At 38.0% G+C, this 42,982-nt stretch carries 35 protein-coding genes (1 of these 35 only partly in view); 29 read left to right on the top strand and 6 right to left on the bottom strand.

Going from position 1 to position 42,982, the window contains the following annotated elements; genetic code table 11:
• Positions 1 to 430: 430 nt before the first annotated feature.
• From C9J35_RS08785 to C9J35_RS08735, 11 genes are all read left to right on the top strand, one after another.
• The gene (locus C9J35_RS08785; RefSeq protein ID WP_107924210.1) at positions 431 to 988 is read left to right on the top strand and encodes a DJ-1/PfpI family protein; all 558 of its coding nucleotides are present in this window, start codon (positions 431 to 433) and stop codon (positions 986 to 988) included.
• 362 nt (positions 989 to 1,350) lie between these two features.
• A complete protein-coding gene (locus C9J35_RS08780; protein ID WP_107924216.1) occupies positions 1,351 to 2,550 on the top strand; it encodes a DUF418 domain-containing protein in 1,200 nt (399 codons plus the stop codon).
• Between the two features lie 319 nt (positions 2,551 to 2,869).
• Positions 2,870 to 3,568, top strand: coding sequence for a response regulator transcription factor (locus tag C9J35_RS08775; protein ID WP_107924209.1), 699 nt, complete (start codon positions 2,870 to 2,872; stop codon positions 3,566 to 3,568).
• Between the two features lie 2 nt (positions 3,569 to 3,570).
• Positions 3,571 to 5,028, top strand: coding sequence for a HAMP domain-containing sensor histidine kinase (locus C9J35_RS08770; RefSeq protein WP_107924208.1), 1,458 nt, complete (start codon positions 3,571 to 3,573; stop codon positions 5,026 to 5,028).
• Positions 5,022 to 6,152 carry a hypothetical protein gene (locus tag C9J35_RS08765; RefSeq protein WP_054767585.1) on the top strand — a complete coding sequence of 377 codons (1,131 nt, stop codon included), beginning with the start codon at positions 5,022 to 5,024 and terminating at the stop codon, positions 6,150 to 6,152. Before C9J35_RS08770 ends, C9J35_RS08765 begins: the two co-directional genes overlap by 7 nt.
• A 1,075-nt stretch (positions 6,153 to 7,227) precedes the next feature.
• Positions 7,228 to 9,006 carry an acyltransferase family protein gene (locus C9J35_RS08760; protein ID WP_438941204.1) on the top strand — a complete coding sequence of 593 codons (1,779 nt, stop codon included), beginning with the start codon at positions 7,228 to 7,230 and terminating at the stop codon, positions 9,004 to 9,006.
• Between the two features lie 188 nt (positions 9,007 to 9,194).
• Positions 9,195 to 9,866, top strand: coding sequence for an SGNH/GDSL hydrolase family protein (locus C9J35_RS08755; RefSeq protein ID WP_054767586.1), 672 nt, complete (start codon positions 9,195 to 9,197; stop codon positions 9,864 to 9,866).
• Between the two features lie 79 nt (positions 9,867 to 9,945).
• A complete protein-coding gene (locus tag C9J35_RS08750) occupies positions 9,946 to 10,896 on the top strand; it encodes an LCP family glycopolymer transferase (protein WP_107924206.1) in 951 nt (316 codons plus the stop codon).
• A gap of 755 nt (positions 10,897 to 11,651) precedes the next feature.
• Positions 11,652 to 12,428 (top strand): transposase, encoded by a 777-nt coding sequence (locus C9J35_RS08745; RefSeq protein ID WP_107924205.1) that lies wholly within the window; start codon positions 11,652 to 11,654, stop codon positions 12,426 to 12,428.
• Between the two features lie 337 nt (positions 12,429 to 12,765).
• Positions 12,766 to 13,125 carry a TniQ family protein gene (locus C9J35_RS08740; protein WP_235616236.1) on the top strand — a complete coding sequence of 120 codons (360 nt, stop codon included), beginning with the start codon at positions 12,766 to 12,768 and terminating at the stop codon, positions 13,123 to 13,125.
• Between the two features lie 295 nt (positions 13,126 to 13,420).
• The gene (locus C9J35_RS08735; protein WP_107924204.1) at positions 13,421 to 14,266 is read left to right on the top strand and encodes an aldo/keto reductase; all 846 of its coding nucleotides are present in this window, start codon (positions 13,421 to 13,423) and stop codon (positions 14,264 to 14,266) included.
• A 53-nt stretch (positions 14,267 to 14,319) separates the two neighbouring features.
• Here the strand turns inward: C9J35_RS08735 and C9J35_RS08730 are convergent, their stop codons facing one another.
• Entirely contained in the window at positions 14,320 to 14,703 is a 384-nt protein-coding gene (locus C9J35_RS08730) for a winged helix-turn-helix transcriptional regulator (RefSeq protein ID WP_107924203.1), read from the bottom strand.
• Positions 14,704 to 14,812: 109 nt separating this feature from the next.
• On the opposite strand from C9J35_RS08730, the gene C9J35_RS08725 reads away from it, so the two are divergent.
• Both C9J35_RS08725 and C9J35_RS08720 read left to right on the top strand, forming a co-directional pair.
• Positions 14,813 to 15,997, top strand: coding sequence for an MFS transporter (locus C9J35_RS08725; RefSeq protein ID WP_107924202.1), 1,185 nt, complete (start codon positions 14,813 to 14,815; stop codon positions 15,995 to 15,997).
• A gap of 656 nt (positions 15,998 to 16,653) precedes the next feature.
• A complete protein-coding gene (locus C9J35_RS08720) occupies positions 16,654 to 17,343 on the top strand; it encodes a Dph6-related ATP pyrophosphatase (RefSeq protein WP_107924201.1) in 690 nt (229 codons plus the stop codon).
• A 270-nt stretch (positions 17,344 to 17,613) separates the two neighbouring features.
• On the opposite strand, the gene C9J35_RS08715 is transcribed toward C9J35_RS08720, so the two are convergent.
• Positions 17,614 to 19,167 (bottom strand): bifunctional metallophosphatase/5'-nucleotidase, encoded by a 1,554-nt coding sequence (locus tag C9J35_RS08715; protein ID WP_235616235.1) that lies wholly within the window; start codon positions 19,165 to 19,167, stop codon positions 17,614 to 17,616.
• Between the two features lie 190 nt (positions 19,168 to 19,357).
• Here C9J35_RS08715 and C9J35_RS08710 point away from each other — a divergent pair, with 190 nt between their 5' ends.
• The 5 genes from C9J35_RS08710 (at position 19,358) to C9J35_RS08690 (ending at position 24,558) form a co-directional block, all read left to right on the top strand.
• Positions 19,358 to 20,446: a phosphate/phosphite/phosphonate ABC transporter substrate-binding protein gene (locus C9J35_RS08710; protein ID WP_438941203.1), complete on the top strand. Its 1,089-nt coding sequence runs from the start codon at positions 19,358 to 19,360 to the stop codon at positions 20,444 to 20,446.
• 83 nt (positions 20,447 to 20,529) lie between these two features.
• Positions 20,530 to 21,315, top strand: coding sequence for a phosphonate ABC transporter ATP-binding protein (phnC, locus tag C9J35_RS08705; protein WP_054767591.1), 786 nt, complete (start codon positions 20,530 to 20,532; stop codon positions 21,313 to 21,315).
• Positions 21,290 to 22,105, top strand: coding sequence for a phosphonate ABC transporter, permease protein PhnE (gene phnE / locus C9J35_RS08700; RefSeq protein ID WP_107924199.1), 816 nt, complete (start codon positions 21,290 to 21,292; stop codon positions 22,103 to 22,105). The genes phnC and phnE (C9J35_RS08700) overlap by 26 nt, the downstream gene beginning before the upstream one ends.
• Positions 22,106 to 22,115: 10 nt before the next feature.
• On the top strand, positions 22,116 to 22,922 hold the full coding sequence (gene phnE / locus C9J35_RS08695) for a phosphonate ABC transporter, permease protein PhnE (RefSeq protein ID WP_107924198.1): 807 nt from the start codon (positions 22,116 to 22,118) through the stop codon (positions 22,920 to 22,922).
• A 73-nt stretch (positions 22,923 to 22,995) separates the two neighbouring features.
• On the top strand, positions 22,996 to 24,558 hold the full coding sequence (locus C9J35_RS08690) for a hypothetical protein (RefSeq protein WP_054767592.1): 1,563 nt from the start codon (positions 22,996 to 22,998) through the stop codon (positions 24,556 to 24,558).
• Positions 24,559 to 24,785: 227 nt separating this feature from the next.
• Here the strand turns inward: C9J35_RS08690 and C9J35_RS08685 are convergent, their stop codons facing one another.
• A complete protein-coding gene (locus C9J35_RS08685) occupies positions 24,786 to 25,685 on the bottom strand; it encodes a 3-hydroxyacyl-CoA dehydrogenase (RefSeq protein WP_107924197.1) in 900 nt (299 codons plus the stop codon).
• A gap of 539 nt (positions 25,686 to 26,224) precedes the next feature.
• Here C9J35_RS08685 and C9J35_RS08680 point away from each other — a divergent pair.
• The 3 genes from C9J35_RS08680 (at position 26,225) to C9J35_RS08670 (ending at position 29,202) form a co-directional block, all read left to right on the top strand.
• Positions 26,225 to 27,292 carry an S-layer homology domain-containing protein gene (locus C9J35_RS08680; RefSeq protein WP_107924196.1) on the top strand — a complete coding sequence of 356 codons (1,068 nt, stop codon included), beginning with the start codon at positions 26,225 to 26,227 and terminating at the stop codon, positions 27,290 to 27,292.
• 390 nt (positions 27,293 to 27,682) lie between these two features.
• The gene (locus tag C9J35_RS08675) at positions 27,683 to 28,255 is read left to right on the top strand and encodes a hypothetical protein (protein WP_054767594.1); all 573 of its coding nucleotides are present in this window, start codon (positions 27,683 to 27,685) and stop codon (positions 28,253 to 28,255) included.
• On the top strand, positions 28,252 to 29,202 hold the full coding sequence (locus tag C9J35_RS08670; RefSeq protein WP_107924195.1) for a TRM11 family SAM-dependent methyltransferase: 951 nt from the start codon (positions 28,252 to 28,254) through the stop codon (positions 29,200 to 29,202). Before C9J35_RS08675 ends, C9J35_RS08670 begins: the two co-directional genes overlap by 4 nt.
• 93 nt (positions 29,203 to 29,295) lie before the next feature.
• On the opposite strand, the gene C9J35_RS08665 is transcribed toward C9J35_RS08670, so the two are convergent.
• On the bottom strand, positions 29,296 to 29,979 hold the full coding sequence (locus C9J35_RS08665; protein ID WP_235616238.1) for a ZIP family metal transporter: 684 nt from the start codon (positions 29,977 to 29,979) through the stop codon (positions 29,296 to 29,298).
• A gap of 331 nt (positions 29,980 to 30,310) precedes the next feature.
• Here C9J35_RS08665 and C9J35_RS08660 point away from each other — a divergent pair, with 331 nt between their 5' ends.
• The 3 genes from C9J35_RS08660 to C9J35_RS08650 all read left to right on the top strand — a co-directional run bounded on the left by C9J35_RS08660 (position 30,311) and on the right by C9J35_RS08650 (position 35,354).
• Positions 30,311 to 31,450 (top strand): zinc-dependent alcohol dehydrogenase, encoded by a 1,140-nt coding sequence (locus tag C9J35_RS08660; RefSeq protein WP_107924193.1) that lies wholly within the window; start codon positions 30,311 to 30,313, stop codon positions 31,448 to 31,450.
• 267 nt (positions 31,451 to 31,717) lie between these two features.
• Positions 31,718 to 33,409: an FAD-binding protein gene (locus C9J35_RS08655; protein ID WP_107924192.1), complete on the top strand. Its 1,692-nt coding sequence runs from the start codon at positions 31,718 to 31,720 to the stop codon at positions 33,407 to 33,409.
• 244 nt (positions 33,410 to 33,653) lie between these two features.
• A complete protein-coding gene (locus tag C9J35_RS08650; protein WP_107924191.1) occupies positions 33,654 to 35,354 on the top strand; it encodes a GNAT family N-acetyltransferase in 1,701 nt (566 codons plus the stop codon).
• A gap of 480 nt (positions 35,355 to 35,834) precedes the next feature.
• Here the strand turns inward: C9J35_RS08650 and C9J35_RS08645 are convergent, their stop codons facing one another.
• Entirely contained in the window at positions 35,835 to 36,422 is a 588-nt protein-coding gene (locus tag C9J35_RS08645; protein ID WP_235616234.1) for an NUMOD4 domain-containing protein, read from the bottom strand.
• A gap of 189 nt (positions 36,423 to 36,611) precedes the next feature.
• Here C9J35_RS08645 and C9J35_RS08640 point away from each other — a divergent pair, with 189 nt between their 5' ends.
• Entirely contained in the window at positions 36,612 to 38,222 is a 1,611-nt protein-coding gene (locus tag C9J35_RS08640) for a Na/Pi cotransporter family protein (RefSeq protein ID WP_107924189.1), read from the top strand.
• Positions 38,223 to 38,380: 158 nt separating this feature from the next.
• On the opposite strand, the gene C9J35_RS08635 is transcribed toward C9J35_RS08640, so the two are convergent.
• Positions 38,381 to 39,370, bottom strand: coding sequence for an alpha/beta hydrolase (locus C9J35_RS08635; protein WP_107924188.1), 990 nt, complete (start codon positions 39,368 to 39,370; stop codon positions 38,381 to 38,383).
• Between the two features lie 73 nt (positions 39,371 to 39,443).
• Here C9J35_RS08635 and C9J35_RS08630 point away from each other — a divergent pair, with 73 nt between their 5' ends.
• The 4 genes from C9J35_RS08630 to C9J35_RS08615 form a co-directional block, all read left to right on the top strand.
• Positions 39,444 to 39,887, top strand: a complete 444-nt coding sequence (locus tag C9J35_RS08630) for an SACOL1771 family peroxiredoxin (protein WP_107924187.1) — start codon at positions 39,444 to 39,446, stop codon at positions 39,885 to 39,887.
• 199 nt (positions 39,888 to 40,086) lie between these two features.
• Positions 40,087 to 40,716: a sugar transferase gene (locus C9J35_RS08625; RefSeq protein WP_235616233.1), complete on the top strand. Its 630-nt coding sequence runs from the start codon at positions 40,087 to 40,089 to the stop codon at positions 40,714 to 40,716.
• Positions 40,717 to 40,748: 32 nt separating this feature from the next.
• Positions 40,749 to 41,861 carry a glycosyltransferase family 4 protein gene (locus C9J35_RS08620; RefSeq protein WP_235616232.1) on the top strand — a complete coding sequence of 371 codons (1,113 nt, stop codon included), beginning with the start codon at positions 40,749 to 40,751 and terminating at the stop codon, positions 41,859 to 41,861.
• Positions 41,862 to 41,863: 2 nt separating this feature from the next.
• Positions 41,864 to 42,982: the 5' portion of a GNAT family N-acetyltransferase gene (locus tag C9J35_RS08615; protein ID WP_107924185.1), read on the top strand. The gene runs 555 nt beyond the window's last position; 1,119 of the gene's 1,674 nt are visible here — the first part of the coding sequence; it begins with the start codon at positions 41,864 to 41,866; its stop codon lies beyond the right edge, outside the window.

The raw sequence follows: 42,982 nt of genomic DNA, 5'->3' as shown, positions 1-42,982 counted from the left end.
ATGCCTTGGTCGAAAAATATTCAAGCGACATGTGCAAAATAGCCATCTATTTGAAATAATTTCAGATAGATGGCCATTCGTCGTGCGTACCGAAAAGGTGCGCTTATTTTTTTATTTCGGGCTTACATTTTAAGTATATCTTTGCCGTGTTGGCAAGGATATACTTTTTTTTATTTTAGGCAAGATTATACTTAAAAAGTAAGTCTGGTGAGGTTTTTTTATTTGAAATTTATGATAATATCACTTTGGAGATTGTGAAGAAATGTACTTAAACTAACGGTGCAGAATAGTTAAAGAAGGATTTATTTATTCTTTGGGGAATTTATATATTTATTGGGGAGATTAGTAAGGAGGAAAGGTGGTTTTCTTTTGTGATCGGTACTTTTTTATCAAAGTTTTGTTTTAACTATTTATTTGAGAGGGTTAAAGAATGAAAGTCGCATTTGTTATTTTTGAGGATTTAACTGCATTAGATTTTATAGGAGTTTACGACGCTGTTACTAGATTAAAAACAATGAATTTTATTCCAGAGTTGGAATGGGAAATTTGTTCGTTTACTGAACGAGTTATGGATGGTACTGGACTAATACTTACTCCAACAAAAGTAAATGAACCTCTTGATACATATGACATGGTTATAGTTCCTGGGGGATTTGGTACAAGAAGATTAGTTGATGATAGTGCATTTATTGAATGGTTAAAAACTTCAAAATCTTGTAGATTAAAGGCTTCTGTATGTACTGGTTCTTTATTATATGGTTCGGCAGGTTTATTACATGGGAAATCAGCTACAACTTACCCTAGTGCTTTTGAAAATCTTAAAAATTATTGTACAGTGGATGATGATAGAATTGTAGATGAAGGTGATATCATCACTGCAAGAGGGGTAAGTTCATCAATTGATTTAGGACTTTATCTTTGTGAAAAATTAGCAGGAAATGATGCAAAAGAAAAAATTCGTATGCAAATGGATTATCAAACGAATTAGATTTTACTTTAAGACAAACGGGGCGTTAGTTGAACAAGAAATAAATAACTTTAAAAAGGGTGCTGCACCCCAAAAGTTAGAGTGAAAATCTAACTTTTGGGGTGTTTTTGTATGAACTGTTATTACGGTTTTTTATCTGCTTTTGTTGTACAAATTTAATTACTTCTTCGAATGTTGATTTAATTTCCTCTAGTGTATAACAAGCTTCAAGTATCGTTGTGACATTTTGTTTACATATTGATCAAACTTTTGTGACATCTACCATCTATAGTGAAATTGGTAAAGTAACTACTATTTATAAGTAATTGAGAGCTTCTTCAGAACATTTTGAGGAGGAATGTTAATTGTCAAATAGTATCAAGATGCCGGGCGAGTCCGGTAGTACAATTATAATTCAGGACGATGAGCAAATTGACATCGCCAACCAGAAGTCTGATAAAGTAAGGAACACACAAGCTAATTCACGGGGATCAGGGCGGCGTCTCGTGGCACTTGATGCAGCACGGGGATTAGCGGTCATAGGGATGTATTTGCAGCACTTTGGATCGAATGAAACAATTTCTGCAATCGTTTCCGGGAACACAACGCTACTATTCTTACTCTGCGGCGGTATTTCTTACTCTATCATGGCGCAACGCATGAAGGATCGAGAAACGGAGACGACCATGTTCCCAGCACGAATGCTCGCGCGCGCGGTATTCATTGATGTAATTGGATATTTGCTCATCCTGCTGAATACTCCGTACGGGGTGATTTTGCCCGCTTATGCGGCAATGTTCGTACTGGCGTTAGTACTGGTTCGCTGTTCGACTCGCACGCTCGTTATTACAGCAACCATTTTGACAGTGGCTGCCCCACCGATGATGATTCTTGGTATGAGCGTCCTATCGGGATCGTACATCCTTTATGATATTGCGGGAGGTCCAATGTCAACTCTCGCACTCGCTCCAGCATTTGTCGTAGGTATGGCTGTCGGGCGCCTTAACCTTACCAAGGTACGTACCGCACTCTCTCTCGCGGGGATTGGCGGTATCATTCTCGCATTCGGTAAAATGCTAAGTACTTTTGTTATCCCTGGGCTGAACCGTTCCTTCGAGGCGTGGCTCATTGGTAAACAAGGAACAGGTAGTGCTCTGCCGACCCCACCAGACCCGAATGCAATCTGGCCGCTCAACACGGAACCGCCACTATGGAACCTGCTTTTCTCGACAGCTCCGCACAGTGCGTCAATGTTCCAAACGCTGATTGGACTAGGTGGCGCATTAATCGTGCTTGGACTGGTATGTCTGGTAGCGAAGAAGACCTCTATAGTGTTAAGACCTTTCGCTGCAGTCGGACGCGTGGCATTGACGATGTATGCAGTTCAATTCGTCGTAATATGGTCCCTTGAACTTGCGGGAATAGAATATAGTGTTAGTGGGATTCCATTCGGTGAACTTCTTGTCGTGGCTGCAACGCTAGTGATAGGGTGGTTGGTCGCACGGCTCCCTAACGGTCCTCTCGAGTCATTGATGAGACACTTTGATCGCGCTTTCAGTGACTACCGAAAAGCAGAGTACTAGGGTATGCGTTCCAAAATGTAAATTTAAATAGGAAATCAAGACGGTAAAAGATAGACATAATGTACACCAGCACGAAGAGCTTTTGGATTCTTCCTCCAAATTCCTTCGTGTTTTTTCTTAATTAAACGGGGGAAAACGCCGAAAAAAGAGTGACAAACTAACGTCTATGGGAACACCTTCATGACGGTAAAGCTGTTGGTGAGTATGTCCCCAGAACTTGTGAGTTACTCATGGGTAATGCTAAAATCGTTTCTATATATGAGACATTAACTAAAATTTAGCTTTACCTCAAGCAAAAAATAAGGAATGGAGATTATTTATGAATAAAATGAAGATACTCATTATTGAAGATGAGGAACCAATTGCTGATTTGCTTTCATACGGGCTTAAAAATGAAGGATTTCAAACGCGTACTGCGGAAAGCGGGAGTGTGGGAATGAGCGAGTTGGAACAATTCGAACCAGATCTTCTCCTGCTCGACTGGATGTTACCTGACCAGAGTGGACTAGATATTTGCAAAAAAGTGACAGCAAATTACAATATTCCTATAATAATGATCACGGCAAAATCAGATGTCACAGATAAAGTACTCGGTCTTGAATTTGGTGCGGATGATTATATTACGAAGCCGTTTGATCTACGCGAAGTTATTGCCCGGATTCGCACAACTCTACGGAGGCTGGATCAAGCTAAACTGGGCGACCGTAAAGCTGCAGAAGAGCATGTAATCCGGGTTAAAAATATTGAAATTGTGCAGGAAGAAAGGCTAGTAAAGAAAGAAGGCATACCTATTGATCTAACTCCAAAGGAATATGATCTACTCCTAATGTTGTTTGGCCACCAGGGCAAAATTTTTACTCGTGCAGAGCTGCTTGATTACGTATGGGGTTACGATTTTATTGGTGACACCCGAACAGTTGATACTCATATTCAAAGGCTCCGCAAAAAGTTAGATGCTGGCGACTTTATAACAACCGTGTTTGGGATTGGGTACAAATTCGAGAAACAGGTGGAATAGACATGATTAGGACTCTAAGAGCTAAATTTATCATCGGTTTTTTTATCATCTTCCTCTTCTCTTTCCTCATGCTTAATCAAACGGTAAAAGAGATTATCTGGACAAACAATCAGAACATCGTAACTTCGGATTTAGTAGGACTTAAAAACAACAGCAATGTGTATGTGCGCCAGGCATTTTTAATTAATCATTTTACAAATAATAAACTTTATTTTGGTCAAATGGCAATGGAAATGGTTAATGATTTAAATCATGCCAACGGAAGCGAAGTCAGTGCTTATACAGTGGATGGCGTTTTGTTGTCTTCATCTGATAAATCGGTATTCTCTAAGGGGGGCGATGACGATCTTAAACAGGCGATTGGAGGAAAGACTGCATATAATATTACCTACCACCGTAACAAAGTAACTGTCTTCTTCTCTTACCCAGTAGTCATTGAAGGTACGAAAGTTGGCATTTTACGTTTTTCAAAAGATTTTACCCTGCTCTATGAACAAAGTGAACAGATTTTGGATACCATTTTATACATCGCACTTGCGATCTTTGCTGCAGCATTCCTATTTTCCTATATTCTCTCCAGACATATCACAATTCCAATCGTGAATCTGACTCGGGCTTCTACAGAGGTGAAGAACGGTAATTTAAATGTCCAAATTCATTTTAAGCGTAATGATGAAATAGGTAGGTTGGCTGTCAATTTCAATGATATGATAAACCGGATTAGCAGCCAGATTTTAACGATCGAAAGGGAACGTGACCGGCTTAGAGAGCTCAACGAACAGGAAAAACGATTCTTTGACAATGTCACACATGAACTTAAGACACCTCTTACCTCTATTTTAGGTTATGCTGAAATGATAAGGGAAAATGGGGAAGCAGATCGCAAGTTTTTTGATAAAGGAATGAATCACATTGTTGAAGAAAGCAGACGACTGCACAAGATGGTGTTGAAACTGCTAGAGGTTTCTGGCAGAACTGACAGGGGAAATGAATACGAAAGGATTGACGCAGAGAAAATTTTGCAAGACGTTTGTGATTCAATGTCGTTTCGGGCAAAGCGCTATAGGAAAAGTATTGACTGCAAGATACAAGAAAATTTACTCGTGTACGGTCAAGCTGACAGACTGAGACAGCTCTTTATTAATCTACTTGACAATGCGATCAAATATAGCACGCCTCATTCAGAAATATTAGTAAAGTCAGAGCTTGTTGATGACGAGATAAGCTTTATTTTTGACAATCCAAGTGAACCAATTCCGTCCGAGCAGCTCTCTAATCTTTTTAAGCCCTTTTATTCGGCGAATCTGATAGAAAAGGAAAAAGGGAGTGTCGGTTTGGGACTTAGTATTGCCAAATCAATAGTTGAAGATCACGGAGGGACTATCAATATTGATAATGAAAATTATCATACGATTGTTCTTGTGAAAATTCCTTACTTGAAGGAGGAGAAATCATCGTGAAGAATAAACGGTTTATGTCATGGTTCGGGACACTACTGTTCCTCATTATCGTTATATCTGGATGCACTTTAGGATCCAGATCAGAAACGATTATTATACCTAGCAAGAAAGAGGAATATTCCGATGATCAAGGTAGCCAGCAATTTCAGGTTAAAACGATATATCCTCTCCCGGAGTCGTTTCAATTGCTTGGATGGTCTGCCCCGGAATCCGTGATTGGTTTGTTTGGAAAGAATAACAAAACTGATAGTACAATGCTGAACCTTCAGCGCCTTAATAAACCCTATGAAAAGCCCGAAATGATTCAAAGGATTGATGTTAACATGACCTTCCAGGAGCTATCACCGGACGGCGAAAATATCTTTGGAATTACCAACTCGGCACAGGGGACTTCACTAAAACTCATCTCGTTACCAGACGGAAAAGAAATAGAAGTGGCGAGCTTTAGCTCCAGTCAGCAGCTGTATCTGCAAGATAGTTCATGGTCAAACAATAGTAGGTATATTTGCTATCTCATTATAGATGCAACTAAAGGAGGACAAGCCAATGTCGGGATATACGATACAGACTCCGGAACTCTTAAAACATATTGGCTTAAGAATTTTGGTACGGAAAATTCACTTATGGGGGTTAACATATCTGATGATGGTAGAAGCTTATTACTTACTATGTTTCGGTTTAATAAGTCTGGTCGGTACAACAGTATTGTCATGGGGACGATCAATGATAGTGATATTAACATTCAGTATGAACATCAGATTGGCAGCGAACAGAATGCTTGGCTTAACAATGATCAGTTTGTGTTCCTTGGAACGGATGGAACGCTGTACGAATACGACAGTCGAAACGGTGAGCTTACCGTTTTACTAGAGAAAGTAGATAGCTTCGAATTCTCCCAGGATAGGAAGAATATTGCTTACTCGGTGTACGAAAAAGACACTATCTTTGCAGGGAAGTTTCAAGGCAAAAATGTCCTGAACGAAGAATCTATATACCATGGCATCATACCAGAGCAAATTCACTGGAGTCCAGATAATAATAGTCTTCTCATTTATGGTCGGAAAAGTGCACCGGTGGGAACAGGTCATCCAGATGTTCAGTCTTATATAATCACATTTCAATAGGGCATCTGGAGATAACTGGGTGATATAGAGTCTTATACGAACATAACTAGACTATCTAGTAAAACTTATTTCGATATTCAATCAGCGGAAGGTTGTATAGCTTTGTTTTAGATCTTAGTAAAATCCTAGTCATGAAACGATAAATTATTACATTTTTACCCTTTGGCCAACTGACTCTTTCCTATTTGGATTTGATAGATGCTTTATATAAAGTATTTTTCTACGGGTCAGTTTGGACTTTCCATTCTACTTAGTTTGAGTGATTTCATTAACGATTTGGCTCAACTCTTCGCAATTTAAGTTGTCGAGCAGGTTTATCTAAACGCAGATATAATCTGCACCCTCCTGGTTTCCATTTTTAAACAAACTTGAGTCGCTGAGGGATAAAGAAGATATTTATCTAAAGTATTTAAATGATTTTAATGTCAACCCCTTATTACACTGTCGGCATCTTGTTCTACGTGGCAATCTCAGCATTATACCCCAAATACCTCCTGGTTTTATTGGATACTGTGTAGATTTACAAAGCTTCTTAATGAGGCGATTGTTATCACTTCGATATACCATTACATGAGCTAACTATTTATAAGACATCTAAATGTAAATTCATTTTGCTTTTTATTCTCTATAGATAATTTATCTCTTTTCTTGATTTACTTCCATGTATATTAACCTCTACTCCTCGTTCCACGTATTTTTAATTCCTATTAAAAAGAAAAGTATATAATGCGGCTTACTTCATTTGTCTTAACTGAAAAGTCAAAATATTATATTGTTTCTGTCCTCCTCTTTTTTTTGTGACATTTTGTTTACAAGTATGTCAAACTTCTGCGACATCCTCACTGTATATTTGAAGAGTACAGACGGTGGTAAGAGTTTAGGATTAATTGAGTAAAAAAGATGGATTTTTCAAACCTATTTAACTTAGTTCTAGATCAATCTTATGATTAAAAATCCTCCCACACTGGTGGATATTTTATGTTGAGATATAAAATATCCCTAAAAATGGGTGATATCCACGGTGCTTTCTTCGTCTGGTCTATATACAACTAATCACAGTAAGGAATGAATCACTATGACGGGCAACATGAACAAAAATCATATGGGTAAACGTTATATGCCAGGATTAGATGGTTTAAGGGCATTATCTGTTCTTGCGGTTATCGCTTATCATTTGGATATAAAGTGGGCTCAAGGCGGGCTCCTTGGGGTGGGAATCTTTTTCGTCATCTCCGGCTATCTCATAACAGATCATATAGTTTCGGAATGGAATAAGTATCAAAGACTGCAACTTATAAATTTCTGGATCAGAAGAGTGCGAAGACTTGTACCAGCAATGGCATGTATGCTTTTATTTGTGGCATTGTGGCTTGTATTTGTTGATCCAGCCAGATTACAAGCACTGAAGGGTGCTTATATATCTTCATTATTTTATGTAAACAACTGGTGGCTCATATACCATAAAGTATCTTACTTTGAGAGCTTTGGCCCTGCTTCTCCAATCGGCCATCTTTGGTCACTTGCTATTGAGGAGCAATTTTATCTCATATGGCCATTAGTTCTTATGATCGGTTTAAAAACGGTCCCTCGTCGCAGTAAGCTTACACTTTGGATTCTTGCTTGTGCCGCTGTATCAGCCTTTGCAATGGCTCTAATATATGAGCCAGGAACTGATCCCAGCAGAGTTTATTATGGTACTGATACCCGCGCATTCGCCCTCTTGATTGGCGCAGCTTTAGCTATAGTATGGCCTAGTCAAAAGTTAAGCGAAAGGGTCCCTAAAATAGCCCGCCGTACACTGGATATTACAGGTTGGCTAGGATTGTTTATATTAATCATATTGATTGTTTATACCAATAAGTTTGATGATTCGCTCTACCGTGGTGGGTTTGTATTGTTAACTTGTATTACAGCAATAGTGATTGCTGTGCTGGTACATCCTGCCAGCCGAGTAGGTAGTATCATGGGTTGGAAGCCACTACGCTGGATAGGGGTTCGGTCGTATAGCTTATATATTTGGCATTTTCCTGTCATTATTTTATCGAGTCCTGCGGTAAATATGGAAGGGCCAAGTGTTCTGCGTATCCTACTACAGATAGCAGCTAGCTTTATCCTTGCAGCTTTATCTTATAAATATGTAGAGGAGCCGTTCAGGCGTGGAGGATTTAGTACAAAGCTCCAAATCCGAAGTGGACGAAGGTACTCAACTCGTCTACGTTATAATCGTATTTTTTTTCTAGCGAGCTTACTCATCGTCTTTCTAATCGCATTCAGGAGCTACTTTACTAATTCTGAAGGAAAAACCTCCGTGACAGAAGAGGCATTGCACTATATGAAACAGGAGAAGGAAGATATATCTTCTTGGGATGAAGATACTCGTTCAGGAAAAGGGATTACCGTGATTGGAGATTCAGTCATTCTGGGCGTGGCCTCTTATCTGGAAAACATACTCCCAGGCATAGTCATCGACGGAAAGGTAGGCCGTCAGATGACACATGCGCAGGAAGTAATTGATGAACTAAAAGCACAGGGAAAACTGGGTGATCAAATCATCATTGAGCTAGGAACCAATGGACCATTCAATAAGGAAAAGTTGCGTAATTTGTTGCATTCACTTAGCGACGTTGAGCAAATTTTTCTAGTAAATACTCGTGTTCCTAAAGAATGGCAGGATACAGTTAATAAGAGTATAAAAGAGGTAGCTGAAGATTTTAGTAATACAACTGTAGTAGATTGGTATACAGCTAGTGAAGGCAAAGACAATTATTTCACACAAGATGGCGTGCATCTGCAACCGAAAGGCGCTAAGTATTACGCCTCGATTATTGCTGAAGCTGTAAAAGGGACAAGCTAATGATAAATAATTCTCTTGATTGAACATAAGAAGAACGTAAGTCTTCTGAAGGTCCTCTTCAGAGAGAAATTGAAAGTATAAGCGGTAAAAAAATAGAATTCTAGAAAACAAAAGAAAACTAAAAGCAACAAAGGGCAATCCATAATTACAATTGTCCTATATCAGGATAAATGAAAGGAAGAAACTGAATGACTCAAAGGAATAAGACGATAATAGCCAGCATAATACTTGCCATTATTGGTATTGCAGTTTATTGCTATTTACAGCAGGAGCATGACCTTAAAGAGGATCCAGATAAACCAGTACTTAAACAAGAAGCAGATGACCAAAAAGAAATAGTGAAAGAACAGACTCAACTATCTTCTTGGGATGAAGATGCTCGTTCAGGAAAAGGGATTACCGCGATTGGAGATTCAGTCATTCTGGGCGTGGCCTCTTATCTGGAGAACATACTCCCAGGCATAGTCATCGACGGAAAGGTAGGCCGTCAGATGACACATGCGCAGGAAGTAATTGATGAACTAAAAGTACAGGGAAAACTGGGTGATCAAATCATCATTGAGCTAGGAACCAATGGGCCATTCAATAAGGAAAAGTTGCGTAATTTGTTGTATTCACTTAGCGACGTTGAGCAAATTTTTCTAGTAAATACTCGTGTTCCTAAAGAATGGCAGGATACAGTTAATAAGAGTATAGAAGAGGTAGCTGAAGATTTTAGCAATACAACTGTAGTAGATTGGTATTCAGCTAGTGAAGGCAAAGACGATTATTTCACACAAGATGGCGTGCATCTGCAACCGAAAGGCGCTAAGTATTACGCCTCGATTATTGCTGAAGCTGTAAAAGGGACGAGCCAATGATAAATAATTTTATCTTGAATGAAAGTGTCCAAATTAATGCATTCACTCAGTTATTCTTGATAAGAAAGTGGGATTGCATATGGAGAAATTAAGTAAAAAGAAAAAAATTAAATGGAAGAGGGCTCTATTGTTTGGAGTGATTTTATTACTAGTAATCGGCAGTATCCTTGGTTTCACTATTTTTCGTACGGTTTCAAAATCAGTAAACAATATGTATAAACCACTTGATATTGATTCAAAGCAGCTTTTACCTTCTGTTTCGCAAGATCCAATTTCAATCCTTTTGCTAGGTGTAGATGAACGACCTGGTGATATTGGACGCTCAGATACAATGATTGTTATAACTGTTAATCCAGAAACAGAAACGTCGACGATGATGAGTATACCTCGCGATACGAGAGCGTTCATTTCATCTAAGAATACCTATGATAAAATCAATGCCGCATATGCATATGGCGGAGTTGGAGAAACTGCCCAAACGATAGAACGGTTTTTAAACATTCCAATCGATTATTACGTCAAAGTGAATATGGACGGGTTTAAGGATATTGTAGATGCAGTTGGTGGTGTTACAGTAAATAATCCATTTGCATTTACCCTTGAAGGGATTCATATACCAGAAGGAAAACAACATATTAATGGGGAGGTAGCCCTTAAATATGTTCGGATGAGAAAAGAGGATCCTCGTGGTGATTTTGGTCGACAGCAGAGGCAACGTGAGGTTATTGACCAAATCATTAATGAAGGCTCTCGATTAAATTCATTAGTTAACTATAAAAAGGTATTAAAGGCTCTAGAAAAAAATGTTCAAACGAACTTAACATTTGATCAAATGATTGATATTCAACGCTCTCATAAAAATGGCGTCAAGAATATAAAACAAATGGAGATTACTGGTGAAGGAGGTAAGATTGATAATCTGTGGTATTATATTGTGAGCGAAGAAACAAGAATGAAATTATCAAACGAGCTTCGCAAGCAATTGAATTTACCAATAGAGGGTCCTGCAGACAGAACGCAGCAGACATAATACGATAAGACACTATACGAACTTTTCACCACATAATAAGCTTCTCGTTGAAAGTTTAATAGTTTAATAAAATGTCCTTTACATGTAAATCCTCTTAATGCCAAATTAGGGATAAAACGAGGGGCACAAAAAAATGAACTGTCCCTCGTCAAGTAGACAACGGAAATAAAATGTAAAGACCTAAACAAGAGTTATTAATGTTTTTTTAAAAGATTCTTTTGTTGGTGTTTGGCACTCCGAAAGTATGAAACAAAGATTCTTTTTTGTATTGCAGAATAAGGTTTCGAAAAGCTTAACCCCTATAATTAATTTTGAAAGGCTTAGGAGATATTCCTAAGCCTTTTTGGATATTTCAATGAAAGAAAAGTTATGAAGATAGCATGGGTTTTATGTATTTAAAAAGATTCCTTTGTTAGCGCTCGATACTCCTGAAATGTGAATCCAAAGACCCTTTTATTTAAAAGTATAAATTGAAGTTGTTATTAGTTCTAATTAATAAAATAAATCCAACATCATTAAATCTAACATTTTCGATGGATGGTATATATGATAATGAAAATATGAGAATTATAGATGAAGATGGTAATGAATATCGAGCAACAGATTTTGGTATGAATACAAAAAATAAGGTTCTTCACCAAAACTCGTGGTTGATTTTCTTTTAATTCAATAATTTTACATTTTCTTATAGAAGAAAAGCGAAAACTTACGTATCGTAATTGTTGCCGAGACAAACCACGAGAGGAGTTTTCGCTTTGTACTCCAAGTTTATCAAAATGCTATTACCGTTACCATCTTTTTTCGAAGTTTCTTTTCCATCTGACGAAGAACCAAATGTATTTCCTGTTACTGTAGGTGCTTATTCAGTGCCATGTCCAATTTGCCAAGGGAAAACGATTCGCCATGCACAAACGTTACGTCGTTTTCGTCATGGCTATGCTTTGCACCTCGGATTTATTTGGATTGAGATGGCGATTCCACGTCATCATTGTATTGCCTGCGATCTCACATTTACATATGATTTCGGTTTAGGGATTGTCCAAGCGTCTTCGGCTATGTTTCGTAGAGAACTTGTGAGGCGTTGCCACGGTCGTTCCATTGCTGATGTAGCGCGTGAATACGAACCATCGCGATTCATTGACCGTTGTTTGGCACGAAAACCTGAACAATTAACTGATGAAGAACGTGGATTTGTTGCACAGTGGCACCAGGAAGATTTGCCTACGAAATACATTTATCAAGCATTGAATCATATGCGTTATGTACTGAATGCGACAACGATAACACAAGCAAAACGACGATTAACAGAATGGTTTAAACGGTATCAATTTCATCTTTGTAGTGCCATTTCTAAAATCGCAAAAACATTGATAACCCGTGAAAAAGCATTGCTAGATACCATTATTTCACCGCTATCAAATGGCATGATGGAAGGCACGAATAATAAAATTAAACTCATTAAAAGACGAGGTTTTGGCTATCGAAATGAAGACCGTTTATTTCTTCGTTTACGGTTAGAAACAGGTCGCTGATTTTGTCACCCACGACTTTTGGTGAAGAACCAAAAATAAAGAAACAATTATTTCAAAAAACTTCCTGATAACTTCTTGAAATAATTTCTAAAAACTAAAACTCATTGTAGAGGAAATTGGTGAAGTGGAATTACTTCCCCGAATTATCTTGTTTATTACAAGGATGATTCGGGGTTTATTTATGATGAAGCTCTTATCGTTGTAAATCCGCATTTTCCTGACTCTACCCCTGATATATATAATTTATGGACAACATGGCATAAAAGAAAGGATTCTAGACAATTCTATTATTATATTTAAGTAATAATAGACAATATGAAATGGTGGTGGCATGTAATTGGAAAGAAGTTGTTTATATTCGATTGAACCAATTGGAACTGACACAATTAAAGTGGAATCTCTTAGCAGTTATATCTCTAGATTGGCTGAAGCTCACTGCGTGACAGTGGGTGATATTATGACTCATTTGATTGCACCCAAACTAGACAAAAAATACATTAATAATATGGTGGTTAAGGGTGGAAATAGTTTTTATAAATCATCATCTTCCATTAACGGTCATGGGAACATGGCAGATACTTTTATCGAAGTGATTGTATTCTTAACAAAGAGAAAGGATATTGGGAAAACTACTCTTGTTAATTGCAGTGAATTAGTTCCGTTTAGGGGACTATTAAGTTTTTACGTTAATTGGTGAATTTCCTTTATAGCATGCAGCCACGATTCGTCTCTAGTTTGGCATCTCTATCATGGTATGCTAGTTTTTCGTTAAAGCATTGCATTTCCCCTTTAACTTTTTACCTCATCCTTATTTTCCCCGTAATTATTAAAATAACAATATATTATAAAAAATTTTATCCCTCTAATCATTGCCAACTCACAAAAGTTACCTCGACGTTTCTATGAAACAAAAAAGTGCGTACTTTTTTTTACGCTGTCGGGACATCATAATGAAAAAGCAATCAAGCACACACATAATTGGAGGAATCAACATGATTAATCATTTACAAGATACAATCACATTAAATAATGGGCTACAAATGCCTGGTATGGGTTTAGGGGTCTTTCAAGTAGCGAATGATGCTACAGCAGAGATGGTGAAAAATGCTATTGAGGTTGGATATCGAAGCATCGATACGGCGGCTATTTACGGCAATGAAGCAGGTGTAGGAGAAGGTATTAAACAAGCACTAGCATCTACAGGCTTACGACGTGAAGATTTGTTTATTACATCAAAAGTATGGAATAACGGATTAAGCTATGAGGAAACCGTTGCTGCCTATGAAGAGAGCTTACAAAAAATAGGATTGGATTATTTAGATCTTTATCTTATTCATTGGCCAGGTAAAGATAAGTATGCGGAATCTTGGAAAGCGCTTGAAGATCTATATGAACAAGGCAAGATCAAAGCAATTGGTGTATGTAACTTCACTGCGACACACTTGGCAAACTTATTATCATTTGCTCGTATTAAACCTGTTGTGAATCAGGTGGAATTCCACCCACGCTTACAACAAGTGGAGCTTCGTTCATTCTGTGACAAGCACCAAATTCAACTTGAAGCATGGGCACCTTTAATGCAAGGTGGACTTCTTGAAGATGAAACTATTTCTAAAATCGCAACAAAATATGGAAAATCAAACACTCAAGTTATTTTGCGCTGGGATGTACAAAACGGAATTATCACGATTCCAAAATCTGTGCGTAGAGAGCGCATGATGCAAAACGCCGATATCTTTGACTTTAGTTTAACAGACGAAGAAATGGCTATGATCACTGCGATGAATCTTGAACATCGTGTGGGACCAAATCCAGATGAATACGACTTTGCTCTATAAGCATTAAAAGGAAAAGAGACTGTCTTGTGTTGGACAGTCTCTTTCTCCTCTCATTACGATGTTTGCTGCATGGCTATATCTTCATCACGTTGTTTTAAAATTATATCTTCGCCTTTATCCTGTAATACTTCAACGTGCTTTTCGCCCCAAGTGCAAAGCATGTTCAGAATAGGTTCCATTCCTTGTCCATAGGGTGTTAAGGAATATTCAACTTTTGGTGGTACTTGATTGAAGACCTTTCGAAGGATTAATCCATCTTGCTCTAACTCTCTTAATTGACTTGTGAGCATTTTTTGTGAAATTCCTGGAATCAATCGTCGAAACTCATTTGTTCGAATTTTACCATGGTGATTTAAATGACAAAGAATGACTGGTTTCCATTTACCACCAATGACTTCAAGCGTAGCTTCAACACCAATATTATAAATTTTTTGCATTGTAATCCCCCGTAATATTCAATAGTAACCTAAAGTACTCTACGTATCTTTTAGGTATGTATGAATATTACTACACATGTTAAAAAAAATCAAAGGAGCCAGTAGTAGTATGTCACAATCAAAAAAGCCAAGTGCTAAATTAACTTTGCTAGCACTTGCAATAAGCGCATTTGGTATAGGGTCCACTGAATTTATCAGTGTTGGGCTTTTACCATTAATTACAGATGACTTTGGTATATCTTTAAGCACAGCTGGTTTAACAGTTTCTATATATGCACTCGGCGTCACTGTTGGGGCTCCATTATTAACAGCCTTAACATCTCGCCTCAGTCGAAAAACCGTTTTATTGCTCGTCATGGCCATTTTTATAGTTGGTAATTTAACTGCAGCTCTAGCACCTAATTTCTCTTTTCTGTTAATAGGACGCATTATTTCAGCATTAGCACATGGTGTCTTTATGTCCATCGCTTCTGTCATAGCAGCCGATGTAGTTGAACCAAATAAACGAGCAAGTGCTATTGCCTTTATGTTTACAGGTTTAACATTAGCTACTGTAACAGGTGTGCCACTTGGTACATTTATTGGACAAGTAATGGACTGGCGTATGTCGTTCATCTTTATTGTCATCATTGGGATCATCGGTTTAATTAGTAATGCTATGTTAGTACCTAGCCAATTATCGAAGGGCAATCCAATTTCTATACGTGATATCGGTAAAGTATTAGGCAATATCCGCATGTTATTAATACTTTTCATTACCGCAATTGGATACGGTGGTGCCTTTGTTGTCTACACTTATGTCTCACCTATTTTAGAGCAATATATGGGCTATTCACCACATGCTGTTGTCATTATTTTAGTTGTCTATGGTATTTGTGTTGCTATTGGTAATACACTAGGCGGCTATTTCGCTAATCAAAATCCGCTTCGTTCAATCTTTTTTATTTTTGTTGGGCTTGCTTTAGCATTACTCGGCATTGGCTTTACTCTCGAATCGCCAATTATCGGCTTAATCATGGTATTGATAATGGGGCTATTTATGTTCATGAATGTCCCTGGATTGCAACTATATGCGGTTATACTGTCTGAAAAGTATGTACCATCAGCTATTGCAATGGCCGCCGCATTGAATATTTCTGCTTTCAACATTGGTATATTTTTAGGATCCTATATTGGAGGCTTTATTATTCGCCATCAATCGTTAGCACATACACCTCTTTATGGATTCTTAATGGTTATGCTTGCAGCGCTTGTTACACTATTATGGCTACTTTTCGATAAAAGGAAAAAATAGTGAATGTTCTTAGTCTTTTAAAAGAAGTAGAGTTTGCAAAAGAAATAGATGATGTCTTAACTGACATGGCTAAATAACAAAAAGGAAGCTCACCATGGCTTCCTTTTGTTATGTTTATATGTAAAATCCATCCTTATGCTGTTTGGATTATCGACAATTTTCTGCTGGGTAGCGAAGTACGGCAAAATTTTATGAATGTAAACAATCAAAAAGCTGTGCAATTTATACGATTGATCATGGTATTTTATGTTCAGAAGAAGGAATAGACAAATCTTTAGAGCAAGCATTAACAGTAGTAGTATCGGCATTAAAAATTATATTAGCCGTACGCTTATTTGGCATAGAATAGTTAGAAGAAAACAGATGCCCTACAAATGATTGAAAAATTGTTGTTGGGTCTCTTTAAAATCACATGTCAAAACCCTCGTATATCAAGTTTTTTTATTTTAAGCAATTTCACGTGATTTCAATCAGATGTAGTGAAAGCGTAGCTCGTTCAACGAAAGTTTTTTGTAAAGTGATTCAATAATTTCCTATCTGAAAAGGCCAGTCGTGATAAAATCAAACAAAAAGAGTGATGAAATCTCATATAGGAAATATGAAATGGCTAACACGTAAACGTGAAAAAAGCCATGACAATAAAGGGGAAGATATGAATGGCAGAATTAATAGATTGGAAAAATAGTGCTCGCGGGCGTAAATTTATTGCTTCTTTTAGCGGAGGGAAGGATAGTGTTTTAGCGCTGTATAAAGCAGTGAGAGTTGGAGAAGCGATTGGACTGATTGTTATGCTGGAGGAACAGGGGAAAAGTTCGAGATCCCATGGAATGCCTCCGAAACTCATACATGCCCAAGCTAAATCGCTTGGATTGCCTGTCTATACTGCAGCGGCAAGTTGGGCAGATTATGAAAAAATATTTATGGGTCTTTTAGAAAATGCTAAAAATCAAGGAGCCGAAGTGTTAGTAACAGGAGACTTAGATATGCCTGCTCATGGCTGTTGGCATGATAAGGTTACGAAGAATGTTGGATTAAAGCTGGGGATGCCTTTATGGGAAATGAACCATCACGAAGCTGTCGAGGAGTTCATAAATCTAGGGTTTATCACCATCGTTGTAACTGTTAACTTATCATTGGGAATGAGAGAGGAAGATTTAGGGCGAACGTTAACTCATGAATACGTCAAGGAGCTGGTTGCCCGTGGTATTGACCCTTGCGGAGAGGGTGGAGAGTTCCATACGACAGTAATAGATGGACCAATTTTTAACTATCCGATCCCAGTCCGTAAAGGTGAGATCATTCAAGATGGAGAGTATGCTTTCTTGCCTTTAGAACTAGATCAGTAACTAGAGGAGTAACACAGCTGTAATGGAATTTGTTTGGATATTACCACGTTTAATTGCATAGTGTAACACTGCCTAGTATACGTTTTGTATCATGCGGAACTTCTTTAACTTTGCTGGCCGAGTCATTTAATATGTTATAAAGTGAAGTTTTAATCGCTTATATAAAAGTAGAGAAGATTGCATTTAATCTCCTCTACTTTTTTATCATTTTACTAGTGTTCTTCCTCTTGCTTTTTAGGAAACATCTATGAAGGTAAGCATAATTTAATTTCAATATAGTATTTTCCAATTTTGGTGGTGCGTTGCTTGAATGGTCGGATGCTCTTCAAAATAATGAGTAATGAGTTCGGTCATATCCGTTTGCACATCCTTTACAATGGGACATTGTGCAAAATAGGGGAAGTTCCCAGCACCAGTCGCTCGATAATTATTCATCACGACATCATAACAAGCTTGCACATGTAGTGGCTCACCTTGAAAAGTCACTGCTGTTACCCTTTCGCCAATGGGACGACGAATATCTAGGGTGTAGTTGATTCCTTCCCACATATCATAATTATAGGGTTGCGCTTTCGGATAAAGAAAGCTTGTTGATATCGTCAATTCCCCATCCTTCAATGAAAAATAGCTGGCATTTTGTTCAAGAGCTTGGACAATATCTTGCCCCTTTACTCGTAACACTTTTAAGGTATTGGGAAAAATATAATTTGTCACAATATGCCTTCTCGTGACATCTTTTGGAAGGCCCCCAGGTCCATCGTGAAATAATGCCGTACATGAGATCGAGGTGTTGGTCACTGCCATTTGTACATTTTGAATAAACTCGATATATGGATGTTTATAGACACGTACATGAAAGGCATCTTCAAACAACATGTTTCCTTCAATTGCCCCGAGAGGCTCATCTAACCAGTTTTCCGTCTGTTGATGAATGGCTTCCACCAGTGATGTTACTTGCGCACAAGCGGGTGTATCTTCTTCAACGTAATGTAAGGCTGCTTCATGTTGCATGTTGATGATTTGTCCATTCTCTCTATCGAGTTTAATGGTAATCGCAGCTAAGCAATTTCCTTTCGTGCCAGTCTGTACAACAGTTTTGTCGAAGGCTTTTGTAGCTATTTCTCGATGTTGATGGCCAGTGATGACAATATCGCAATCAAGTTCTTTACACATGAGATAACCTTGATTTTCTCCTGTATCAGGTTCTAGTAATTCCCCAGATGATAGGTCATGTGAAAATCCACCATGATAACACAGCACCACCACATCTACCTTTTCATGATGACGTATATGCGTAATCCACCTTTTTGCACTTTCAAAGGCATCATGAAAATCTAAGCCCTCTATATGACTTGCTTCCTCCCATATGGGGACAAAATGCGTTGTGATACCAATGATAGCAATGCGTATCCCTTCTAATTCTTTGACAATGTAAGGTTGCGTAAATGTTGTGCCATCTTGATGATAAATATTGCCACTTAACCAAGGGAATTGTGATTGTGTAACGGCTTTTTTTAAGAAAGGGAGCCCGTAATTAAATTCATGATTCCCAAATATTGCAACATCGTAGTTTAAGAAATTGGCTACATCAATAATGGGATTTGGTTGATGTAAGTGATTGGCATGATAATAAGAAGCCAGCGGACTACCTTGTATTAAATCGCCATTATCAATTAACAGACTTGGTGTTTGTCCACGCAAAGCCTCTATAATGCTTGCTAATTTCCCTAACCCTAAAGGTTCTAATGAACGGCGATAGGTAGTAGGCATAAGGTAGCCATGGATGTCACTTGTTACAAGTAATTGCAGTTTTTTTGTCTCCATAAAATTGCTTGACCTCCAAATGGTTTGCATTGACTCAAGTATACGATGATTAAGCAGCTAAAAAAGAAGTAATAAAAGAAATTTACAGTAAATTTACATATTTTAGAAAATAATATAAACCTTTCACATGTGTTTAACAATGCTTTGCTATATTTATGGAGCATTAAAAAAATCGGAGGGGGAGACACATTTGAAAAAGTTTCTTATGTTCGCAACAACTTTTCTGCTTGCTGTAGTACTCGTAGCATGTGGAAATGAATCAACAGAAAATAAGGATGCAAGCGGAGCAACGAATGCTACAGATAGTCCAGATACAGAAGAGAATGCAGGTAACAAAAAGCTTGAAAAATTATCGATCGGATTTGTGCCATCCCGTGATCCACAAGAAATTATTACAGCAACAGAACCGTTAAAAGATTTATTGAAAACAGAGCTAGCAAGTTTAGGTTATGACGTTGCTAAAATCGATATTACAGTTGGGACAAATTACGAGGCAGTGGGCGAAGCATTATCTGCTGGAACAACGGATATTGGATTTATTCCAGGAGGTACATATGTCCTTTATGACGATGGAGCAGAAGTAATTTTAACAGCCACGCGTGCAGGATTAAACAATGATTCAGATAACCCTGCTGATTGGAATCAAAATGAACCAACAGAAGCAACAGCAGAGCAAGCCATTTCTTATCGTGGGATTTTAATTGCAGGTCCATCAGAAAAAGGTCAAGAACTTGCAGCGAAAGTAAATAAGGGTGAAGCATTAACATTTGAAGATTTAGATAGTGCAAACTGGAATGTTATGTCTTCTTCTTCACCAGCAGGCTATATTTACCCTGCATTATGGTTACAAGAAAACTATCAAAAAACGATTACTGATTTATCCAAAGTTGTGCAAGTAGATTCATATGGAACAGCCTTTGCTCGTTTAGCTGCTGGGCAAACGGATTTACTGGTTACGTTTGCCGATGCTCGTCGTGATTACGAGGAAGCTTGGATGACTGACTTTAATCGTAAAGCAGATATTTGGGCAGAAACAGATTTAATCGGTGTGATGCCTGCAATTTATAATGACACAATTAGTGTAAGTAAAAACTCAGAAATCATGGACGATGAGCTGAAAAAAGTATTACAACAAGCGTTTATTAATATTGGAAAGTCTGAAGAAGGCAAAGACGTAATCGCTGTGTATAGTCATGAGGGTTATCAAGCAGCCAACGATTCAGACTATGCTAATGAGCGTAAAGCACAAGAAATTGTACAACAATTAGGTTCGAAATAAAGGAAATAATGATCAATCGAATAACAAGTGAAATGAGAACGTTCTAGCAATGTTCTCATTTTTTCTAAGAATGGAGTAAGGACATGATTGCATTTAAACAAGTTCAAAAACAATATCCTAATGGCTATTCAGCATTGAAAAATGTAAACTTGCAAATTCAACAAGGCGAATATGTCGCAATTATTGGACGTTCAGGGGCAGGGAAATCAACGCTATTACGCTGTATTAATCGCATGCATGAAATTACGGGGGGCACATTATTGGTTGATGAGGTGGACATTAATACGTTGAAGGGAAAAAGCGTACGTCAATTTCGACGTAATATTGGCATGATCTTTCAATCTTTTAATCTAGTCACACGGGTTTCGGTCATCAAAAATGTACTCGTGTCTTTCGTTCCAGAAATGCCCTTTTGGAGAAAACTGTTGGGGATTTTCACAGAACAGCAGAAGAAGCAGGCTTTGATGGCATTAGATCGCGTAGGAATTTTAGATAAAGCCTATGTCCGTGTAGATCAACTGTCAGGCGGGCAGCAACAACGTGTGGCACTGGCACGTACGCTAGCACAAAATCCCAAACTCATATTAGCAGATGAACCAGTAGCTTCACTAGACCCAGTAACAGCCCATCAAGTAATGGACGATTTCCGCCGGATCAATAAAGAGCTCAACATGACCGTTATTATGAACATTCATCATGTGGAATTAGCGCTCGAATATGCTAATCGCGTTATTGGCATTCGTGCCGGCGAAATCGTATATGATGGAGCGGCAAAGGATGTCACAGAGGCAGTACTTCGGCAAATTTATAATGGTCAGGTTGAAGAAGGGAGTAGCGTAGTAGATGTTCGACAAGCTGTTACCAACTAAAAAAATCATACTCCCAAATGGAAAAGAAGTGACCGAAAAGCCTGCTCTTATGCCTTTCGTTGTGGTAGCGATTCTTGTACTTACTTATATGTCCGCTGTAATTACAGGCTTTAATGTTGAAACGATTATAAAACGAATCGAACAGTTTTTTGTGATTTTACAACAGATGGTTCCTCCGACTTGGGCGTATTTCCCTCACATTTGGCAACCATTACTAGATACGATTAAAATGTCGCTTTTGGGCTCTTTAATGGGTGTGCTATGTGCATTACCTTTAGCCATTCTTGCAGCAAGTAATATAACGAAGTGGAAGTGGTTGTCAGCAACAATGAAGTTTTTTCTTAGTTTACTGCGTACACTACCGACTTTAATTGTCGCATTAGTTGCTACTTTCGTTTTCGGATTAGGGACGGTTGCCGGTACCGTGGCCATTTTCTTATTTACAGTCGCCTATGTCGGAAAATTATTATATGAGCAAATCGAAAATGCCAATATGGATGCTTATGAGGCAATGAATTCAATGGGCTTAACAACTATCCAGTCATTTCGTTATGCAATTTTCCCACAAATTCTGCCTAATTATTTATCGACGTCTTTATTTTGCTTCGAAGGAAACGTACGGTATGCCTCTATTTTAGGGTATGTCGGAGCAGGTGGAATCGGGCTATTGTTAAATGAGAGTTTAGGTTGGAGAAATTATGCGAACGTCGGCATGATTTTACTCTTACTGGTCATCACGGTCTTTATAATTGAAACAATTAGTGAACATTATCGAAAGAAATTAATGTAGGAGATTACGCATGAATGTCATTGAAAAACAATATAAACTAGAACCGAATCGCCGTGTCACCCAATTAGTGACCATCTTCATTTTATGCCTTCTTTTTGTTTGGTCTTTATCGGCCATTGAATTGGAGCAACTGACAACAAATGGCTTTACAATTGCTAAAAATATTTTAGTCGGTATGGTTCAACCAGATTTGTCCTTATTAGTGAATGTTACGACAAGCGGTGTGCCCTATTTATTAATCGAAACGATGGCAATTGCATTTTTAGGAACAGTCGTTGGTTCGATCTTAGCCATTCCACTTGCTTTTTTATCCGCTTCTAATATTGTGCCAAAGCCGATTGCATATGTTGTTCGTTTTTTATTAATTTTGATTCGAACAATCCCAGCAATTGTGTATGGCTTAATGTTTATTCGTGTTACGGGACCAGGGCCTTTTGCAGGTGTTCTTACAATGTCGCTCGTCAGTATTGGGATGTTATCGAAATTATATGTAGACGTCATTGAAGATTTAGATATATCGATTCTGGAATCAATGGAATCAATCGGTTGCACAACTTTAGAAAAAATTCGATTTGGTATATTGCCACAGCTTTTGGCATCATTTTTATCGATTGTGATTTATCGTTTTGATATGAATTTACGAGATGCAACCGTGCTTGGTTTAGTGGGAGCTGGAGGTATTGGTGCGCCATTAATCTTTGCGATGAATGCTTATCGATGGTCAGAGGTTGGTTCGATTTTAATAGGCTTAATCTTGCTTATTTTAATCGTTGAATATATGTCCAACAAAATTCGCACAAAATTAGTTAGGGGGTAATATCAAGGTTTCGATGAATAGTTGGCTACGGGCTAGAAGTAGAAGTTTATTAAAAAATGGAGGTTGGTTTTTCATGAGGAAGAAATCTAAATTTGTGTTTTCAGCACTATTGAGTACAGTGATGATTAGTTCAATATTTGTTAATACGAGCTCGGCAGAAAATGCACAAGATCCAGCTCCTATTATTACGCCTGTGCACGCGAATGGTTATTCTGTATTATTTGATAATAGTCATGGTCAAACAGCTGGCCAAGCTGATTGGGTAATTGATGGTGCTTTTTCTGATTTTGCTGATGGATTAACTGCAGAAGGATATACAGTAGAAGAATTCCGTAGTGATGCGCCATTAACTTTAAATGATTTGATCAATTATGATGTCTTTGTCATTCCAGAGGCCCAAATTCCATTTACCACTTCTGAACAAGAGGCAATCGCTACATTTGCGGAATTAGGCGGTGGTGTGTTCTTTATCGCCGATCATTATAATGCTGACCGAAATTTAAATCGTTGGGACTCCAATGAAATTATGAATGGCTGGCGTCGTGGTGCTTATCAAAATCCAACATTAGGCATGTCTTCAGCCGAAGCAAATGCCCTAAATGGCGTTGAAAGCTCTACATGGTTAAGCGATGAATTTGGGGTAGAGTTCCGTTACAATGCAATCGATAATACGGTGGCAAATCAAGTGGTTTCTACAAGTGAGTCATTCGGAATTACAGCAGGTGTATCAGAAGTTTCCATTCATGCAGGTTCTACACTGGCAATTACCAATCCTCATCTGGCGAAAGGGATTGTCTATTTACCAAATGGTTTAACAGCATCGGCAAATAAATGGTCGAATTCAGTGGATCAAGGTGTCTATGCTGGTGGTAGTGTAGCAGAAGGACCATATGTTGCAATTGGTAAAAAGGAATTAGGAAAAGCAGCATTTATTGGGGATTCTTCACCGGTTGAAGATGCCACACCTAAATATCGCAATGAAGAAACTGGAAATGTAAAAAGAACATACGATGGCTTTATAGCACACGATAATGGCGAATTATTAATTAATATTATTGACTGGCTAGTACAAGATGAAAGTTATACAACATTTGCACAAACATCGATTACATTGGATAGTGTAACGCCTAGATTGTCATTAGAGAATCCTCAAACTTCAAGTGAAATTTTAGGTGAACCTTGGCGCCAGCCTAATGCAGGCTATTTATGGTATGATCGTTCAACATTTGCAGATGGATCCTATGGTTCAGATGTAGAGCCTTTACCTACATTAAGTTATGCTGTAGCGGTTCCTGCTGTATTGCCTAATAATGGTGATACATTTAATGCCACAGTTACTGTTAGTGGGTTAACACCATTAACTTCTGCTAATGGATATCGCATTCAAGTTTATCTACCAGGCGGAACATCGATTTCTCAAGTGCAAAATTCAGATGGGACTTGGCCGACTAGCTATGGTTACTTTGATATTGGTACTTTAACGGCTAATAGCCAGGGCATTGCTCAAAAAATAATCACTATGCGCTTAAACCCATCAACATCTGTTACGGAAGGTACTATTCGTTTAAAGAATAGTAAGGGAGATAATGTCGTAACAAAAGCAGTCTCTATTGGAGCAGGTTCAAGTGTTGAGTAACTGAATGGCACCCAAAATATTGGACGTTAAAATCTAAAAAAGTCGGTGCAGTTAGGAAAGTACACATCAACTTGCTAAAAGGTTACAGCTTGAACATTATTGACAATCGAGAAAGTAAAATGTATGTACTTATTTGATTGAGTGAAGCCAAAAAACCCTGTGGATTCAACCTTTAGAATCCACAGGGTTTTGAGCTATCTATTGTTGCTTATTGGTGCCAATCGCGATTATCCTTTCAGAAAATCAGGTTTTGCAAAGTTTGGGTTTGGATATTTGTAGAAGCCTTCACCCGTTGTACGCCCTAGTTTACCTTTGTCGATATACTCTGTTTTTAACAGGTCTGCTAATTTATGCATGTTGTCATCACCAGAAACGGCGGCTTTAGCTTGGACAATATTAAATGCCGTATTAATCCCAACGATATCTAAAATAGCAAATGGCCCAAGTGGTGCACCAGTACCAATCATCCAAGTTTTGTCGATTGTTTCTGGGTCAGCTACTTCTTTTACTAATAGCATTTCAGCTGCATCTAGGAAAGGTACTAGTAATGAATTTAAAATATAGCCTGGTTGTTCTTTATATAATGGTAGTGGCACCATGCCGATTGCTCTAGCGAAGGCTACAACTTCATCAAATACGTTCATATCTGTACCTGGGTGCTTCATGATTTCAGCTGTGTTGTTTTTCCAAATTGTATTGGCGAAATGGAGCGCTAAAAACTTTTCAGGTCGTCCAGTTGCATCTGCAAATTGACTTGGCAATAAAGTAGATGAGTTCGTTGCAAAAACCGTTTTTTGTGGTGCAACTTTGCCAAGATTTGTATAAAATTCTGTTTTGATTTTTACGACTTCAGGAATCGCTTCAATCACAAGATCAGCATTTTCAACAGCTTTTGCTAAGTCGCTACTAAAAGATAGACGAGCATAGGCAGCATCTACTTCTTCTTGTGTCGCGCCTAAATCTTGTTGATACAATGGTTTTAAAGTTGAAATACGATCTTGTGCATTTTTTAACGCATCATCATTTATATCATAAACAGTCACATTAAACCCTTTAAAAGCTGATTGATAGGCAATTTGACTTCCTAGAACGCCACTTCCTGCAACCGTAATATTTTGATAATTCATCTTAAATCCTCCTCTAATATTGTTACATTAGTATAATAGTTTGTGTGTGCGATAATTTCCTTAATACAACTCCATACTACTGCTTATCTCAAATAAAAATCAAATGAAAGCCTTTATTATTATAATGATATAAAAATATGCGGCCGAGCCACTTAAAATACACTTTTCAAGTATGTGCTTACTAGTGCCAAAAATACCTTGGGTTTGGGAATGTTCAAGACTACAAAGTATTGATAGAGTACTTGATGAATTCATCATTAAATGTACAATCAGGGCTTATATGCTCAGTAGCTGGATTCCTTAGAAATGGTACAGCTATAGACAAAAAAGGGAAAGGTATTAAATATCGTTTTTTTCTCTTGCGTTTACTTACCTAGTTGAACATAGTGCTTTATAAATAGCTTCCGCTAACGCAGATGAATAATTTGGAAGTGAAAAAATAGGTCTTTTAGATATTTTTGCAGTACTTACATATTTTTATAGATTTTCTAACTGTTATTTTAGTACACTAAAATTATGAAAAGAGAGGGGCAAGAAAAATGAAAAAAACGATGTTAGCAGGAGCACTTAGTATTGCATGTTTAACAGGAGGATTCGGACTGCAAGCACAAGCACAAGCACAGGAGCATGTAGACGTTTCAAGCATTGTGAATAAACAACTGTTTGTGGCATCAACAAACACTAGCCAGGTACAATCGATGTCCTATCAAGACATCTATAAAATGTTTTTACTTTCTAAACTATTCTCAGATGATCAACTGACACTCGTATCCACTAGTAATAGTATTACTGTAAAATTGTCATTAGTAGCAATGATGAAAAGTTATGAGGATGGGACAAACCTATATCCAGAGGGAGAAAAGGCATTTAAAGAGAACTTTGAAGAATATAAGAAAATTTTTGGCGATTCCATTCAAATGAAGCTTACGCAATCGGGGAATTCCTTTAAAGCTGAAATTTACACAGCAGGAAAATGGGAAGCTGTAAGCGGAGAAGATATAAATGATTTAATTATGGTCTTTAATCGTGCAGATTTTGAGTTAAAGCCAGGTGGATATTTCACAGATACATTGGGACATTGGGCTGAAAGTTATATCCAATTACTTTATCAAGCAGGGATTGTGAGCGGCACTACTGATACAACATTCAATCCAAATGGACAAGTAACGCGTGGTCAATTAGCAGCTATGATTTTCCGTGCATCTGGCCTAGACGTAAATGAAGATTATGAAGGACCTGCAACATATCAAGATATGCAGGGCTTTTGGGGTGCAAAAGAAGTAGCGATTTTACAAGAGTATGGCTTAATCGATATTTTTGATGGCAATAATTTTGAGCCAAATAAACCAGCTACTCGTGAGGAAATGGCCTATGTAACGGCAAGCTACTTGGAAGGAATGGACTTTGATGTAGCGAAAGCTAGCAAAACTAATACATTTACTGATAAGGATCAAATGCGTATGGAAACAGTTGAATCGATCGGATTATTACAGCAATTAGGAATTATTGATGGTGCGAATGGTAAATTTAATCCTAAAGGCAACCTGACACGTGCGCAGTTTTCTAAAATATTATCGTTGACGTTGATGACGATTAACGAAGAGTAAATAGCAAGGCTAGATTTTCAAGCTCGTTTAAACAAGTAAGGTGATGTGATGGGGGGATACTACGCCATCCTATCACCTTTTTTTGTTATCTAGGGTTACTTACAAGAATATAAACTGTCTGCAACATTTTTATTAAGGAAATCTCTTTTACTACTTGAAAGGAAAGTTAAAAAGAATGTTAGCTAATCGTAATGCCGGATATTTGTCATATTGTCATGCAAACTAAGTTATACTGGTGGTTACGATGAATTTATCTTTATATCAGCAAATTTTAAAGGTGCTGACTGTGTAGCTACCAATACGAAAAATTTACACCTTAGAAGATGGTGAAACGTAATTTGGCCTGAATGAAGATAAATACCTTTGGCGTAATTGATTGGAGCTGACGAATTGTTAAAAAAACAAATGGAATTATTATTGAATGGGCAAGTAAACCTTGCGCTATTAGATGTCGAAAAGGCGTATGTAGAAAAACATGCATTGCTACATGAAGGAGTAATACAACATAAAACTTCCTTACATTTTAATGTCATTGAACGATGTGACAAGTTAAATGAAGAGTTGTTAGCTAAAGAAACAGAGACGTTCTTGGCAATGTCTGTACATTATTTACAGGAACATGCTCATGAATTTATGTATGTGGAATCTGATCGTTTTGAAGTCATTCGGGTGGATTCCTTTGCGCTGGAATATGATGAGGCATTTGCTGTCTATAGTGCGCTATTTGGGCTGCGACTGCAAAAGAAACAAGGTGAGTTTTTACATACCTATTTAACAACACATTTACAACATGAGAATATAACGTATAGTATGGCATTTTCCGGGCAGGATGGACTTTGGGAAGTGAATCTTGCGTTGAATGCTCTTGAAGGATTTAGTGAGCAACAATCGTTTGGTGAAGTATTCGTACTGTTATATCGCTTTGTTTTTGAGCTGCTTGTGGAACTTGAGGAGACACTATGAACACACAAACAGTTACTTCTTATCTTTATACGTATGCGTGGCAAACGAATGAGCAGGAGCTCTGTCATTTAGAAATGCGTGCAATGTTTGGCTTTGATGTAGCATCGAATATACTACTAGCATCCAAAAAAATTGAGCCAAGTAGAAGTCCATTCATTCGAAGTCGTTTAGATGTGTTATACGAAGCAGAAAAGGTTAAGGATATTGCGCTGTTTGCACAGCAACTTGTATTAGGCGCGGGTACATTTAAAGTAGTTTGTTTAAATAAATTTGACCTTGGGGATATTCAAAAAATTCAGCAGCATGAACGTCATCAGGTAGAGCGAGAGATTGGTTTATGTATACAGGCAGAAGCAGATTTGGTTAAGCCTGATATTGTCTTTGGTCTTGTTTGGCATAACAATCGTTGGTATTTTGGAAATTATGTGGAGGGGGAGGCAATTTGGCTTAAGCATCAGCAAAAGCCTGAAATGTATTCGACAGCTCTTAGCACACGTGTAGCACGAGCAGTCGCGAATATTGCCATTCCGAATCCCTTAGGTATACGAGCAATTGATCCGTGCTGTGGCATCGGTACAGTTTTAGTTGAAGCACTTTCGATGAATATGGATATCGTTGGACGTGACATTAATCCACTTGTCGCTAAGGGTTCACGCACTAATATCGCTCACTTTGGTTTACAGGGAGAGGTATTAATGGGCGATATCGCACAAATAACGGGAAGCTATGATGTAGCGATTATTGATTTGCCTTACAATTTATTTACACATATTTCAGTGGATTCACAGTTTACGATTATTAAATCAGCACGTCGGATTGCTAAAAGAGTCGTACTAGTGACCATCGAAACAATAGATAATATGGTAAATGAGGCAGGGTTTGAAATTATTGATCGTTGTGTCGTCAAGAAAGGTACTTTTGAGAGACAAGTATTAGTATGTGAATAGAACCTTCCAGAGCAAAAAATCCAACAGAGTCATGTTTGACACTGTTGGATTTTTTATTGACGTCATCGATTTGTAATTATTAGTTACTCACGTTTACACCATTAAATGGAATGCATAACTCAAAAAATAGCCTAATAATAGATAGGTCAAAAATACCCTTATCGATACGGAGCGAATATGGTGCAAGATAAATTCAGATATACTAGTTGTAGCAATCAAGCCGATGGAGACCCCCATTAGTATACCTTGCATCTTGATGGTCAAATTTGTGTATTGACCAATCCAAATAAAAATACTAAAGAATATTGAAAAACCTAAAAAATAGAGTAACAGTCTCCATAGTTTTTCACCTTGAGAAAGAAGTGCCGTACTAACAGCAAAACCCTCTGGAAGGTGATGGAGAATGATTGAGGCTGTAATGGTAATGCCAAGTGCCGAATTCCCTAGTAAATTACCTACTGTAAGACTGATTGGAATTGTATGGATGATCATAGCGAATGCAAGTAAATATACGGAGGGATTTTGTGAATGAGCAGGGTGAAATAAACTACTAAGAACTTTAAACATGAGATAGCCGATGATTATGCCTAGAATTATGCCAAAAGACTTGTACATGTGAACAGAAGTTGGAATAATATCTAACACGAGCAAACCTACTAAAAATCCACCACATAATAGTGATAAACCTTCAGTCGTATGTTGAAATAGCTTCGAAAAAATCCAAGCAATAGCCCCGCCTATACTGACACTGAAAAAGAGAAAACCACCAAGTATCATTGCACTCAACTACAGTATTCCTCCACCCATCATAATCTTTAAGCTGTTTTACCAAATATATGCAAACTAGAACTTTATATGATAGTTACTGCAGTATCTAAAAATAAAATAACCCTTAGTACGATATGTCTGTAGTTGAAAATTGACTATCTAACCGTTTAGAAAGGAATTGATAAAGGGTAGAAAGTAGATAACTTGAATAATTGGAGGTGCCTGAATGATTGCTGAATACAACGACTTATACACGGAGATAATGTTGAACAATACGCCTAAACATACGTAATAAAAAATATTTATGATGGTGTTAAAAAGTGATGAGGGAGATGTTTAAATGAAAGCAGTAACCTTTCAGGGCATTAAAGATATTGCAGTAAAAAATGTAGATGATCCTGTGTTAAAAAAGAAAGATGACATTATTGTGCGAGTTACATCCACAGCAATCTGTGGTTCGGATTTGCATATCTATCAAGGGGCTATTCCTGCCAATAAGGATTATGTAATTGGACATGAACCAATGGGAATTGTAGAAGAAGTAGGTCCAGAAGTAACAAAGGTTAAAAAAGGAGATCGTATTATATTACCTTTCAATGTATCGTGTGGGGATTGCTATTACTGTAACCACGATATGGAAAGTCAATGTGATAATTCGAACCCCGATCTAGAAGTAGATTCAGGTGGCTATTTTGGTTTTACAGAACGTTATGGTAATTATCCAGGAGGACAAGCAGAGTTTCTTCATGTACCATACGGGAATTTTATGCCATTTGTTATTCCTGAATCGTGTGATTTAGAGGACGAGGCATTGCTGTTTTTATCGGACGTGCTGCCTACTGCTTATTGGAGCGTGGAAAATGCAGGCGTGAAAAAAGGGGATACAGTCGTCGTGTTAGGCTGTGGACCTATCGGCTTAATGACGCAAAAATTTGCATGGATGAAGGGAGCTAGTCGTGTAATTGCTGTCGATCATGTGAAATACCGTTTAGCCCATGCTAAAAAAATGAATAATGTAGAAGTTATTAATCTTGATGACTATGATGAAACAGGATTCTATATTCGTGAGATTACTAAAGGTGGAGCAGATGTGGTGATTGACTGTGTAGGAATGGACGGCAAGAAAACTGCAATGGAAGCGATTGGTCAAAAGATGAAACTACAAGGAGGGACATTAAGTCCAATTCGTATTGCAATGGATGCTGTACGGAAATTTGGAACACTTCAAATAACAGGCGTATACGGTGCTAAATATAATCAGTTTCCACTAGGGCATTTATTCGAACGTAATATCACCCTCAAAATGGGGCAGGCGCCTGTCATACATCTCATGCCAAAGCTATTTGACAAAATTGTAGCTGGTGAATTTGATCCAACAGAAATTATTACACATAAGATCCCCCTCGAAGAAGCAAGCAAAGCCTATCAAATCTTTAATGATCGTGAAGACGAGTGCATTAAAGTAATTCTAAAACCGTAATTTTAATGAAAAGGGAGCGGCGCAAAAGCTCTCTTTTTTTCGTTTAGAGGGTTGTAATAAATACAACGTTTATGCGTAAATCATAAAACGATATAAAGAGTAATATAAACATTAAAACGTGAAAATCTATGCAAATAATCGTATAAGTTATTATTTGGAAAAATAGTAGTAGATTCAATTGACTGAACATTGGTTTAATTCTATACTTTTAGTAGTTATACAGATTCATGGATTTAGTAACTACTAATGAGAGTGAGGAATGTGTGTATGAATTGGGATGCGAGTTATGATGTGGTAGTGGTAGGTTCGGGAGCAGCAGGATTAACGGCAGGGCTGACAGCAAAGCTACAGGGAATGAAGTCATTAGTCATTGAAAAAACTGATCGTTATGGTGGTGCATCAGCATTATCTGGTGGAGCACTGTGGATTCCAAATAACCATGTAATGAAAGGTGCGGGCGTACCTGATACACACCAACAAGCTCGTTCATACTTAGATTCGACTATTGGGGAACGAGTGCCGGCACCGCTGAAAGAAGCATACATTACACGTGGACCTGAAATGTTAAAATTTTTATACAATCATACCAATCATATGCGCTTCCAGTATGCGGCAGGTTATTCGGATTATTATCCTGAAAAACCTGGTGGCTTTGCTCAAGGGCGTTCGATAGAACCACTTTTATTTGATGTGAAAAAGATGGGTACTTTAGTAGATACAATGCGTCGATCGACAATGTCTACTAAGGGATTCACGATGAATAGCTGTGAATTCCATAAGGTCAATATGATGAGACGTACAATGATAGGTAAAACAACTGCATTGAAATTAGGCGCGAGGTTATTGAAATCGAAAGTAACAGGTAGTCAGCCAGTAGCCTTAGGTGAAGCATTGATTGCACGTTTGAGAATGTCACTAGCAGAGGCAAATGGTGAGCTCTGGCTTTCAACAGCGTTTAAAGATTTTATCGTTGAAAATAATCGTGTGGTTGGTTTATTGGTAGAACGACAAGGACTAGAATTGCATATTGAGGCGAAACAGGGTGTGATACTGTCATCTGGTGGTTTTTCGCATAATCAAGCATATCGTGAAAAATACTTACCGGGTCCTACCGATGCCAAATGGACCTCTACGCCAGAAGGCCAAACGGGTGATATTATCGAGCCCGGTTTACGCATCGGTGCAACACTAGATCTAATGGATAAAGTGTGGGGGGCACCATCAGTGATTGATCCAAATGGACAACCATTTTTCCTAGTAGCGGAACGTGGTGTGCCAAATATGATGGTTGTTGATAATGAGGGAAAACGCTATCTAAATGAAGCTGCCCCTTATCATGAATTTGTAGACAATATGCAAGCACACCATACAGAGACACATGAAGCTGTACCTTCTTGGATTCTGATTGATGCAACCGCGAAGAGTCGATATATTTTTACAGGTTTATTTCCTGGGCAAGCATTCCCGAAAAGCTGGTTTGAACGTGGTATTGTGAAAAGTGCACATACACTTGAAGAACTGGCACAACAAATGGCTGTACCGACAAACAATTTAATAGAAACAGTAGCACGTTTTAATGCCTTTGCACTTACTGGCTGTGATGATGATTTCCATCGAGGAGATAGTGCCTATGATAATTATTATGGTGATCCGACGTTGAAAAATCCAAACTTGGCTGAATTCACCAAGGCGCCTTACTATGCTTTGCGATTATACCCCGGTGATATCGGTACAAAGGGTGGCTTAGTAGTCGATGAGCAAGCACGAGTTGTCAAGGCAGATGGTACACCGATAGAAGGTCTTTATGCATCTGGAAATTGCTCGGCTTCTATTATGGGCGAAACCTATCCAGGGCCAGGTGCGACACTTGGGCCTGGGATGACTTTTAGTTATATTGCAACCTTGCATATGGCGAAAGCAAGTAAAAAACAACAACGAGCGACTCTAGTAGAGGTATAAAACTTACTATAAAACCTTCTAATTCATTTCATTGAATTGGGAGGTTTTTCAATATGTTTATAAAAGGTAAAGTGATATAGATTTATACCTATGAATATGAATGAACGGGTTTAGGCTAATTGTTCTAATGTTTTGGAGCGACGAATATAGTGGCTACTAAGTGCAAGTGCGAAAATTCATAATGACTTGCTTGAACACAACAAAGCATTTTCAGCGAAAGGAAAAAAGGAGTGACGAAACACACGTGTTAGTGTATAGACTCGTGACAAGGATTGAAGAGCTAGAGTCGTATAAGGACACTTGGTCAGGGATACTTGAACGTGAAAAAAACGATAATCCTTTTATAGAGTATGAATGGGTTTCGACTTGGTGGAGGACACTCGGCAGCAAAGAAAACGTAGAAATTTACATTGTTGAGCGCAACGGTGAATGCTTAGCATTTTTCCCTTTCATCCGCTTTGCTCGCTTCGGTGGTATCCATCAATTTAGCTTTCTAGGACAAGGATTTGCTACGTATATGGAAGTGATTGCTGAGAGTATTTGGAAGGAACAAGTAATGGAATATTTATTAAAAGAGCTCACGCAAAAATATCAAAGAGTTATTTTTGTGTTGCATGGCTTATTAGAAAGTAAGCAAACATCTTATCTACTGGAAAAATACGCGCAAGAACGACAACTACCTCATTCAGTTTTCCGCACTGTGACACCTTATATAGATTTTAAATCAGTGGAACTAAATGCTTTTCTTCAGAAGCATCACAAAAATTTTAAGAGCATTAATCGTCGTGAAAAACGATTAAAGGCTCTTGGTCATTTAAAATTTCAGGAGGTTAGTGCGAAAAATTTAGATGGAATGTTTGAGTTGTTTAAAAGAAGATGGCGCAAAAAAATTGATAGAAGTGGATTTACTGAACAACAAACACGGCTTTTTTTTGAACGTTTAGCCATGCAACAAAGTAATGCTTTTTGTGTGGAAGTAGACAACCTCGAATTTGAAGATCATTGGATTGGCTTTACAATCGATCTTTGTTGCAGAAATCGAAATTTTTGTCAGGCGATGGGCCATGAGCCTGATTTCAATATCTTTGGCCCTGGTCGTTTAATTGAAAAAGCAAATATGTTGAAGGCACATAGCTCGAACTATCGATTTTATGATTTCGGAAGCGGTTATGAGCCATATAAATTTGAATGGTATACACATTTGGATTTTACGCGAATTTTTGTTATGAGTAGTGAAGGAACTCGGGAGCGCCTTTTACGGTTGATGATGGTAGTTCGTGATACATTGAAAAGAAAACTAAGTGGGTATCATCAATTGGTAAAATTGAAACGAGATCGATTGGGGGAGTTTCAATATTTTTTAAAAGAAGCCCGTCTAAAAGATTGTTTTATTGCCTTAAAAAAAGGAATAAATCGCATGATAGCTGTAACTAGTTTTGACTTGTACTATCTTCAGAGTACTGTATGTCAAACATCAATTGATTTACCTGAAATAGCCATTCAGGATGTAATGGAAAGTGATAATCGATCACAACTCATCCCACAATATTATAGAGGTTATAAGCTTTATGGTGAAAACGCACAACAAATATTATATTTACGCCATGACACTTTCATACGTGAGGAAGCGTTGGGTTTTACACAGCTACTACCACCAAATTCAACGTATATAAAAGAACATGCCATAGAGCTATTTCCAAAAATAGTAGCGCAAGTGCAACAAGAAGGAAGGGCGGTATGCACCACTGTAAATTGGTATGAATGGCGCAAACGGAAAATGCTTGTGAAGCTAGGGTTTGAAAAAGTGGAGCGAGTACGTATTAGTCGTTTATTTAAATGGCAAAGGATTTCTCGTCAAGACAATAAATGGGCAAAGCACATTCACTATAAAGGGCAAAAACTTGATCATATATGGCACTTAGTGTTGTTCCCCTTACTAATCTAAAAATCCTCGATGCCTACAGTCTTTTTCTTTTTGAATAAATGGTAAGAAAACTGTTGTTTTCATGTTCCAGGCGCTCCCTTTCCGTAGGCATAACTCCAACTAATTTTTGCAGCGTATCGCCGCAAAAATGGAGTTTCCATACGTGCTGTTCCTACACGCCTTTCACTCCAATCAACTTGTATCTACTGATAGTCTATTCTGCTCGAGACGATGAAAACAGGATGGCTAAATATCCAATCAATGCGCGTGAACAGCTTGAAATACACTTTCAAAACGACAAAAGGTATTTGAAATGATCACATTTCGAATACCTTTTGAAATTTTATCAGCAATCATGCCTGTGAAAAGCGACCGCCATGGCGGACATCAAAGGATTCCTATAGGTACCTCTATTTTAAAAGAAAAAAGACTGTCAACAACCTCAATTTTTTGAGTTAGTCGACAGTCTGGCCTTTTACTTGGCATGAGGATTTATTATGTTTAGAAGTGGACACCTGACTTGTCAGTTAGTTTGCAACCAGTGCCATATTTTGCTTTTAATGCACCTTTGAAAGTTGTCTGTTCAAGTTCAGGATAGGCCTGTTTCCATAATTCAAATACATTATGATTAGATGCTACTCCATCTTTGGTTAAGCGAACAATATGGAAACCATACTCATCGTTACATCTTGCTAAAGGGCGATTTTCACGAACGGTAAAAATACGACCGCTCTCAGTAATTTCATATAAACCTTCAAAGCCAGATAGAGCCCGTTTTTCCTCATGTAGTTCTGCTGTTTTTTCATCAGTTTCTTCGACTTCAGAAGTACCCTCAGTAGTACTTTCCGATGGTAAATCTTCTACAATGATAAAATCTTTTTTCGAAGCTTTGTCACTCATCGTGGACATTACATTCATAATTGAGCCCACATAATGCATAGGTTTTTCATTGTTTTCTTCATAAACAAAAATATTATAATCGGTTTTATTGGTTTTTTTCATAATTATATTGCCAGTTGTAATAGTAAAACCGATAAATTTATTTTTATTGAGTGCTTGTAATGCTTGTTGCTTAGTTAAAATCATCATTAAATCTCCTAAAAAAATATTTTCTCTATTTTACCATAAATTAAGGTCAACTGTTTTTCATAAAAGCACTACAAACATAACTATCCTATAAAATATAAAGATGGTAATATTAAGTATTATTGGTTTTTGTAAATAGTTATCGAATTTTATATATCGTTTGTAAAATTTTTCATAAGGAGTGTTTATAGTTTGATTAATGTATTAGGGGGCATTGGTTTATTCTTACTCGGTATGACGATGCTAACTAACGGCTTAAAAGAGCTTGCTGGGGATGCTTTGAAAAAATGGTTGAACCGGTTTACAGGAGGCACTATAAGTTCGGTGCTATCAGGTACATTGATGACAATGCTAGTGCAATCTTCTACAGCTACTACGTTGATTACAATCGGCTTTGTTAGTGCGGGACTATTAACATTTGTGCAATCCATTGGTGTCATTATTGGTGCCAATATTGGTAGTACAAGTACAGGATGGATTATTTCGCTCATTGGTTTTAAGGTTAATATGCAGACAATGTCATTGCCATTCATCGCACTTGGTGTATTTGTGCAATTATTAGCACCTCGCGACTTTAAAGCAGCGGGTGGTCTTTTTACAGGCTTTGGCTTATTATTTTTAGGCATTGATGTACTCCAAGGCGGCATGGCCTCAGTTCAGGACATGATCCCATTTGATTCGTTTCAGGCGGATACAATGGGAGGCAAAGTTATTTTGATTGTGTTGGGGCTTATCATGACAGTCATTATGCAGGCATCAAGTGCAGCAATAGCCGCTACACTGACAGCATTATACGCAGGGGCTATTGACTTTGAACAAGCGGCATATTTAGTCATCGGCCAAAATATTGGTACGACTGCAACGGCACTTTTTGCAGCGATTGGTGCTTCAACGGCTGCCAAGCGCACCGCAATGACGCATGTGCTATTTAACGTAGCGACAGCAATCATTGTAACGTTCGGTGCAACGTTCATGTTTAAACTAACTGAATATGTGACAACTACCATTCATGATGGCTTCGATGAAACACTTGGCATTGCAGTATTTCATACATTATTTAGTGTGGTAGGTGCAATTATTTTTGTGCCTTTTGCACGTCCATTTGCACGAATGATTGAGAAAATAATTCCAGAAAAAGGTAGCTTCTTAACGCGCAATCTTGATGATAGCGTAGCAAAGGTGCCTGGAGTTGCTGTAGAGGTTTCATTTAATACGCTACAGGACATTACGAAGGAGTTAACAACAGTTATTATAATGCTTATTCGAAGTCAAAAGAGAACGACGGAAGCTGACAGTAAGCTAAATCAAATTGATGAAGCAATTGAAAAAACACGATTGTTCATGGATTCTATACAATCAACATCTAAGAAAGATCGCTACAAGCATATTTCACTGTTACATGCATTGGATCATTTGTATCGTTTGGCAAAGGCACTTCGTGAACAACATCCAAATTCACTCCAATTACAGCCAATGTTAACGAAAAAATGGCTGACAGTGCTGGAGGAAGTGCTGATGATCATTGATGAGGATAGCCGTCTACCTGAAATTTCAATGCTTTTACAGGAAACTTCAGCTGAAATGGCCGCAGAACGTCGTGATAAACGCAATGCTTATTTTGAGAACTCTGTTGGCAACATGGTAGAGTTAGAGACGGCGGTTTCAAAAGTAGAAGCATTATTGTGGATAGATCGCCTCGTCTATCACTACTGGCGTACAACGGCACGGTTAGCAGAATATCAAACTGCTACGAAGAAAAGCCGACATGGGGAAGCAACGAAAGACTTTGCTTTAACAGACTAAAAGAATGCCCGACTCTCTTGGTTGTTGCGAGAGCGGGCATTTTAATATGGACTTATTCTTACAGATTATTGGACACCGCTCGGGTAAGGGAGCCCCAGCGCTCGTTTCCCAGCTAGTATCGGCTCAGGTCTCCACTGAAACTACATTCCTTAAGCCCCTTATTTATGACTCCTTGTTTGTAAGAAGGCAATGACTTTTTCAAACGTCTCTATAGCTTCAGGGCGATTCATCATAAATTGATATTCATGTGGAAGTTCAGATCCATCTTCAAAAAATTGACGGACAACAGGAATATTGAGTGACTCAAGCTTATCTGCCATTGTCATGCCATCTTCTGTGAAGGTCATTTCTGTACCATCAGTTATAAAGGTTGCTGGGAAATTTGGGGAAACATATTCTAACATATTGGCATATGGAAGTTGCTCGTGTTCTTGCCATTTTTTTTCGCCGATATAACTCCATGCTATTCGAGTGAATAAATAATTGATAACAGGATTATTACTCTTTTCTGTAATATTGGAGAAGTCATATGGACCACAAAATAGTAAAGTCCCTTGAATGGAGTGAGCAGGAACAACAGCAATTTGTTTAAGAAGTTTTGCATACTGGGAATCGACTTGAATATTGACAAATTGGCTGGCAATTTGTGCGCCGGCAGAATCGCCAGCAAAAAATATTTGGTCTAAGTCGAACGGGTAGTCGGCGGCAATTTCAGTAATATACTGATAGGCTTCTGTTAATTGAATAATAGGTCCTGGATATGTGGCGCTAGGAGCAAGTTCATAGTTGATGTTCACGACAGCAAAGCCATGACTGGCAATTTGAATGGCATATTCCGTAACATCTTTTTTATCGCCACCAACGTAGGCACCACCGTGTATCCAAAAAATAACAGGTATTTTATCTTTTACATCCTTTGGGAAATGCATATCTAACAGGTTATCTTTGTGGTTAGAGGGATAAATAAGGTCTTTAATGGTTGAAACGGTTTCTTCTATTTCATTATAATTAGGTGGCTTTACGGCCATGCCATTTTTGAATAAATTATGAACAAGCCAAGTAGTAGGTCGAGGAGAAAAATGAACCCAACCTGTAAAAGATACAAGTATAGCAAGTAATATTGTTATAAATACTTTGAATATTTTCAATGACAGCACACCATTCTAGTTAGTTTTAAACAATTATAAACAATCACTAACGATATCGAAAGGGGAGATTTAAGTGGTTCAACATAAGTTTAATATGAATTTGACGTGGTCAGAGGGAAGAGATGGTGCAGGGAATTTAATAGCAAGCAAATTGAACACTAAAATTTCTATTCCACAGGAAATGAATGGGCCAGGAATTGGCACAAATCCAGATGAAATGTTACTTGGTGCAGCGGCTACCTGTTATTTAATAACACTGGCAACGCTATTAGAAAATTCGAAAGTACCCGTGTTGGATTTGTCGATGCAAGCACAAGGGTTTGTAGATGTCACAAATGGTGTTTTTACATACGAGCGCATTGTCCATAAGCCAACTATTGTTGTCAAAGATTTAACTGATCGTGAGCAGAGACGCATTCATCGAATAGCTGAGAAGGCAGAAAAAACATGTATGATTAGTAAAGCGTTACAAGGAAATGTTCGAATTGAATGCCAAATTCAAATTGAACAAGGATAAATGAAAAAAATTACTAACTAAAACAATAAGTCACTTTTATCTTCAAACTTTTGAGGAGTTATTTCAGAAATGTCTCTGAAGTAACTCCTTTTTTGTTATATAAACTGTGTAGTAGCTTTGCCTGAAATAGTTCTATAAGTGTGGGAAATGAATATATAAAGTTAAGTGCTAAAAAAATGCAAAGGATGATGTATTGCACGTGCAGGCAACTGAGACTAACACATTTTACGGTCAGTATGGCAAGCGAATATTTGATATTGTAGGGGCATTTCTCTTACTTTTCATAACAATTCCTCTTATGTTAGCAATATTCCTCCTATTATTAATGACTACAGGTCGCCCCATTTTCTTTAAACAAATTCGAACAGGCTTTGATCATCAACGGTTTATCATTTGGAAGTTAAGAACGATGAACATTCAGGCAATCCCTATGAATATGCCTGCTATGTGTGCGGAAGGCATACCTGATGATTATTATTACAAAACTGACCAAGATGCGCGTATTACAAAAGTAGGGGCTATTCTTCGCAAGTTAAGCATTGATGAAATTCCTCAGCTCATAAACGTATTAAAGGGAGACATGAGTATTGTCGGACCGCGGCCGGAAGTTCCAACAATTACAAATGCCTATAACACATTGCAGTCACGACGCTTAGAAGTAAAGCCGGGGTTAACGGGGCTTGCTCAAATTAACGGCCGATCAACTATTTCACATGGGCAAAAAATTTCATATGACATTCAGTATGTAGATAACTATAGCTTTTGGCTGGATTTAAAGATTGTTGTCAAAACCCTATTTGTAGTATTAGCAAGAACAGGTGCTTACTAAATAACGTAGGGAGGCGTTGGATACTGAAAATTGTGCAACTGATTACGCGAATGGATGAAGTAGGTGGCGCACAAAAGCATGTAGAGGCACTTGCCATCAAATTAAAACAAGATGCTTATGAGGTAACGATTGTCACGGGCTCCTATGATCCATCCCTTTGGCGGTTACAAGATGAAAACATTGCTGTCATCAGTATACCAGCCATGCAGAGAGCCATTCATTTATCGAAAGATATACAGGCGCTTTGGCTGCTGAGGTCCACTTTAAAAATAATAAAACCAGATGTAATAGCTGCACATTCCTCTAAGGCAGGTGCAATCGGGCGCCTAATCGGCAGATTTTTAGGTATCCCTACTGTTTTTACTGCTCATAGCTGGAGCTTTACAGACGGGGTTCCACCTAAGAAGAAACTTATGTATCGTCAGTTAGAAAAAGCAGTGCAGCCGTTTACAACGAAAATAATAACAGTATCTGAGTTTGACCGTCAGCTTGCACTGACAAAAGGCATTGCCCCTGCACATAAATTAATGACTATCCATAATGGTATTACACAATTAGCTTACCCGGCTACACTTAGTAAGAACAGTCTAGAATGTCCACTGATTATGATGGTTGCTCGCTTTGAAATACCAAAAAGACAAGATACATTATTGGAAGCATTGATAGAACTACCTGAAGTGCCATGGCGAATTCAGTTTATTGGTGATGGTTCACTACGCCCGGCTCTTGAGAAATATGTTACTGATAAAGGATTCGCACACCGTGTGACGTTTTTAGGTAATCAAACAGAGGTCACGGAACTGCTCGCAAACGGTCAGATATTTGCGTTGTTATCGGACTGGGAAGGGTTACCGATTGCAATTATCGAGGCTATGCGAGCGGGCCTTCCGATTATCGCAACGAATGTAGGAGGCGTAAGTGAGTTAGTCACTGATACCGACAACGGTTTTTTAATTGACCGTGGTGATAAAGAACTGCTCAAACAAAGACTGAGACAATTATTAACAGATGAAACACTACGTCAAAAAATGGGAGATGCAAGTGAACGTTGCTTTTTAAGAAATTTTACATTCTCACCGATGTACCAGAAAACAGTAGAGGTTTATGAACAGGCCGTCTCAAAGTTATCGAAGAAAGGTGATTAACATTGCAATTAATACGTATTAGAACTGATGATGAACTTACATTATATAAAGACATCTGGGATCAGATTTTAGCTCGTGAACACAATGATAATCCGTTTATTGAATATGCTTGGTTTTATAATTGGTGGAAAATAATTGGAAGGAAAAAGCGAGTAGAGTTATACGCTGTTAAAGAGGAAGAGAACATCATCGCCTTTTTTCCATTCACAGTGAGAATGCAATGGGGGGTAAGGATTTACGCTTTTGCAGGTGAAAATATTGCGAATTATTCAGGGATTATAGCGCTTGAAAAATGGTTATTATCGGCATCAACTTTTGTATTTGATGAATTAATCAAAAAGCATCGCCATGTAATCTTCTCGTTCCATGGTCTGTTGGAGAGTAGTCAATCTTCGAAAGTAATTGAACAATATTTCGTTGAAAGGCAAATGCGGCCAAGTATTTTTCGAGTAATAACACCGTATCTTGCCTTTCCGGAAATAGATTTTTTAAGTTATTTTAATAACCGTCGCAAAATGCATGGGGTAGATAGACGAGAAAGAAAGCTAAAAAATCTAGGCACCTTAAGAAGCAAAACTCCTAACCACAACGAGCTTTGGCAGATGTTCAGATTATTTGATAGACGTTGGGCGAAAAAAATGGATACGAGCAGTTTCACGAAGGGTAAGAAGAGAGAGTTTTTTGAGCACCTAACGCTTCTTCATGATGATGCATTGAAAGTAGATATAGAGGCTCTGGTATTTGAAGATCAGTGGATTGCCTTCACATATGGTTTTAGCTGTCGAGGACGATATGTGTCTTATGTACTTGGCCATGAGCCTAACTTTAATTCATTTGGGGTCGGTCGTATTTTGCATCACTATTTGATAAAGCGCTCCTTTAATGAAGGCTATAGCAAGTTTGATATGAGCATTGGCTATGAGCCCTATAAGTTTGATTGGCGCTCTGGGATAGATTTTACAAGACGCATGATTATCAGTAGCGATACGAAGCGTGCAAAGCTTGTAAAAAGTCGTTTTGCTTTCAAGGAACGTCTAAAGGAAACGTTAAAAAGTAGTCATCAGGTAGTGGAGTGGAAACGTAATACCCTTGGACAATTACGTTATTTAGTAAAGTATGGA

The organism is Lysinibacillus parviboronicapiens, from assembly GCF_003049575.1.
Lineage (GTDB): Bacteria > Bacillota > Bacilli > Bacillales_A > Planococcaceae > Lysinibacillus > Lysinibacillus parviboronicapiens.
The sequence above is the reverse complement of the archived record's forward strand: the minus strand, read 5'-3'. Positions and strand labels throughout refer to the sequence as shown.

Coding starts and splice junctions, on each gene's coding strand:
- C9J35_RS08785 (WP_107924210.1), top strand. CDS start 431: ATGAAAGTCGCATTTGTTATTTTTGAGGATTTAACTGCATTAGATTTT.
- C9J35_RS08780 (WP_107924216.1), top strand. CDS start 1,351: ATGCCGGGCGAGTCCGGTAGTACAATTATAATTCAGGACGATGAGCAA.
- C9J35_RS08775 (WP_107924209.1), top strand. CDS start 2,870: ATGAATAAAATGAAGATACTCATTATTGAAGATGAGGAACCAATTGCT.
- C9J35_RS08770 (WP_107924208.1), top strand. CDS start 3,571: ATGATTAGGACTCTAAGAGCTAAATTTATCATCGGTTTTTTTATCATC.
- C9J35_RS08760 (WP_438941204.1), top strand. CDS start 7,228: ATGACGGGCAACATGAACAAAAATCATATGGGTAAACGTTATATGCCA.
- C9J35_RS08755 (WP_054767586.1), top strand. CDS start 9,195: ATGACTCAAAGGAATAAGACGATAATAGCCAGCATAATACTTGCCATT.
- C9J35_RS08750 (WP_107924206.1), top strand. CDS start 9,946: ATGGAGAAATTAAGTAAAAAGAAAAAAATTAAATGGAAGAGGGCTCTA.
- C9J35_RS08735 (WP_107924204.1), top strand. CDS start 13,421: ATGATTAATCATTTACAAGATACAATCACATTAAATAATGGGCTACAA.
- C9J35_RS08730 (WP_107924203.1), bottom strand. CDS start 14,703: ATGCAAAAAATTTATAATATTGGTGTTGAAGCTACGCTTGAAGTCATT.
- C9J35_RS08725 (WP_107924202.1), top strand. CDS start 14,813: ATGTCACAATCAAAAAAGCCAAGTGCTAAATTAACTTTGCTAGCACTT.
- C9J35_RS08720 (WP_107924201.1), top strand. CDS start 16,654: ATGGCAGAATTAATAGATTGGAAAAATAGTGCTCGCGGGCGTAAATTT.
- C9J35_RS08715 (WP_235616235.1), bottom strand. CDS start 19,167: ATGGAGACAAAAAAACTGCAATTACTTGTAACAAGTGACATCCATGGC.
- phnC (WP_054767591.1), top strand. CDS start 20,530: ATGATTGCATTTAAACAAGTTCAAAAACAATATCCTAATGGCTATTCA.
- phnE (WP_107924199.1), top strand. CDS start 21,290: ATGTTCGACAAGCTGTTACCAACTAAAAAAATCATACTCCCAAATGGA.
- phnE (WP_107924198.1), top strand. CDS start 22,116: ATGAATGTCATTGAAAAACAATATAAACTAGAACCGAATCGCCGTGTC.
- C9J35_RS08690 (WP_054767592.1), top strand. CDS start 22,996: ATGAGGAAGAAATCTAAATTTGTGTTTTCAGCACTATTGAGTACAGTG.
- C9J35_RS08685 (WP_107924197.1), bottom strand. CDS start 25,685: ATGAATTATCAAAATATTACGGTTGCAGGAAGTGGCGTTCTAGGAAGT.
- C9J35_RS08680 (WP_107924196.1), top strand. CDS start 26,225: ATGAAAAAAACGATGTTAGCAGGAGCACTTAGTATTGCATGTTTAACA.
- C9J35_RS08670 (WP_107924195.1), top strand. CDS start 28,252: ATGAACACACAAACAGTTACTTCTTATCTTTATACGTATGCGTGGCAA.
- C9J35_RS08665 (WP_235616238.1), bottom strand. CDS start 29,979: ATGATACTTGGTGGTTTTCTCTTTTTCAGTGTCAGTATAGGCGGGGCT.
- C9J35_RS08660 (WP_107924193.1), top strand. CDS start 30,311: ATGAAAGCAGTAACCTTTCAGGGCATTAAAGATATTGCAGTAAAAAAT.
- C9J35_RS08655 (WP_107924192.1), top strand. CDS start 31,718: ATGAATTGGGATGCGAGTTATGATGTGGTAGTGGTAGGTTCGGGAGCA.
- C9J35_RS08645 (WP_235616234.1), bottom strand. CDS start 36,422: ATGATGATTTTAACTAAGCAACAAGCATTACAAGCACTCAATAAAAAT.